We start from the raw sequence: 57,671 nt of genomic DNA, 5'->3' as shown, positions 1-57,671 counted from the left end.
CCCAAGTAGTATCTCATGCTCTGTTCCGCAGGCTGCCGGCGGCTGACCGGAGACAAAAAAGCCATCCTCGTGCCGAATCGTAAACAGCTTCGGAAGATTTGCCAGAGATAGTATGCGCGGGCCAAGATTTCGAGTGCCGACGGGAAGAGAATGCCTGGCATGGCCGACCGCGCCGCCCAGATTGCAGGCTCGATCTTTCCATGCCGCGGGATCGCGGCTAAATCCCTTGCCGGATGAAGCGGTGCCGTCGGGCAGCCGCCGCGCAAGGAGACGACGCCCGTGACCGACATCGACCGCCACCATGCAGAGCGCCTGATGCAGGAGGCGGGGATCGACGCGCTCGCGCTGTTCCAGCCGGAAGCGTTCCGCTATGCCGTCGGTGCTCCGGCCGGCGTCGCCATGATGTGGGGTCGGGCCGGACCGGCGATCGCCCTGGTGCCGGCGGATCACGGCAGCCGGATCGCGGCCGTTGCCAGCGACCACGCGGCGGGCCAGATCCGCAAGGCGGCGCCGGATGTGGATCTGGCGACGCACCGTATCTGGATCGACATGGTTGATCTGTCCGCCCTTGCCGGTCGAGCCGATGTCGATCCAGCGGCTGTGGATGGCGCCTATCGCGACCAGGGTCGCAGCGGCTCGCGGCCGGAAACCTTCGACCGTTCCGCCTGCTTTTCGCTGCTCGGCGACATTCTGGATGCACGTGGCCTGGCGCATGGAAGGATCGGCGTCGATCTCGAATTCATGCCCGCCGCCGATTTCGACCAGCTGAAGCGCGCTTTGCCTGAGGTGCGGTTCACCGACGGCTCGGAAGTCCTCAGGCGGCTGCGCGCCGTCAAGTCGCCGCGCGAGATCGAATGCCTGCGACGTGCGGCGATGGCTGCGGAGGGCGGGCTTTCGCAGATGGCCGCGATTGTCGCGCCCGGCGTCTCGCTTGGCGATCTGTCCGCGGCCTGGAAGGACGGCGCCCAGGCGACGGCCGCGGCTGGCGGCTTTTCTCTCAGCGGACATTGGGATTTCATCTCCGTCGGCCCTGATCTTTCTGACATGAACGCGGTGGTGAAGCCGGGCGCGTTGATCAAGGCCGATGTCGGCACGCTGGTCGACGGCTATTCCTCCGACGGGGCGCGGACCTTCTGCTTCGGACCGCCGGCACCGCTTGCGCAACGCATCTTCGCTGCGCTGGAAAACGCCTTCGCCGCCGGCCTCGACGTGCTCAAACCGGGCAACCGATTCGGTGCGGTGCATGCGGCGATGTTGGCCTCGATGCGCAGGGACGGCTTCACCGAATATTTCCGCGGCCATTTCGGCCATTCGGTCGGCGGCAGCGTCGGCATCGAGGAATGGCCGTTCTTTTCCGCCAACAGTCCGGAGCTCATCCTGCCGGGCATGGTCGTGGCGCTCGAGGCGCCCTTCTATGCGCAGGGCCTTGGCGCGCTGATGATCGAGGACCAGTTCCTTGTCACGCAAGACGGGGTGGAGCCGATGAACCGCCTGTCGCGCGGTCTTCGGGATTTGTCCGCGCAATAGGCTGACAGCCGGACCATGCGGGCATGGCTTGCCGCTCAGCGCCGTTCGGCAAGTGCAATGCCGACGCCCTCGACTTCGATGAAGATGACGCCGCCCTCTTCCAGCGCGTGCAGCAGCTGTGCTGCGGTGGGGCGATGCAGTTCGTGCCGGGCGCCTTCATAGTCGCGGATCGTGCTGCGCGACACTTGCGAATGCTCGGCAAGGTCCGATTGCGTCCAGTCGAGCATGCCGCGCGCCGCGCGACAGAGCGCAGGCGTGAGAATCGGAGACGGCGTGCCTTGACCCATGGTTCCATGCTGCCCATATTGGTTGATATAAACAATATATGGCATTTTCCATGTGATATTTCCAGCGAGGTTTGATGCTCCACGAAACACCCCTGATCTCCACCATCGTCGGCGGTCTCGTGCTGGCCTTCGCCTTCGGCTATGTCGCCCACCGGCTGAAACTGCCGCCGCTCGTCGGTTATCTGTTCGCCGGCATTCTCGTCGGTCCGCACACGCCGGGCTTCGTCGCCGACCAGCACCTGGCGCCGGAACTGGCGGAAATCGGCGTCATCCTGCTGATGTTCGGGGTCGGCCTGCATTTCTCGCTGAAAGACCTGCTGTCGGTGCGCGGTGTCGCCGTGCCCGGCGCGATCGTGCAGATCGGTTTTGCTACTGTGCTCGGCTGGGCCATGGGTTGGCTGATGGGGTGGCCGATGGGCGGCGGCCTGGTCTTTGGCCTTGCACTCTCGGTCGCCTCGACCGTCGTTTTGCTGAAGGCCCTGCAGGAGCGGCGGCTGGTCGAGACAGAGCGCGGCAAGATCGCCGTGGGCTGGCTGATCGTCGAGGACCTGGCCATGGTGCTGGCGCTGGTGCTGATCCCGGCCTTTGCCAATAACGGCGGTGGGAGCCATGCCGACCCCCTCGCGACCGCAGTCGCCGGTCTGCTCGGCATCGAACTCAATCTCGGCTGGGTGCTGGCGCTCACCCTTCTCAAGGTCGGCGCCTTTCTGGGCCTGATGCTGGTGGTCGGGCGGCGCGTTATCCCGTGGATGCTGCACGCAATCGCCCATAGCGGCTCGCGCGAACTCTTCCGTCTCGGGGTGCTGGCGGTGGCGCTCGGTGTCGCCTTCGGTTCGGCCCAGTTGTTCGGCGTATCGCTGGCGCTCGGCGCGTTCTTCGCCGGTATGGTGCTGGCGGAAAGCGAGCTGTCGCACAGGGCCGCGCAAGAGAGCCTGCCGCTGCGCGATGCCTTCGCGGTGCTGTTCTTCGTCTCGGTCGGCATGCTGTTTGATCCCAACATCCTGATCGACAGCCCGCTCAAGGTTCTTGCCGTCGTCTTCATCATCCTGATCGGCAAGTCGCTCGCCGCCTTCGTCATCGTGCGCGCCTTCGGCATGCCGACCGGCACTGCGCTGACAATTTCGGCCAGCCTGGCGCAGATCGGCGAATTCTCCTTCATCCTCGCCGAGCTCGGCGTCGGGCTTAATCTGCTGCCCGAGGAGGGACGCGACCTGATTCTCGCCGGCGCGATCATTTCGATCATCCTCAACCCGCTGATGTTCTATTTCGCCGAACGGATCATCCCTCGCATCGAGGCGCGTCTGGTGCCGCAGCGCGCAGAAAAGCCGGGTGCGGGTTTGGCTACGGGCGAATCCGCGGGAGCGGATGGTGTCCTGGGGGCGGGTGAGGACACGGCCGGGGTCGAGGAAGAACCGCGGCTTGCCACGGCGAGCACGCTCACAGGCCATGCGATCGTGGTCGGCTGCGGCCGGGTCGGAAAGATCGTCTCAGACAATCTGCGGGCCAATGGCGTCGCGTTCCTGGTGGTCGAGGATTCCGACCGGCCGGTGGAAGACCTGCTGCGTCAGAAGACCGAGGTCATCATGGGCAATGCCACCTCGCAGCGAGTGCTGGAGCTTGCCAACATCGCCGCCGCCAAAAGCATCGTCGTGGCTATTCCGAACGCCTTCGAGGCCGGCAACGTGATCCAGCAGGCGCGCGCGATCAACCCGGCGATTCTGATCCTGGCTCGCGCCCATACCGATGCCGAGGTCGAACATCTGCTGAAACTGGGTGCCGACCGCGTCATCATGGGCGAACGCGAAATCGCCAACGGCATGCTGGCGAGCCTCGACCAGGTGCACTGGCCGGCTGTTGCCAAGGACGAGGACGAGGCCTGACGCGGACATTTCGGGGAACCAAAGGACGTGCTGCCGGGTTTGCCCCCCTGCATCCGTCCCTCTTTCCCGGAGAATCGCAATGGCCAAGAAGACCACCAAGGCAGCCCCCTCAGACGCGGCGAGCATCCACGATCAGTCACTCGTTCGGGGCGCCGGCGGCGAACTGCACCAGACGGCGGAGACCCATGACGCGCCGGTGATGACCACCGCGCAAGGCGGCCCGGTCGCCGACGACCAGAATTCGCTGCGGATCGGTGCCCGCGGGCCGCTCGCCATGGACGATTTCCATTTCCGCGAGAAGATCTTCCATTTCGACCACGAGCGTATTCCGGAGCGGGTCGTGCATGCCCGCGGCTATGGCGCGCACGGCTATTTCGAGACCTATGATTCGCTGGCCGCCTATACCAAGGCCGATCTCTTCCAGCGCAAGGGCGAAAAGACGCCGGCTTTCGTGCGCTTCTCCACCGTTGCCGGCAACAAGGGGTCTGCTGACCTTGCCCGCGACGTGCGCGGCTTCGCGGTCAAGATCTATACCAGGGAAGGAAATTGGGACCTGGTCGGCAACAACATGCCGGTGTTCTTCATCCAGGATGCGATCAAGTTTCCCGACCTGATCCATGCGGCCAAGCAGGAGCCGGATCGCGACTTTCCCCAGGCGCAGACGGCGCACGACAATTTCTGGGACTTCATCTCGCTGACGCCCGAAAGCATGCATATGATCATGTGGGCCATGTCGGATCGCGCCATTCCGCGGTCCTTCCGCTTCATGGAAGGTTTCGGCGTCCACACCTTCCGCCTGGTCAACGCCAAGGACGAATCGACCTTCGTCAAGTTCCACTGGAAGCCGAAGCTCGGCCTGCAGTCGGTCGCCTGGAACGAGGCGGTGAAGATCAATGGCGCCGATCCCGACTTCCATCGCCGCGATCTGTGGCAGGCGATCCAGTCCGGCAATTTCCCGGAATGGGAACTGCAGGTGCAGCTGTTCGACCAGGCCTTCGCCGACAGCTTCGATTTCGACGTGCTCGACCCGACCAAGATCATTCCCGAGGAAATCCTGCCGCCCCAGCCTGTCGGCCGCCTGGTGCTCGACCGCATGCCGGACAATTTCTTCGCCGAGACCGAGCAGGTGGCGTTCATGACGCAGAACGTGCCGCCGGGCATCGACTTCTCCAACGATCCGCTGCTGCAGGGCCGCAACTTCTCCTATCTCGATACCCAGCTGAAGCGTCTTGGCGGACCGAACTTCACCCATCTCCCGATCAATGCGCCGAAATGTCCGTTTGCCCATTTCCAGCAGGACGGGCACATGGCGATGCGCAATCCGGTCGGCCGGGTCAACTACCAGCCGAACTCCTGGGGCGAGGGGCCGCGCGAATCGCCGGTCAAGGGGTTCCGGCATTTCCCGTCCGAGGAACAGGGCCAGAAGATGCGGCTGAGGCCCGAAAGCTTTGCCGACCACTACAGCCAGGCGCGGCAGTTCTACATCAGCCAGACCCCGCCCGAGCAGCGCCATATCGCCAATGCACTGACCTTCGAACTCAGCAAGGTGGAGACGCCGGTCATTCGCGAGCGCGTTGTCTCGCACCTGATGAACATCGACGAAACGCTTGCCAGCACCGTTGCGGCCAAACTCGGTCTGAAGACCATGCCGAAGCCCGCCGATGCGGCGGTAGAAACGCGCCAGGATCTCGGGCCGTCGCCGGCGCTCAGCATCTTGCTGAACGGCCCGAAGCGGTTCGAAGGACGCAAGCTCGGCATTCTGGTGACGGACGGGGTGGACGCCGCGCTGCTCAACGCGCTGATCGCGGCCGTGACCAAGGAAAAGGCGACGGTGGAGATCATTGCCCCGAAGGTCGGCGGCGTGACGGCCTCCGACGGCAGCTGGGTCGTGGCGCATCAGATGATCGACGGCGGTCCGTCGGTGCTCTACGACGCTGTCGCGATCCTGCCCTCGCCGGAGGCTGTGGACGAACTGGCAACGGAGGCGACGGCCCGCGACTTCGTCGCCGACGCCTTCCAGCATTGCAAGCTCATCGGCCATGCCGAGGCAGCGATGCCGCTGCTCAAGAAGGCCGGCATTACCGACAGTCTCGATGAAGGGGTGATCGCGCTGGCTACGGCAAAGGATGTCGCCGGCTTCGTCAAGGAACTCGGCAAGCTGCGCCTCTGGTCGCGTGAACCGAACGTGAAGCACGGTAAGGCCTCGATCCCGGTCAAGTGATCGAGCCGCCGAACGGGTACGGCGGGGAGGGGGCGGGGAGGCGGACTTGCGCCTGGCGCGAGAATTGTCTCCCCGCCCTTGGCCGCTTGGGCCTCGACCGCACAATCAGAACTCCGCCTCGCCGGCCTTCCTCGGCGCAACGACGGCTTCGATGAAATATCACACAGCCCTGAAACGGGGATCTAGTGGGGTCTCGGAGAGACGGATCTCGACAGAGACGGCAGTCGCAGTGTGCCGTTCCGGGAACAGTAGCCCTCCACGTCGAGTTTCCAGTTCCTAGAGAAGTGCCGGCGACAGGCCGCCATCCGCGCGGAAAGCCTTGAAAGCAGCCAGCGCCTGCAGCGATCGACCATCGTCAATGGCGGCGAGGTCGAGGATCACGGCATTCGCAACGGTCATGGGAACGACCAGCGACTGGGACTCCCCCGCATGGCCGCGTGAAACCAGGATCTGGTGGTCCGGTGCCGGATCGATGCGGGCGTTCAAGATGTCAGTCAGGAAGAGCGCTTTGGCGCCGAGGGTTCGGGCTATGCTTCTCACCTCGCGAATGATCGGCGTGATTTTGCGAAAGGCCAGCAGCCAGACGACGTCGCCCGGCCCAAGGGTCGCCACGGTTTCGGCAAGCTGGTTCAACTGTCCCGAGAGGTCAACCGCATCGTAGCCCGATCGCTTGAGCCTGATCGCGATCAGGCTGGAGAGTGTCGAGGAATGGCCGCGGCCGAGCACGAAAACCCGCCGGCTTGCGCGCAGGCTTTGGGAAAAGGCGCGAATATCCGCATCGGAGACGCTGGTCCGCACCTGTTCCAGCGCGGCAATCTCGCTGTCCAGAACGGAAGCGAGAAGGCCCCCTTCCTCGGCGCGGACAAGCCGCGCGGCGATCCGCGCAGCCGGGCTTTCGAAATCACCTTCCCCCTCGATGAGATTGGCCTGGAGAAAGGAACGAAACTCGGGATAGCCCTTGAAGCCGAGACGGCGGGCAAGCCGCACGGCGGAGGCCGGATGCACCCCGGCCCTTGAGGAAACCACCTTGCCGTTCTCCATCGCCGCGCGGACGGGGTCCTCCATCAGGACGCCCAGAAGGCGTGCATCGGCATCCGTCAATCGGGTTGCGTTTCGGCTGATGAGGTCGCCGAGCGCCTGCGGAATCTCGTTATGCTCGTCCATCGTGTCCAGTATCTTCAAGGAGCACCCGCCCCCGCTTCATGCTTCAAGCCTCAACCCTTGCACCATGCGCAGGTCCCACGCGCGGCGCAAGCTCTATCCGGCGGCCATCGGCATCGTCGAAGAACAGAGCCCGGTCGAGATCACAGATCGCCCAGAGACTCTGCGATGTGCGAGGCATTTGTTCTCGCGGGCATGTCAGCGTCAGCCGGCCGGCCGGGCTGTCGCAATGCAGGATGACTTCCGAGCCGGTCATTTCGGAGAGCAGAAGGCGAACCGGCAACGCCGAAGGGCCGGCTTCTTCTGCCCGAATCGCAATATGTTCGGGGCGCAAGCCGATGGTGATGTCCCGCCGGCCCTGCCAGTTCGGCACCTGATCGGCGGTCAGGAAATTCATCGCCGGAGCGCCGACGAAGGATGCAACAAACCGGTCGGCCGGCCGGTCGTAGATCGCCTCCGGCGTGTCGAATTGCAGAAGGTCTCCATCTTTCATCACCGCAATGCGATCGGCGAGCGAAAGCGCTTCGGTCTGGTCATGGGTGACGTATACGATGGTGGCGCCAAGGGCGCGGTGCAGTTCCTTGATTTCCGTGCGCATGGCCACCCGCAGGGCATTGTCGAGGTTGGACAACGGCTCGTCCATGAGAAAGGTCGAGGTGTTGCGGGCCATGGCACGGCCCATCGCCACACGTTGCCGCTGCCCGCCGGAAAGCGCGCCGGGCTTGCGGTCGAGATAGGGTTCGAGCTGGAGCGTGCGGGCCACGCTTTCGGCGCGGGCGTTGCGCTCAGCCTTGGGAACGCCGCGCAGTTCAAGCCCGAAGGCAATGTTCTGAAGCACGGTCATATGCGGGTAGAGCGCATAGTTCTGGAAGATCATGGCGATGTCACGATCCTGCGGGGCGAGCTCGTTCGCCCGCTTGCCGCCGATCTCGATTTCGCCGGCATCGACCTGCTCCAGGCCGGCGATCAACCGGAGAAGCGTAGATTTTCCGCACCCCGACGGGCCGACGATGACCACGAACTCGCCTGGCTGGATGGTCATGGAGACGCCATGCAGGATCTCCGGCCCGCGGGCGTAGGCCTTGCGGATACCGCGCAGGGAAATGCCACTCATCAATCTTGCTCCTTGCTCTTTTGCGCACGGATGGCGACTGCCAGGCTCGGGCGGTCGGTCGTGAAGACCTTGACGCCCAAAGCCAGCGCCTTCTCGATCTGCTGGGCGCTGTGGGCTGCCCAACAACCGAAGTCGAGGCCGGCGGCCTGAACCGCTGTCTTCAGCTGCGCGTCCGCCATGTCCACATGGACGCCGATTTCGGGAATGCGGTGGGCAATGGCGGTCTCGATCACCGCGGCGGCGCCGAGCTGGTGCAAGACCGGCTGGCTGACGAGCCAGAGCTTCGGGCGGTCTGTCTCGGCGTCGAGCAGGTCGAGCACCTCCACCAGGAAAGAGGAGAAGGTCGTACGGCCCAGCATCCCGTGCCGATCGAGGGTTTCGACCACATCCGGCACGAAATTCGGGTAAGGCCGGCCATCGGCGCCGGGCTTGATCTCGCATCGGAAATCGACGGAGCTGCGCGAAAAGATGCTGCAGAGTTCCTGCAGGGTCAGCGGGTGCCCGCCCGCACCGTAATTGATGGTCGCGCCCTTCACCTCAAACTCGGTGAGGCCGGCAATGGCGCCGCTACGGTCGGTGGTGGCGTCGAGGGTGGGATCGTGGTGGACGATGATGGCCCTGTCGACTGTGGGGTGGACGTCGAACTCGACTTCCTCCAGCGCCATCCGGGCGGTGGCGATGAAGCCCTGCGGGGTGCTGTCACCGAATTCAAGTGTTCCACCGCGATGCGATGCGATACGAGTCATGTGCTTTTCCATTTTGAATTACTTGACGGCGCCCATGGTAATGCCGCGCACGAGATGTCGCTCGACCAGCAGGAAGCCGAGGAGCACCGGCAGGATGGTGATCGTCGAGGCCGCCATGACGAGCGGCCAGTCGATCAGGCCCTCGCCGGGATTGACACGGTAGAGCCGAGCCAGACCGACCTGCAGCGTGTAGAGGTCTTCCTTGCCGATCGCGACCAGCGGCCAGATGTAGTTGTTCCATTCGGTGATGAAGACATAGAGCCCCATCGAGAGGATGGCCGGGCGGGAGATCGGCACGATGATACGCCAGAGAACCTGCAGCGGCGTCGCCCCGTCCATATAGGCCGCCTCGTCCAGTGCCTTTGGAATGCCGCGGATATACTGGCGCAGGAAGAAGGCGGCGAAGCCGTTGGAAATGGCCGGCAGGATGAGACCGGCATAGGTATCGAGCAGACCGGCCTTGGCCAGCGTCAGATAGTTCGGGATCAGGCTGATATGGCTCGGGATCATCAGCGTCGCAACCGTGGCCCCGAACAAGAGGTCGCCGCCACGAAAGGTGTATCTGGCGAAGGCGAAGGCGGCCATGGTCGCGAACGTCATGCTGAGGATCGTCACCACGCCCGAGACGAGAATGCTGTTGAACAGATAGCGGGCGAAATTATACTGCCCGACAGCGCGGACATAGTTGTCGAGCGTGAACTGCATCGTGCCGGCATAGTAGGCGTCGGCCGTCTGGAACGACATCCAGATGGAGTAGAGGACCGGTGAGAGGAAGGCCAGGCCGGCAAGAAGGGCAAGTCCGATGAGGAAGGGATTATCAGGCTTCATAGTGTACTCTCCGGCCGATCACGCGGGCCTTGACCAGTGACAGGACGATCAGGAAGACGAACAGCAGGACGGCCAGCGCCGAACCCCGGCCGATATCGAACAGCGAAAAGCCGATGCGGTAGAGCATGTGAACCAGAAGATCGGTCGCCCCGGCCGGCCCGCCATGCGTCATGACGCTGACGATGGTGAACACCTGGAAGGCCTCGATCACCGAGATCACGAGCAGGAAATAGGTGGTCGGCATGACGAGCGGCAGCGTCACCCGGCGAAACACATGGAAGCGCCGCCCGCCATCGACGGCTGCCGCGTCGTAGAGTTCCTGAGGCACGGCCTGCAGGCCGGCGATGTAGATGACGACGTCATAGCCGAGCTGCTTCCAGGTATTGACGAAAATCAGCACGCCGAGCGCCAGTTGCGGGTCCTGCAGCCAGGGCACCCGACCGACGCCGAATTTTGCCAATAGCGCGTTCATCATGCCGTAGTCGGTGGAGAACACCCAAGAGAAGACGACCGCGATCGACACGGCCGAGGTGACGGAGGGCAGGAATAGCGCGCCGCGCAACAGGCGGGACGGAAGAGCCTCGCTGGCGACATAGCTGGCAATCGCCAGCGCCAGGGCAAGCCGAAGCGGGACCGACAGGACTGCAAACACCGTGGTGACCCACAGCGAATTCCAGAAATCGCGCGACGCGAGAAGCTGCTGATAGTTCTCGAAGCCGACGAACGGCATGTCCGGCGACAGGAAATTCCATTCCCGGACGCTGAGATTGAGGCTGGTGGCGATCGGAATATAGGTGAACACCGCGATGAAGATCATCAGCGGCGCGACGAACAGATAGGGTGTGAGCTTGCGGAGCATGGCGATGACCGGACCGGCGGGTTTCGACGAAAACCCACCGGTCCCTGTTGGAGGGATTTCTTAGTTGCTGGCGCGCTGGTCTTCCTCGCGGGTCTGCGCGGCGAAGTCCTTCATCGTTTCCTCGACACCACGCTGGCCGAGCGCCATGGCGTCCCACATCTTGTATTCGGTGGTGCGCATCCAGCTAACGACCGTGGTGCGGGCGCGGCCATGGGCGTTCGGCAACGACTTGATGGCCACGTCGATGCCCGGCTGGGTGGCGAGCGCTTCCTTGGCGACCGGAAGCTCGACGCTCTTCTTGTTGATCGGCAGGTAGCCTGTCGCGGCGAACCAGGTCGCGTTGGCCTCCGGCGAGGCGGCATAGCTGACGAACTTGTAGGCGGCGTCCTGGACTTCCTTCGAGGCTGTCGACAGGATGCCGATGCCGGCGCCGCCGATCGGGACCGAGCAGATCTTGTTGCACGGCATCGGGCGGACGACGAGATTGTCGCCAATCGCCTTCTTGGCGCCGCCATAGTTGCCGGTCGAGTTCATCATGATGCCGACCTTGCCGGCCAGGAAGGCGTCGCGACCGACATCCTCGTCGGTGACGCCGTCGGGCGAGGCGACCTTGTGTTCATGCACCAGCGAAGCCATCCACTGATAGGCTTCGATCGTGTTCGGCTTGTCGAGCAGGATATCGCCGGTCGTCGGCTCGACCAACTCGCTGTCATTGGCCATGACGAGGCCCCAGCGGGCGAACTGGCCCGGCGCGGCAATGCCGGAAATCCCTTCCGAACCGAGCTTTTCGCTGATGGTTTTGGCGGCCGCGAGGATTTCGTCGAATGTGTTGAGCGGCGTATCCTCGGCGAGGCCGGCGCGGGTGAAAATGTCCTTGTTGAAGTAGAGCACCGGCGTCGAGGAATTGAACGGTACGATATAGGACTTGCCGTCGATCATGCCGACTTCGCGAGCGTAGCCGTAGAGATCGGCCTTCAGCGGATCGGCATCGAAATAGGGCGTCATGTCAGTCAGGATGCTGTTGTTGGCGAACAGGCCATAGCGGGTCACCTCGAGGATGACTGCGTCCGGGGCGCGATTGGCGGGAATGGCGGCCTGCAGCTTGGCAACAATGTCGTTATAGTTGCCGATGAACTCGCCCTGAATGTCGATGTCGGGATTTTCGGCTTCGAAATTGGCGATGATCTTTTCCAGAGTCTCGCCATTGCTCTTGTTGAAGCTGTGCCAGAACTGAACCGTGGTTGCCGCTTGCGCCGAAGCGACCGTGGCAAGAAGGGCGACGAGGCTTACGCCAGCCAATTTGTGCAATTTCTGTAACATGAATTATGTCCTTTGCAATTTTGATTGCATTTGCACTCTCCGTCTAGTTCGTTTGCAAGACACTTTGATGAAGGCAGAGGGGCCTGGCGCAGATTCTCGTGCTTGATCGAATGTTGACCTACGGACGAGAAATCGCCGCTCCGCAGGCTGCGGGGCGAGCCAATGATTGTGAAAGATGCCGCATCTTTAGCCGGGCAACGATGAAGATCGAAGATCTGGTGGGATGACGAGATTTTCCCGTGATCCTCTTTGGCGTTGCCACAGCTTTCCCGCGCAGAGGCTTGCCCATGCCGTGTGGCTCTATCGCCGGTTTGCACTCAGTCTAAGGCTTCAGTCGCAGATCCTGTTTTCACCGCAGTAAGTCTACAGTGCCGCCCGGCCTCGACGGTTCGTGCCGCAGGTCAAGGAATCAGAATTCCGCCTCGTCCGTCGTCTTTGGCCCGACGATCGAGAAGCGCATGCGGTATTCTCCGGGCGAAACGCCTACGATCTTGCGGAAGGTCTTGCGGAAGGCGTTGGCGTCCTCATAGCCGCTTGCCCAGGCGATCTGCTCGATCGCCAGGCTGGACTGCTCCAGCAGGTCGCGCGCCTTGGCGATGCGCAGGCGTTGCGCATAGTCGGTCGGATTGATGCCCGTCGCCTTCTGGAACCGGCGCAGGAAGGTTCGCTCGCCAAGTCCAGCCCGCTCTGCGAGCGCCGGCACGCCAAGCCCCTTGGCATCGGCTCCATGCAGCCAATGCTGGATTTCGAGGATCACCGTGTCGCCATGATCGAGACGGGGAGCGAATTTCGAATAGAAGCTTTGCTCGCGCGCACCGGGATCGATCAGCATGAAGCGCGCCGTCGCCAGCATGACGTTCGACCCGAGCAGCCGGTCGATCAGGCGCAGGCCCAGATCCGTCCAGGCCATCATCCCGCCCGCGGTGATGATGTCGCCTTCGTCCAGCAGCATCTTGTCGGTGTCGATGCGGACATCCGGGTGACGCTTGGCGATCGCTTCGCCATGCAGCCAGTGCGTCGTGGCGGAACGTCCCGACAGGAGCCCGGTTTGCGCCAGCAGCGACGCGCCGCCGCAGGCCGAGCAGATGATGGCGCCTGCCTGATGATGAGTGCGGATCCATTCGGGAAAGCCGCCCATGCTCTCGCCGAAGGGTAGTTCGTCGCCCATGGTGGGCGGTAGCACCACCGCGACCGGCTTGCGTTGCGTCTCGGATGGATGCGTATCGAACACCTTTGAAACCGCGCCGGCTTCGTCGAGTTCGTAGTGGCTGACCCTCAGCCGCCGCCGTTCCGATGTCGATTGCTGATGGTCATGCCTCTGCGCCACCGCAAACATGTCCGTCAGGCCATGCACGGCCGCTCGCCAGACTTCGGGATAGCTGGCGATGGCGATTTCCACCACGTCGTCGTTCGAACGCTTTGTCACTTGCGAACCCGTACTTGCCAATTTTGCCATTCGTGTGGCGTAGCGATCACCCATCGCAGCACTGGCCCTCGGCGGCAGCACCGTCGCAGGGAATGAAAAACCCGCCGTTGCGGCCACAACGGCGGGTTCGTGACACTTCGCGCGGGGCTGCTTAGCCCTTGAGGTCGCGCTTGGCCAGCGTGCGCAGGCGCAGCGCGTTGAGCTTGATGAAGCCGGCGGCGTCCTTCTGGTCGTAAGCGCCCTGGTCGTCCTCGAAGGTAACCAGCTGGTCGGAGTAGAGCGACTTTTCGCTCTCGCGGCCGATGACCATGACATTGCCCTTGTAGAGCTTCAGCGTGACTTCGCCCTCGACATGGCGCTGGCTGAGGTCGATCGCCGCCTGCAGCATCTCGCGTTCCGGCGAGAACCAGAAGCCGTAATAGATGAGCTCGGCATAGCGCGGCATCAGCTCGTCCTTGAGGTGGCCCGCACCCCGGTCGAGCGTGATCGATTCGATGGCGCGGTGGGCGGCCAGCAGGATGGTGCCGCCGGGGGTCTCGTAGACGCCGCGCGACTTCATGCCGACGAAGCGGTTCTCGACGAGGTCGATGCGGCCGATGCCGTTGTCGCGGCCATAGTCGTTGAGCTTGGCGAGGATCGTTGCCGGGCTCATGCGAACGCCGTTGATCGAGACTGCGTCACCCTTTTCGAAGCCGACCTTGATGATCGTCGCCTTGTCGGGAGCAGCCTCCGGCGAGATGGTGCGCATGTGCACGTATTCGGGCGCCTCGACGGACGGGTCTTCGAGAACCTTGCCCTCGGAGGAGGAGTGCAGGAGGTTGGCGTCGACCGAGAAGGGGGCCTCGCCCTTCTTGTCCTTGGCGACCGGGATCTGGTGCTGTTCGGCAAATTCCAGCAGGTCGGTACGGCTCTTGAACGACCAGTCGCGCCACGGAGCGATGATCTTGATGTCCGGGTTCAGCGCATAGGCCGAGAGCTCGAAGCGAACCTGGTCGTTGCCCTTGCCGGTCGCACCATGGGCGATCGCGTCGGCGCCGGTCTGCCTGGCGATTTCGATCAGGTGCTTGGAGATCAGCGGGCGGGCGATCGAGGTGCCGAGCAGGTAGACGCCTTCATAGACGGCATTGGCGCGGAACATCGGGAAAACGAAGTCGCGGACGAATTCCTCGCGGACGTCCTCGATGAAGATCTCCTTGATGCCGAGCATCTCGGCCTTCTTGCGGGCCGGCTCGAGTTCTTCACCCTGGCCGAGGTCGGCGGTGAAGGTCACGACTTCGGCGTTGAGTTCCGTCTGAAGCCATTTGAGGATGATCGAAGTGTCGAGCCCGCCCGAATAGGCGAGGACGACCTTCTTCACGTCTTTATGCGATGCCATGATGAAAGTCCGTTCGTGAGCGTTGAGCCGCATCGACCAGGGCCCTTGGTTTGCGGCACTTTTAGCGAGATTATCGCGCCGCGCAAGGGGAAGAGGCCATGGTCCGCAGCGGGCCTGCGAAAAGGCTTGCGCGGCCCTTCGCGTTTGACCCGCGCTGCAACAGACCCCATATCACCAGTCTTGGACTGTAAACGAAGAGGGACATCGACATGCAACATCCAGCAATCGCCAGCGGCAAGGTGGCTGTCGTCACCGGTGCCGCTTCCGGGATCGGGCTTGCCGCTGCCAAGGCCTTCGCCAGAAGCGGCATGTGCGTCGTGCTCGCCGATCTCGGCGGAGACCGGCTCGCCGAGGCTTGCCAGCAGGTCGCGGCGCTCTCCGCCCACCCCGACACCGATGTCGTCGCGATCGAAACCGATGTCGGCAAGATCGACGAGCTGGAGGCGCTCGAACGGGCGGTCATCCAGCGCTTCGGCCGGATCCACGTGCTGATGAACAATGCCGGCATCCAGCCGGGCAGCAGCCTGTTCGGCCCGCAGGCCAATTGGGAGAATGTGCTTTCCGTCAACCTGATGGGCGTGATCAACGGCACGCGCACCTTCGGGCCGCACATGATCGGTCACGGCGAACCGGCGCTGATCATCAACACCGGCTCCAAGCAGGGCATCACCACGCCGCCCGGCGATCCGGCCTACAATGTTTCGAAAGCCGGCGTGAAGGCCTTCACCGAAGCGCTGCAACACGAGCTGCGCAATACGCCGGACTGCAAGGTCACGGCGCACCTGCTGATCCCCGGCTTCGTCTTCACATCGCTGACGGCCAATGGGCGCACCGCCAAGCCGGACGGCGCCTGGACGGCGGAGCAGACGGTGGATTTCATGCTGGAAAGCATCGGTCGCGGCGATTTCTACATTCTCTGCCCCGACAATGACGTGGACCGGGCGACCGATCAGAAGCGGATTCTCTGGGCCGCCGGCGACATCGTCGAGAATCGCCCGCCGCTGTCGCGCTGGCATCCGGACCATGCCGATCGCTTCAAGGCCTATCTCGCCGGCGAATAAGCCCGATTGGCAAGCAACGCGGAGCCCGGTATGGAAGACGCAACCTGCGTCGCCCATACCGGGCTCTCTTCGTTGCGGAACCGCGCCATGGAATTCCTTCCGAGCCTGCCAACCTTCCTCGCCTTCAGCCTTGCGATCCTGCTGCTCGCCATCACGCCGGGGCCGGACATGACTCTGTGGATCAGCCGTTCGCTGCGCGACGGTCGGGCGACCGGCCTGATGGTGCTGGCCGGCACGAGCTTCGGCATCTCGATCCACACCATGCTGGTGGCCTTCGGCATTTCGGCGCTGATCGTCGCCTCGCCGACCGCCTTCCTGATCCTCAAGACCGGCGGCGCCGGCTATCTGCTGTGGCTGGCGATCCAGGCCGTGCGCCACGGTTCCAACTTCGTCATCCGGGCCGACGGCCAGCGTCAGGCTTCGCCCTCCAAGGCCTTCCTCAACGGGCTCTGGGTCAATCTCCTCAACCCCAAGGTCATCATCTTCTTCATGACCTTCCTGCCGCAGTTCGTCAGCGCCAGCGACCCGAACGTCACCGGCAAGCTGCTCTTCCTCGGCATCTGGTCGATTATCCTGTCCCTGCCGATCGGCCTTGCCATCATCTTCATGGCGGACGTTCTCTCCTCCTGGCTGCAGGCCAACCGCAAGGTCCTGCGTGCCATCGACTACACGTTTGCCGGCGTGTTCTCGATCTTCGCCGTCAAGATCCTGTTCACCCAGGCACGCTGAACCGACAAGCCTGAAAAGGAAAGGCGCCGAGCCCCTGGGGGCCGGCGCCTTTTTCACGTCTTGCCACGGTCGAATCAGCCGATCAGCAGTTCGTCGTCGTCCAGCGTCTGGCCGCGGATGCGGCGGAACATGTCGATCAGGTCCTCGACCTGCAGGTCCTTGCGATTGTCGCCGGCCACGTCGAGGACGATCTCGCCGGCATGCAGCATGATCGTGCGCGTGCCGAAGTCGAGCGCCTGGCGCATCGAATGGGTGACCATCAGCGTCGTCAGCTTGCGTTCCGAGACGATCGACTGGGTGAGCCCCATGATGAACTCGGCCATGCCCGGATCGAGCGCCGCCGTATGCTCGTCGAGCAGCAGGACCTCGGAGCCGGCCAGCGTCGCCATCACCAGCGATACCGCCTGGCGCTGTCCGCCGGACAACAGGTCCATGCGGTCCGCCATGCGGTTTTCCAGGCCGAGATTGAGCGAGGCGATGCGGTCGCGGAATTCGCCGCGCCGCGCGCCGCCGAGCGCCGACATGAGCCCCCGCCGCTTGCCGCGCTGGGACGCGAGCGCGAGGTTCTCCTCGATCGACAGCGCGCCGCAGCTGCCGGCGAGCGGATCCTGGAAGACACGGGCGACGAGGCCGGCGCGCGTCGCCGTCGTCTTGCGCGACACGTCGGTCTTGCCGATCGTGACCCGGCCGGCCGTCGGTAGCACGTCGCCGGCGAGAACGCCGAGCAGGGTCGACTTGCCGGCGCCGTTGGAGCCGATGACGGTGACGAAGGAGCCGGTCTCGATCGTCAGGTTGACGTTCTTCAGCGCCTGCTTCTGCAGCGGCGTGCCGCGGCCGAACACGACTTCGATGTTTTCAAGCGCGATCATGCCGATACTCCTCCCCGGCGCAGTCTGGGAAGGACGAGCGCGATGGCGACGAGCACGGCGGTGACGAAGTTCAGATCGGAGGCCTTGAGGCCAAGCACGTCGCTCGACAGCGCCAGCTGGATCGCCAGGCGATAGGCGATCGAGCCGAAGACGCAGCCGATCAGGGCGATCAGCAGGCCGCGCTTGCCGAACAGGGTTTCACCGATGATCACGGCGGCAAGGCCGACGACGATCGTGCCGACGCCGGAGGTGACGTCGGCAAAGCCGTTGGTCTGGGCAAAAAGCGCGCCGCCAAGCGCTACCAGCGCGTTGGAAAGGGCGATGCCGAGATAGATCTGGCTGTCGGTCTGGACCCCTTGCGCCCGCGCCATGCGCGCATTGGCGCCGGTCGCCCGCATGGCCAGCCCCGCATCGCTTTCGAGGAAGCGCCAGACGAGGAAGACGACGGCGACCACCAGCAGGAAGATGAAGAGCGGGCGCACGAGAAATTCAGGCATGCCCTGGCCATAGAATGGCGTCAGCATCGTTTCCTGGTTGAGCAGCGCGACATTCGGCTTGCCCATGACGCGCAGGTTGACCGAGAACAGCGCGATCATCGTCAGGATCGAGGCCAGCAGGTTGAGGATCTTGAACCGCACGTTGAGGATCGCCGTCACCAGACCCGCGGCGGAACCTGCAACCATGGCAAAGGCCGTGGCGACCCAGGCGTTGAGCCCGGCGATGATGAGAACGGCGGCGACGGCTGCCCCCAGCGGAAAGGATCCGTCGACGGTCAGGTCGGGGAAGTCGAGGACGCGGAAGGCGAGATAGACGCCGATCGCCACGAAGGCGAAGACCAGGCCCAGCTCAACGGCACCCCAGAAGGCGATTTGGCTCACGGTGGAGAAGTCCTTGTAGGCCACGCACCGCCGGTTCGCGCGGCGATGTGCGCAGGCAGTTGGCGGGGCCGCGCGAACACGGCCCCGGTTGTCGAAGATTATTCAATCGTCTTGGTGGCCCGGCTGGTGATGCTTTCCGGGAAGGTCACGCCCATCTTGGCCGCCGCCTTCTTGTTGATCACCAGATCGGTGCCGGCGGCGACGCGGACCGGAATGTCGCCCGGCTTTTCACCCTTGAGCACGCGAACGACGATCTCGCCGGTCTGCTTGCCGACGTCGAAGTAGTTGAAGCCGAGGGCGGCCAGCGCGCCGCGGTTCACCGAATCCGTATCGCCGGCATAGAGCGGGATCTTGGCTTCCTCGGCGACGCCGACGGCTGCCTCGAAGGCCGAGACGATGGTGTTGTCGGTCGGAACGTAGATGACATCGACGCGGCCGACGAGCGCACGTGCGGCGCCCTGCACTTCAGCCGACTTGGTGGCGACGGATTCGACGATGGTCAGGCCGGCTTTCTCGGCTTCCGCCTTCAGGGCGGCAAGCGTCGAGACCGAATTGGCCTCGGCCGTGTTGTAGATGAAGCCGATCGACTTGGCGTTCGGGGTGATTTCCTTGATCAGCGCCACATGGTCGGCAACCGGTGACATGTCGGAAAGGCCGGTGACGTTGCCGCCGGGCTTCTGCATGTCCTTGATCAGCTCTGCGCCGAGCGGGTCCGACACGGCGGTGAAGACGACCGGGATATCGCGGGTCGCGGAGACGACGGCCTGGGCGGAGGGGGTTGAGATCGGCACGATGACGTTCGGGGCGTCGCCGACGAACTGGCGGGCGATCTGCGCGGCCGTGCCCGGGTTGCCCTGGGCGGACTCGTAGACGAACTTCAGGTTCTCGCCTTCCTTGTATCCGGCTTCGGCCAGGGCTTCCTTGATGCCATCGCGGGCGGCGTCGAGTGCCGGGTGTTCGACGATGGCGGTGACGGCGACCGTGACTTCTTCGGCCTTGGCCGGCAGGATCAGGGCGGTAGCAGCGAAAAGTGCGAGTAGGGTGGCGCGCATGAATGCCTCCAAAAGGTTGGTGTGCCGCAGATCGTCTTAGGTAAGCGATCGCTTGAAATCAATTCACGTGCCGGTATGGAGTCGATGATTTCTCGTGATGCATTGTCGCACCGGTCTCGGTCTCAATCGTCCTCGCCGTGACCGACGATCATCATAGCCTCGAATGCCAGACGATCGGTCTTGCGCATGCGCTCGGACTCTGACTTCAGCTGGCCGCAGGCGGCGAGGATATCGCGGCCGCGCGGAGTGCGGATCGGCGAGGCATAGCCGGCCTGGTTGATGAAATCGGCGAACTTCTCGATCTGCTCCCAATCCGAGCACTGGTAGTTGGTGCCTGGCCAGGGGTTGAACGGGATGAGGTTGATCTTGGCCGGCACGCCCTTCAGCAGCTGGATCAGCCCCTTGGCATCCTCGAGGCTGTCGTTTACGTCCTTCAGCATCACATATTCGAAGGTGATGCGTCGCGCATTCGACACGCCCGGATAGTTGCGGCAGGCCTCGATCAGCTCCTTCAGCGGGTATTTCTTGTTGATTGGCACCAGCATGTCGCGCAGCTCGTCGCGCACCGCATGCAGCGAGATGGCCAGCATCACGCCGATTTCCTCGCCGGTGCGGTAGATTTCCGGAACGACGCCGGAGGTCGACAGCGTCACGCGCCTCTTCGACAGCGAAAGGCCGTCGCCGTCCGTCGCGATCAGCAGCGCCTTCTTCACTTCCTCGAAATTGTAGAGCGGCTCGCCCATGCCCATCATCACGACATTGGTGATCCTGCGGTCGCTCGACGGGATCATGGCGCCCTGCGGCACGTCACGGTCCGGAAAGTCGCCGAGCCGGTCGCGCGCGAGCAGCAGCTGCGAGAGGATTTCCTCGGCCGTCAGGTTGCGCACCAAGCGCTGCGTGCCGGTGTGGCAGAAGGAACAGGTCAGCGTGCAGCCGACCTGGCTGGAAATGCACAGCGTGCCACGGCCCTCTTCGGGAATATAGACGGTTTCGACCTCGACGGGACGGCCGGCACCGCGCGGAGGATAGCGCAGCAGCCATTTGCGGGTGCCGTCGTTCGACACCTGCTCCTCGACGATTTCCGGCCGGGCGATGGTGAAGTTGGCCTTCAACATCTCGCGCATGTCCTTCGACACGTTCGCCATGGCGTCGAAATCGGACACGCCGCGCACGTAGAGCCAGTTCCACAGCTGGCTGACTCGCATCTTGACCTGCCGCTCGGGAACACCCTTGTCACGCAGCATGGCCGCCATTTCCTCGCGGCTGGCGCCGATCAGGGTCGGCAGTTCCGCGCCCGCCTTGGCGATCGGCGAGGGCCGGGCATCTTCGCGCCCCATCACACTTTCCATCACAGCCATGTCGTCAGAATCCTTTCGATCAAAGGTGCGGCCTCCGCCACCGAAATGGCGATCGCACCCGATCCTGCATGAACCTAGAAATCGCGCCGGGCGGGATCCGAGTTTCCCTTTCGCCGGCATTTTCCGGGGCCTCTAGCAGTTTTTTCGTCCTGCGTCACCCCGAATGTCGTACTCGCCCGGCTTCGCGGCAAAACGCAAAGGGGCCGGCTCCGCGCCGACCCCTTCCTGCATGAGAAATCCGCAAGCCTTACTTGCAGTTTTCGATCTTCTTCAGAGCCGCCGAAATGCCGGACAGCGAATAGGTGTAGGAGGTGCCGGTGCCGCGCGCCGAGGTCGCCTTGACGGTCATCGCCTTGCCGGTCTTCATGGCGGCGACGAGTGCCGGCTCTTCCGCGGCGTTCTCGACCCAGGCCGAGGTTTCCTTCACGAACATTACGAAATTGCGGTCGTCGATCGTGACGTTGACCTTGGAGGTTTCCTTGAGGGCGTAGCCCATCATCGCCTGCGGTTCGTAGGAGATGTTCTGGCCCGGGCGCTGTGACACGACGAAGAAGATATCGCCGTGATTGACCGATGCAGGCTCCTTGGCGGTCGGCACGGACAGGACGTAGCACACGTTCCCCCCGTTCGACTTGTAGGAATAGGCGCCCCAAGCCTTGAACTGCTCGATACGCGTCGGCGACTGCGCCGCAGCCAGAGTGCTGCTTGCCAGGATGATTGCCACTGCGGTTACGCTACTTCTTACGAACATGTCTTCCTGCCGGTTGCTTGTCCATCCATTGCCCAGCCATCGTGAGCCGGACATTCCATCGTCAAAACTTGATTCAGTATGACTTAATTTACGTTACCAAACCGTCAACAACAAACGATTCCGGCCGCAAACCGCGATAATTGAGGGTCAAGCCGCCTTGTTCCGGGACATGGCATGTCCGACAAAAGGCAATCCCCCCGATAGGCGGAACTAGAATGAGGAATTCTGGCGAGAGTTGGGCCTCGCCCGTTTTTACCGGGCACTCTTGCTCGCTCCAACCGGAAAAGGTCACGCATAGGCGCGACCGAGAGGCGCGGATCGGTCGCTCGTTGGAGACTTAAGCCGCCCCGCGCTGCGGCTCGTCGGCGAGCATCTGGTCGGCGGCATCGTAGTGCCGCTCCTTGATGTGACCGTTGATCAGCGCGATCGCCGTGGTCAAGACGGCAATATCATCGGTGAAGCCGACCAGTGCGAACATGTCGGGGATTGCATCGAGCGGCAGGACGAAATAGCCGAGTGCTGCAAGCAGGATGCCGCGCACGCGCAAAGGCGTCTGGCGATCGGTCGCGCAATAGAAGGCGGCGATCACGTCGCGGGAGAAGGGGATCTGCCGGACGGCCTTCTTCATGGTCGGCCAGAATTTCGCCCGGACATTGCTCTCCTGGCGCGCCTGGGTATCCTCGTCGCCCGGCAACAGGATTTCACCGATCTTGATATCGTCCATTGCGTCTCGATCCTCGTGTGTGGACACGACAAGAATATGGGAAATCCGGGGCGGAAATCAATCGTGGTGCCCCGCGGCCCGATCCATGGCGGCGGCCAGCTTGAAATCGAGCTCGGTCAGACCCTTGGCCGTATGAGTGGTCAGGGTGACGTCGACGAGGCGATAGACGTTCGACCACTCGGGATGATGATCGAGCCGCTCGGCGGCAAAGGCCGAGCGCGTCATGAAGGCAAAGGCCTCGCCGAAATCGGTAAAGACGAAGCTGCGGGTAATCGAGTCGCCCTCCACCGAAATCGACCAGTCCGGCAGGCCGCGCAGGCCTTCGGCGATTGCCGCCGGATCGAGTTTCTCGTATTTCATCGTCCTACCTCGCTGCCGCCCCTGGAAAAACCAGATGACTCCGTTTCCCGTTCTGTTCGTCTGTCTCGGCAATATCTGCCGCTCGCCCCTGGCCGAAGGCATCTTTCGCCATCTGACGGCTATGGCCGGCAGCGCCGATCTCTATCCCGCCGATTCTGCGGGCACCGGCGGCTGGCATAATGGCCATCCGCCGGACAGCCGGTCGGTGCAGGTGGCCCGGGAGCATGGCATCGATATCTCCGACCTGCGCGCCCGCCGGGTGGAGCCAGCCGATTTTCACCGCTTCGAACTTATCCTGGCTATGGACCGCAACAATCTGCGCCATCTCCAGGATATGGCGCCACCGAAACCGTCAGCAACCATCGCGCTGTTCAGCGCCTTTGCGCTCGGGTCCGACATCGACGTGCCCGACCCCTATTATGGCGGGATCGGGGGATTCCGCGACGTCTACAGCATGCTCTTTTCAGGCTGCAGGTCCATCGTGGCAAAGCTCGAGGCGGAGCGCGCCTCATGCAGCGGGAACACTTCCTCGGTCAAGTAGGGACCGCCGCCGACCGATTCCTTCGACGACAGGAGAACGAAGCGGGTCGCCAGGAAGGGCGCCGTATGAAAATCGCCGCGACCGGCGAGATAGTGCACCACGTCGTCGACGCGGCAGGACTTGAGGCGCGCCAGCGTCACATGCGGCATGAACCTGCGCGGATCGGGCGGCAGGCCGATACGCTGGCAGATGCGCTCGATTTCCGCCTGGAGAGCGAACATTTCCGGCGCAGGCGAAACGCCGGCCCATATGGAGTGTGGCTTCTTCGAGCCGAAGGAGCCAATGCCGTTCAAGCTGAGGTTGAATTCCGGCCGGTCGATCCGGTCGAGCCGGTCGACCACCTCATCGGCGGTGCGGCCATCGACATCGCCGATGAAACGCAGGGTGATGTGGTAGTTCTCCACATCGATCCATCGTGCTCCGGGGATGCCGCCGCGCAAAAGGGAGAGGCTCAATGCCGCGCTACGCGGAATTTCGAGGGCAGTGAATAATCTCGGCATAGCGAGGTCCCCGAATCTTCTTGCAGATGCACACAGCGAATCATGCAATGCCTACAGGCGCAAGTCCCTATTTCGGCGTGTCCCGGATGGCCTTCACGAAGTCCCGGACCGTCGGCGTCATGCGCTCGACCATGACGGCGATGCCCTTGGGGTTGGGGTGCATGCCGTCGTCGAGCTGCAGATCCGATCGCGTGACAACCCCGTCGAGAATGAACGGATACAAAGCCACGCCGTGCTTCTGTGCCAGTTTCGGGTAGATCGAATTGAACCGCTCGCCATAGTCGGCGCCCATGTTGGGCGGCGCCAGCATGCCGACGAGCAGGACCGCGATGCCACGGTCCTTCAGCCTGCCGATAATTGCATCGAGGTTCTTTTCCGTCTCTGCCGGCGGAATGCCGCGCAAAGCGTCATTGGCACCGAGTTCGAGAATGACCCCCTTGGTCCCGTCCGGGACAGACCAGTCCACCCTTGCCAGACCTGCCGCAGTGGTGTCGCCGGAGACGCCGGCATTCGCGACCGTGACGTCCTCGCCTGCCGCCACCAGCGCCTTCTCCAGCCGGACCGGCAAGGCATCCTCCTGGGGAAGCTGGTAGCCGGCCATCAGGCTGTCGCCGAAGCCGACCAGCGGGATCGTCTCGGCCGCCGTTGCGACACCCGAGGACAGAAGTCCGCCAACGATCACGGCTAAATGAAGGTACATCGCTTTAAATCTCATCGGGCGTTCCCTAAATTGGCAGGTGCTGCAACAGCGCGTGAAGGTCTCTTCGCGTCACATATATAGGGCGAACACGCGTGAGAAGAACCATCATCGAACTCAAGAAGGCGGATCTGACGCTCGGCAGCGCCGCAGCCTCCGTCCACGTGCTGAAAGGCATAGACCTGACGATCGACGCGGGCGAGGCTGTCGGCATCGTCGGCCCCTCGGGTTCCGGCAAGTCGACGCTGCTGATGGTGCTGGCCGGACTGGAGCGCCTCGATAGCGGCGAGATCAGCGTCAACGGCGCCCCCCTGCACAAGCTTGGCGAGGATGCCCTGGCCGATTTCCGGGGCCGCAATATCGGCATCGTGTTCCAGTCCTTCCACCTGATCGCCAACATGACGGCGCTTGAGAACGTTGCCATCCCGCTCGAACTGGCCAATGTTCGGAGCCCGTTCGATATCGCCCGGCGCGAGCTTCAGGCCGTCGGCCTTGGCGAGCGGCTCGGCCATTATCCGGGCCAGCTCTCAGGCGGCGAACAGCAGCGCGTCGCAATCGCCCGGGCGCTGGCACCTTCGCCGGCCGTGCTGATCGCCGACGAGCCGACGGGCAATCTCGACACCGAGACCGGGCGGCAGATCGCCGACCTCTTGTTTGCCCAGCAGGCTGAGCGCGGCATGACGCTCGTGCTGGTGACCCACGATCTCGGGCTCGCCTCGCGCTGCTCGCGCCAGGTCCGCGTCGCCTCCGGCCGGATCGCTCCCGATGCCGCGGCCGTTGAACGCCTCGCGGAAACTCAGCCGGCATGAGAACCAAGGCGAAGAGAGCGTCCATTGCCTTGCGCATCGCGCTGCGCGAACTGCGCGGCGGCTTGAAGGGTTTTTACATTTTCCTCGCTTGTATCGCGCTCGGTACAGGGTCGATCGCGGCCGTCAATTCGGTGGCGACCGCGATCACCGGGTCGATCGCTTCCGAGGGGCGCACGCTGCTGGCCGGCGATGTGCGGTTCGAACTCAACAATCGCGAGGCCAACACGAAGGAACTGGCCTTCCTCGACGGACTGGGCGACGTCGCGGTATCGACCGTGCTGCGCTCCATGGCGCGCCTGCCCGACGGATCGGACCAGTCGCTCGTCGAGGTCAAGGCCGTCGATGATGTCTATCCGCTCTACGGCGCCTTCGTGGCCGAGCCGGCGCGCCCGCTCGCCGAGATGATCGCCGCCAAGGATGGCCGGTTCGGCGCCGTCGCTGCCCCCCTCCTGCTGGAACGGCTCGGACTTTCCGTCGGAGACGAAATGCTGATCGGCAAGGCACGCTTCGTCATCACCGGTTCGATCGTTTCCGAACCGGATGCCATTTCCGATGGATTCGGCTTTGCACCACGCCTCGTGACCAGCCGGGAAGCACTCAAGGCGAGTGGCCTGATCGAGACCGGCAGCCTTGTCGAACATGCCTACAAGATCCGCCTTGCCGCGCCCGTGCCGAGCGCGGATGCCATCCGCCAGAAGGCGCAGAGCGAGTTGCCGGATGCCGGGTGGTCGATCCGCACCAGCGACCGCGCCGCGCCCTCCCTCACGGAGAACATCGAGCGTTTCTCGCAGTTCCTCACCCTGGTCGGACTGACGGCGCTCGTCGTCGGAGGCGTCGGCGTCGCCAATGCCGTCCGTGCCTTCCTCGATTCCAAGCGGACTGTCATCGCCACGCTGAAATGTCTCGGGGCGCCGGCCTCGGTTGTCGTCATGGTCTACTTCTTCCAGATTGCCATGGTTGCGACGATCGGCATTGTCGCGGGGCTGGTGCTCGGCGCGATCGCCCCGCTCATCGCCGCCTACTACCTGTCCGGTTTCCTGCCGATCTCGGCGGAACCGACGCTCTATCCGGCCGCCCTGCTGCTCGCCGCCGTCTTCGGCATGCTGGTCACGCTCGCCTTCGCCATCATCCCACTCGGCCATTCGCGCCAGGTGCCGGCGACCGCGCTGTTTCGTGAACAGGGTTTCGAGCGGCGCGGTCTGCCGTCCTGGCCCTATGTCGCGGCGACCGCCGTGGCCCTGGCGGCCTTGGCGGCGCTGGCCATTCTGACCTCGGAGGAGCGTCGGATCGCGTCGATCTTCCTCGTCGCCATGGCGGCCGGTTTCGTGCTGCTGCGTCTCGTCGCCATGGGCATCGCCTATCTGGCGAAGCGCAGCCCGCGCGTGCCCTCCGCCGCGCTGAGGCTGGCGATCGGCAACATTCACCGTCCGGGCGCGCTTACCCCGGCCGTCACCCTGTCGCTTGGGCTGGGCCTGAGCCTGCTGGTAGCCCTTGCCCTGATCGACGGCAACCTGCGGCGCGAACTCACCGGAAACCTGCCGGAACGCGCACCGAACTTCTTCTTCGTCGACATCCAGAAGAGCGATCTCGACGGCTTCCGCGCCGTCGTCAAAGGCCAGGCGCCGAAGGGCAAGCTGGTTGAAGTCCCCATGCTGCGCGGCCGCATCCTCGCCTTCAACGGTATCGATGTGACCAAGATGGACGTGCCACCGGAAGGACGATGGGTGCTGCGGGGCGATCGTGGCATTACCTATGCCGAAACCGTGCCGGATAACGCCTCCGTCACTGAGGGCGCCTGGTGGCCGGCGAACTACAGCGGTGAGCCGCTCGTATCCTTCTCGGCGGAAGAGGCCGCCGAACTTGGCCTGAAGCTCGGCGACACAGTGACTGTCAACGTGCTCGGCCGCAACATCTCCGCCAAGATCGCCAATTTCCGCAAGGTGGAATGGGAAAGCCTTTCGATCAACTTCGTCATGGTGTTCTCGCCGAACACCTTCGCCGGCGCGCCGCATGCGTGGCTTGCGACCCTGAGCGATCCGCAGGCGAGCCAGACCGACGAAGCCGCCATCCTGAAGGCGGTCACCCAGGCCTATCCGACGATCACCAGCGTCCGGGTCAAGGATGCGCTCGACGTCATCGACCGGCTGGTCGGGCAACTGGCGACCGCCATTCGCGCCGCCGCAGCCGTCGCGCTGATCGCCTCGATCCTGGTCCTGTCCGGCGCACTGGCCGCTGGCAACAGGGCACGGACGCATGACGCCGTCATCCTCAAGACGCTCGGCGCGACGCGCGCCATGCTGATCCGCGCCTTCACCTACGAATACTTCCTGCTGGGTGCAGCCACCGCCTGCTTTGCGCTGATGGCCGGCGGCGGCATTGCCTGGTTCGTGCTCAGCCAGATCATGAAACTGCCTTCCAGTTTCCTGCCGGATGTGGCGCTGGCGACCATCCTGCTGTCGCTGGTCACCACGATCGGTATCGGGCTTGCCGGCACATGGCGCATCCTCGGGCAGAAGGCCGCGCCAGTGCTGAGGGAACTCTGAAAGCGGCGCACCAGGCCCGCATGTCTGTCGCGTCCCGGCCAGATCCGCGAGCGATAACGGCATTTTGAGGAGCGCAGGTCTTGTCGCGCGCGCGGGGAAACCTCATATTGGCCCTAGGCATGCTGGAGCTCCGCAGCGGCGCCTGGGTATGAAACCCGACACCGTAACCTTTTCGGGGCTTGAAAAGAGGAAACAATGTCTGAACTTCGCAACTACCAGAGTCGACCGGGCCAGACTGGCGCCCAGTCGGCGACGATGATCGACGAGGGCCTGCGCGCCTATATGCTGAAGGTTTACAACCTGATGGCGCTCGGACTGGCGATCACGGGTATTGCTGCATTCGTCACCGCACAGATGGCGATCGGCAGCGACGGCCAGCTGACGGCCTTCGGTCAGGCGATCTATCTCAGCCCGCTCAAGTGGCTGGTCATCCTTGCCCCCGTGGGGCTGGTGTTCTTCATGAGCTTCAAGATCCACACGATGAGCGTCTCGGCCGCGCAGACGACCTTCTGGGTCTATGCCGCCCTGATGGGCCTGTCCCTGTCGTCGATCTTCATGGTCTACACGGGCGCCAGCATCGTCCAGACCTTCTTCGTGACGGCTGCTTCGTTCGGCGCCCTGTCGCTCTACGGCTACACCACGAAGCGAGACCTGTCGGCGATGGGCTCGTTCCTGATCATGGGCCTGTTCGGCCTGATCATCGCTTCGCTCGTCAACATCTTCCTGGCGTCTTCGGCGCTTGAGTTCGCGATCTCCGCCATCGGCGTCCTGCTGTTCGCCGGCCTGACCGCTTACGACACGCAGACCATCAAGGACTCCTACTACGAAGCCGACGGCAGCGACGTTGCCGGCCGCAAGGCTATCATGGGCGCTCTGCAGCTCTACCTCGACTTCATCAACCTCTTCCTGTTCCTGCTGCGCTTCCTCGGCAATCGCGACTAACAGGAAAGACAATGATGGCCGGGACGTTCTTCGAGCGTCCCGGCCAAGAAAAAAACCCGCCGGCGACGGCGGGTTTTTTGTTGGCCACATTCTGTGTGTCGGCTCGCGCCGAGACCTTACGGGTTCATGATAAGCTGACCGGTGCGGGCCGCGGTGAGCGGCGCGGAGACCAAGCGGACGAACTTGGCGATGTCGACCGCCGGATGGCGCGAGGCATAGATCACGTCGCGGTTCTTGATCGGGAAGGTCTGGCCGACCAGCAGGCTGTCGGCCACCGACATGTCGAAGCGATAGACGATCGGATAGCGGCCTTCCTTGTTCGGCTTCATGCCCTTGGCCACCAGTTCGTGGAAACGCTCGGGCGACAGAAGGTCGGAGACGATCTCCGGCTCCTCGTAACGGAAGACGAAATAGCCCTTGGCGTTGATCCGCTCGTCCGAACCGCCACCAGCCAGCGCGATGCTCTCGAGCAGATTGACGTCGTTGGAGCCAAACGGGATGCGGCCGTTCTTCCAGACTTCGCCCAGCGCCGTGAAGGTGCGCGGATCGTGGGTGACGAAGATCTGGTCCTTTGGCTCGACGAAGATATTCTCCGACGGGTTCTCGACAATCGATTGCAGCAGAACCGTACCGGTCTTCTTGCCGCGGGCCAGCGTCACATAGGATTCATAGGGCTGGGAGGCGGGGCCACCGGCCTTGGCGATGACTTCCATGATCGTCTCGCCGGACAGGCCGAGCGGCACCATGGAGGGTCTTCCGACGGCGCCGGAAACAGTGACGTTGCGCGACGACGTGCCGCCGCTGCTGATGATGACGTCCGGTTCGACCGCCTTGTTGGCCAGAGCGCCCAATACCGCCTGGCGCGCCTCTTCGAGGGTGCGGCCACTGAACTGGACCTGTCCGACATAGGGAATGGCGGCCTTGCCGTCCGGCTGGACGACGACGTCAATATCGGTCTTCTTGGAATCCTGGGTGGAAAACAGGCCGTCGGCGCCGGCTTCGAAAATGGTCACCCGCAACTGGTCGCCCACGCCGATGACGACATTGCGCGCCGCGCCGCCGATGCCAAAGCGGCGCTTCAGCATGCCGACGGAAAAATCGGCAACCGTACGGGCGTTTTCCGCATTCACATCGACGATTTCAAAAACGGCCGCATTCGACCGGTGGACATCGGAGATGGACTTGCCTGCCTGCATATTGATGTCGGAAGCAAGCGGGCCTGCACCGGGAACCGCTTCGCAGCCCGCTAGGCCCGCACAAACGATGGCAACAACAACGCGTTTCAAATGGGCACTCCTGACCGCGACAGAATCTGGATCGGCTGATGTCCCTTAGCACGGGGTAAAGCCGGACTTCCAGACGTAGAACCACAATAGGTTACGGAAGCTAAAATTTGACCAATGTCCGTCATCACAATCCACCGTCAGTGTTGCCGATATGCCGCGGACATGCCTTCGGCGAGGACCAGCGCGGTGGCGGATCGATGAAGGCGCCGGGCTCGTTGACCTCCCCGGCGAGAATGCGTCGGACGATCTCCGCGATGGCGACCTTGCGGCCTTCCTCGTGGTAGAAATTTCCCTTGACCTGGATGGTCGCCGCAAGTGCCGCCTTGAACCGCAAAAGCAGGGATTCATCGACCGGCTCCGGGCTGCGCCAGAAGCTGTCGAGGCTGGCCTGATGGGTGAGGCCCGGCACATCGAACACAGCGCATCCGAGCGCAATCGTGGGGACGCGGGCCCTCAGGCTGTGCAAGCCGACGGTCGAATTGACGACGACCGCGCCGTTGGCCTGCCTCAGCAGGGCGGCGAGATTGCCCTGTTCGATGAAGATCACGCGCCCTTCGACGCCGTGCTTGCCGGCTATGCGCGCGACCCACTTGTCCCAGCGCTCCAGTCCGTTGTCCAGCGGATGCTGCTTGACGACGAGATAGGTATCGGACGGGGCATGCGCTGCAAAGGAGCCGATGACCTCCTCGAGCATGTCGGAGAGATGCGGGTAGGGCGAATTGGCGCGGATCTGGTAATCGCTCTGAAGCTGCAGGGCCACGACATAGAACGGCACATGCCCGTTCTCCAGGAGATCGGTCGGGGTCACAGCCTTGCGGCGCAGGGCCCGCGCCACCCACGGCAGATAATCGACCAGCGCGCTATAGTACTTGTCGGCCCGATAGAGCGGGAAAAACGGGCGTCCGAAATAGGAGGTCAGATTGTAGACCACCTCGTTGAAGGCTTCCTGCTCGAAGGTGTGGGGATAGAGCACGTGCATGTCCGGCTCCGGAACTTGCTCCCCGATCGCCCGGATGACACTCGGATCGTTCGGGAAGTGCGACAGGCGGCCCATTCCGTCGCGTTCCAGTGTGATCCAGTCCGGGCGCAGGTAGCCGAACTCCATGGCGTGGCAGCGCACGCCCAGCCGGTGCCCAACCTCGCGCGCAGCCCCGTGATAGGGCAGTTGGTCGGCATAGTAGAGAATGTCGGTAATGCCTTCGCGCTTGATCAGCGCCTCGAGAAACGGCGCCCAGCGCTTGAAAGAACCGCGATAGTTGATCGCGCCGCGCTTGCGCCAGTAGAGCTGGTCGCCCAGGGACAGGTTGACGCGATGGGTCGTCACGCCCGCCGCCTCGAAGGCGTCAGAAAGCGCCCGCCAGAATGTCGATGGCGGTCCCTGCAGGAATAAGATCGAGGGTCGTTTCCCGGATTGTTGCATCAGCAGACGCACCAGCCACTAAGGACAGAGAGGGGCATTCCGAACCATTTTTAACCGATACCAACATTTTACCTGGGCAACGGGGGCGACTATAAGTGGCAGCCAACCCAGGAACAAGACCGCAAGTGACCATCATGCACCCTTTCTCCCTGCTGATCCTCCAGGGGCCGGCCTCTCCCTTTCTGAAGAGCCTTGCCTCCATGGCCGAAGAGCGAGGGGTGGCGGTCCACAAACTCAATTTCTGCCTTGGCGATGCCGTATACTGGTGGCCCCGCAAGGCCAGCTGGTTCAAGGGGACGGACGTGCAGTGGCCGCAGTTCCTGGAGCGCTTCTGTCGTGAGAAGGGCATCACCGACGTGCTCATGCTCGGCGACGGACGGCCAAGGCACGCCGCCGCAATTGCGGTTGCCCGCCGCCTTGGCATTCGCGTGCATATCTTCGAGCACGGCTATCTGAGGCCGGACTGGCTGACCATCGAACCGGACGGAATGTCCGGCCGGTCGCGCTTTCCGCGTGATCCAGATGCCGTTCGCGCCATCGCGGGCGGTACCCCGCCGGCCGATCTCACCGGGCATTTCAAGTCGAACTTCCTCACCTATGCCCTGCTGGACCTTGCCTTCCATGTGCCCAACGTCTTGCTCGGCTGGGTCGTCCACCCGAACTACCGCACCCACGGTCCGGTGCATCCCGTCGTCGAGTATGCCGGCTGGATCGGCAAGGGGCTGACCGCGCGGCGGCGCAAACGCGAGGCTGAGGCCATGCAAGACCGCTACCTGCCGGCACCGGGAGAAATGGCGCCGCGCTTCTTCCTGTTCCCGCTCCAGCTGCCGGGGGACTACCAGATCCGCATCCACGCGCCTCTCGGCGACCTCTACAAGCTGGTCGAATCGGTCATCCGGTCCTTCGCCCGCCACGCGCCGGGCGACATGCGCCTGCTGCTCAAGACCCATCCGATCGACAACGGGCTAAGCGGCTGGAAGCAGCGGATCGCCAGAATTGCTGAGAAAGAGGGGGTCGCAGGTCGCGTCGACCTGATCGACGGCGGCGATCTCGACCGTCTGATCACCTGGGCGCAGGGCGTCGTCACGGTCAATTCGACCGTCGGCCTGACCGCGCTGATCGCGGCAAAGCCGGTGATCTCTCTCGGCGCCTCGATCTACGACATGCCCAGCGTGACCCACCAGGGCAGTCTCGCGTCCTTCTGGACGCAGCCACAGGGACCGGAAGCGGACATGCCGGACGCGCTGACCCGCGCCCTGATCGCCACCGTGCAGGTGCGCGGCGGCTTCATCGGCAGGCTGGCGATCGAAACCGGCGCACGGGAAATGATCGAGCGCATCATTTCGCCCTCTCACGATCTTTTGCAGGAGCCCGAGCCGGCGGGCTTCCGCTACGAGGAAGAACTCACCGCGGGGTGAAAACAGAGCGCGTCAACGCGGCAGGCCGCGTTGGAACCAGCGGTAGATCCACGGCTTGGCGAGGCCGCCGAAACGCGCCAGCAGATAGAGGCTGGGGGTGAAGAAGATCTCCGAGCGGCCGCGATCAAGGCCCCGCACGATGCCGCGGGCGACGGCCTCGGCGCTCCACAGGCCCGCCGTGCCCATCATCGCCACCGCTTCCGGCGGTCGGAGTTTCAGCTCTTCGGCAAGCTGAGGGGTATCGGTGTCGGGCGGGAAACAGATCGAAACGGCGATCCCGTGCGGGCGTGCTTCGAGACGCAGCGCCTCGACGAAACCAACGAGAGCCGATTTCGAGGCGCAGTAGGCGGTATAACCGTGAAGGCCGATGAGCCCCGCGCCTGACGAGACGACCATGATCTGGCCCCGCCTGCGCGCCTTCATTCCGGCATAGACGGCGGAGATCATATGCACGGTGCCATGCAGGTTGGTGTCGATATGCCGTCGGAATTCGGCCCCCGATTGTGTCTCGAACGATGCTGGCGATACCATGCCAGCCGAGGTCACAAGAATATCGCAAGGGCCGGAACTTGCCTCGATCGCCCCGATCGCGTCCAAAACCGCGGCATCGTCGGCGACATCGAGGCTGACGATGCCGATGTCATCGGCGGACCGGCCGGTCTCGTCCGTCAGCAGGTCCTTCGCCGCTTCCAGCCGCTCCAGACTGCGCCCGATCAGCGTCACGCGGGCGTTTCGCTTGAGATAGACGCGCGCGACGGCCTGGCCAATCCCGCTCGAACCTCCCGTGATGACGACATGGACCATGAGCACCTCGGACCGAGTTCACCGGGCCGTTTTGCGGGGAAGGGGCTGGCGTGGCAAAGCCCCCCGTTCAGGACTTGGCGAACAGGGCCATCAACTGGCCGGCGTCGAACGAGGCCAGACCGAAGTTTTCCTGCTTCAGGCGGCCGAGAATGGTCGCTGTGCGGTCGACCGCGCGGGTGATCTGCTCTTCGCTATGGGCGCTGGTGATGAAGAACCGCAGCCGTGCAAGACCTTCCGGCACCGCCGGATGGATGATCGGCAGGACGTTGATGCCATCGGCATGCAACTCGTTCGACAGCTGCACGGCGCGCAGCGAATCGGCCACCAGCACCGGCACGACGGAATAGCCCTGGCTCAGCCCGGTATCGAGGCCGCGCTCGCGTGCCAGTTCGAGGAACAGGTGGCTGTTGCGGCGCAGCTGATGCGTGCGCTCCGGCTCGGCCTTGAGGATTTCCAGGCTGGCGATCGCCGCGGCCGCCAGCGCCGGGGCAAGGCCGACGCTGTAGACGAAGCCGCCGGCCTGGGCCTTCAGCAGGGTGATCAGCGCCTCGCTGCCGGCGATATAGCCGCCGCAGCTGCAGCTGGTCTTGGACAGGGTGCCCATCCAGATGTCGACCTCGCCGGCGGCGATGCCGAAATGTTCGAACACGCCCCGGCCCGTTTCTCCGAGCACGCCGAGCGAATGCGCCTCGTCGACCATCAGCCAGAAGCCGTATTGCTCCTTGAGGCGGATCAGGGCCGGCAGATCGGCGATATCGCCGTCCATCGAGTAGACGCCCTCGACGATCACCAGGATCCGCTCGTAGTCGCCGGCCAGCGTTTTCAGAACGCGATCGAGATCGGCAGCGTCATTGTGCTTGAAGAAGCGGCGGGTCGCGCCGGAGAGCCTGATGCCGGCCAGCGCGCTGTTGTGAATGAACTCGTCGTGGATCACCAGATCCTTCGGTCCGACCAGCGAGCTGATCGCCGCGACATTGGTCAGGTAGCCGCTGACGAAACAGACCGCGGCCTGAGCGTCGTAGACGTCGGCGATCTTCTCTTCGAGAACGGTATGGATGGTGCGCTCGCCGGCAACCAGGCGGCTTGCCGACGCCGAGACGCCGAACGTCTGCAACGCCTCGCCGGCGCGGGCCAGAACCTTGGGATGATGGTTGAGGCCGAGATAGTCATAGGAGGCGAAGTTGTCGAAGCTGCGGCCGCCGATTTGCGCCGTTGCGCCGCTCGCGCCTTCATGGGCCCGATAGAAGGGGTTTTCCATGCCAAGGTGGCGGCCGGCGAGCTGCTGCATCACCACCTGCTTGTATTCGGCAAGCTCCTCGAAGCCCGGCTGCTTGCGCACCGGAGCCTGGGCGGCCGCCTGTTCCGTGCGGATGCGGCGCCCGTCCTCGACGTCCTTCTGCAGTCCCTTCATGCGGTTCAGAATGAACTGCCGCTTGCTCTCATCCATTTCAGAACTCCAAGGCACTCACTCCGGCTGATCGGAGTTACCTTCCTGATCGGCTCCACCGTGGCGCCGGCTCAACTCGTCGAGGATCCGCAGATCGTCCGACCCTTCGGCCGCCGCTTCGTCCGTATCGCTCCGCGATCTCACCTTCTCGTAGAGACGCCGCGTGATGTCCCCAACCGTGGCATTGTCTGCCAGGCTGCTAAGCGGCATGTCGAAGCCGGTATTCTGTTCGAAATTCAAACCGAGTTCAACGGCCATGAGGCTGTCGAGCCCGATTTCCTTCAGAACGCTATCCTTGGAGATGCTTTCGCGTGACACTCTGAGGATATTGGCGATCTCCTGCGCGACCACGTCGAACAGGATGTCCTGCGCCTCGACCTGCGCCTTGCCCTCGATCATCGCGGCAAGGTCGATGTCCCCGCCCTCGGATCCGGCGGCATTGTGCGCAGCCCGGCGCATGACGACCTGGAACAGGTCCTCGCCGACCACCCGCAGGTGATGGGCTGCACCCCAGTCGAATTCGGAAACCATCACCACTGCGGCCTCTACGCTGTCGGGCGCGGACGCAATGTAGTCTTCGACGCATTGCAGCGCTTCGCGTGAGCCGATCGCCGTCTTGCCGAGCCGGCGGTCAAGCCTCTGGCCGACCTCGGTGTTGCGGGCGAGATAGCCGGCATCGGCGATGGCGCCGAAACCGACGGCGAGACCCGGCAGCCCGGCACTGCGCCGTGCCCGCGCCAGTCCTTCGAGGAAGCCGTTCGCCGCCACGTAATTGGCCTGGCCGGGATTGCCGACGAGCGTCGTCACCGACGAGAACAGGATGAAGTTGTCCAGCTTGTCGGCGCGCGTCAGGCGATCGAGGATCGCCGCGCCCTTGGCCTTGACGTCAATGACCGGCTGATTGCGCTCGCGGTTGAGATTGCCGATCAGCGCATCATCCAGCACCATGGCAGCATGGACGACGCTCTTCAGCGGACCGACCTTGCGGATCGCCGCAAGCATCTTCTTGACGTCGGCTTCTTTCGTCACGTCGCAGGCAAACAGATGCGCCTCGACGCCGGCCGCACGCCAGCGTTCGATTGCCGTAGCGGTTTCCGTATCGGCGACGCCGCGACGCGAGCAGAGCGCCACATGGCGCGCGCCCTTCTCGACCAGCCAGCCGGCCGCCACGAGACCGAAGCCGCCGATACCGCCGACCACGAGATGAACGCCCTGCGGGTCGACCACCATCTTGCGCTGTGCCCGCGACGCGACCCGATCCACGCCGGCCTTGGGCGGCAGGACGACGATCTTGCCGATATGGCCGGCATTCTGCATGAGCCGGAAGGCATCGCCGATCTCGTCGTGATCGAAGGCGCGATACGGAAGCGGCGAGAACACGCCCTCCTCGAACAGCGCCCCGATCTCGCTCAGCATCCGTCGCGAAAGCTCTGGATGGAGTACCAGCAACTGGTCGGCGTCGATGCCGAAATAGCTGACATTGCGGCGGAACGGACGAAGGCCGATCTTGCTGTCGGCGTAGTAGTCGCGCTTGCCGAGTTCAAGGAAACGGCCGAACGGCTTCACGAGCGACAGGCTCTGTTCCATCGCCTCGCCGAACAGCGAGTTGAGCACGAGGTCGACACCCTCGCCGCCGGTCACCGACAGCACGTCGTTGACGAAACTCAGCGAACGGGAATCGAAGATATGGTCGGCGCCGAGCATTTCGACGAAGCGACGCTTTTCCTGCGTGCCGGCGGTGGCGATGACTTTCAGACCGGCATGCTTGGCGACCTGCAGCGCGGCAAGGCCGACACCGCCGGCCGCGCCATGGATCAGGATGGTTTCGCCCGGGCGTGCACGGGCAAGCTCGATGATCGCATAATAGGCGGTCAGGAAGACGACCGGGATCGAGGCGGCAGCGACCGGATCGACGCCGGCCGGCAGCTTGGCCACGCCGGCACGATCCACCGCCACGTGGGTGGCGAAGGCAGCGGCAGCGATCGCCATTACGGGATCGCCGACGGCGAGGTCGTCGACATTCTTGCCGAGAGCGACGACGCGGCCGGAGAACTCCATGCCGATCGAGGCGCCCGCGAAGCCATCCTCTAGCGCTTCTTCCGGCAGGAGGCCCATGGCCCACATGACGTCGCGGAAGTTGAGGCCCGTGGCCGCGACCTGCACGAGAACCTCGTCCGGGCCGATGGCCGGCACATCGCAGCTTTCCCAGCGGATGCTCGACACCTGCGACGGCGTCTGCTGGCGGATGACGGCGGCATCGAAATTGGCCGTGAAAGCGTTCGTTTCCGGCATGGCGCCCGGAACGGCGCGCATCTCGAGCACGCTCCTGCCATCGAGGTCGACGCACCATTCGCGGTTGACGACGCCCGGCACGCAGATGGTTGCCATGTCGGCGAGCAGGTGGGCGAGATCACGACGTGCCGCGCCGCTATCGATGCTCTGCACGTCGAGGAAGTCGAACTCGTTGCGCAGGACGCGCAGGAAGGTCCACAGACCGGAATTGACCGGGTCGGCGGCCGGTCGATCGGCCACCGGCGCGCCGCCGGGTGCTGACACCAGAAGCCGGATGGGCGCCGGTTCCTTTGCGAGCGATCCACGATAGTCGGCCAGTGCCAGGGCAAAGGCGCTGAGGATCAGCACATTGTCCTGCAGCACGGCGGATCCGTCCGCCGCCGGGTCGACGGCGGGGGAGAGATGAACCACGTCCAGCGGGCCTTCGGCATGGCCTTCGAAGCGTTCGAGGAAGGCCTTCTTGTCGGCGGCAAGATCGCCGCTTGCGGCAAAGATCTCGAAGGACGGGAAGCCCTGACCTTCGGCTGCGGCAGACAGGGCATGCGTGGCAATGCGTCCGTCGTGGACGAGCAGAACCGGGTTCTGGGTCGCGGCGGTCGCATCCGAGATTTCGGAAGCAGCGGAGGTTGCGGCCTTCGTTTCGATGGTGATGACCGGCCCGCCGGTCATCTCGCGCAGGACCACATCTGCCTCGGCAAAGCCGATGTTCGACAGGATCGCGCGCCAATCGCTGACGGTCGCCAGCGCACCGATCGGGAATTCCGCGGTCTGGCTGCGGGCAAACCAGCCTTCGGAGAGACCCGAGACGAAGTCGTGGAACAGTGCCGGAGCCTCGACGGCGGCCAGCAGCGCCTGAGCCCCGGCGAGGACGCCAGCGGTCTTTTCCGAGGCGAAGTCCGTTTCGATCAGGCTACGGAACTGGCTGCTGGCACTGAGCACGACATCAGCCGATGCGATGGCCGACAGTTCCTCGCGCGAAAAGATGCTGACGTGAGGCTGATCTTCGAAGGCGAGTTCCAGGCGATGGCGAAGGGCGCCATCCGGTTCGTAGATCACCAGCCGCGCGCCATGGTCGGCGGCAATTTCCGCGAGCCCGCGGCTCAGGCCCACCGAGGTGCTGCCAAGCTCGAGGATCCGCAGGCTTGCCTTGGATGGCCGCTTGCCAAGCCAGGCGCGCAGGCCGTCAAGCAGGATCGTTATTCGCGACCGGGCTGCAACGGAGTGGATTTCCTGATGCTCGAGCGTTGCCTCGCTGAGGAAATGGTCGCGCTTCGGGGAGACATCATCATTGGTGTCCGCCCCGATCCTGTGCTCGGCCAGACGATCGAGAACTTCGCGATAGACGTCGTTGATCAGCACCGCTTCGACGGCACGATCCGAGCATTCCTTGTAGAGTTCGCCGAGGATCTCGGCGACCGGCGGCAGGGGACATTCCGGATCGATGATCCACTGTCCGTCCTGCTGGTCGATGAACCCTGCATCAGCCAGCAAGTGCAGGCCATTGAACAGGAACGGCCGCAGGGCCGGGTCGTCGGGAAGATCGGCGGAGGTGAGGCTCTCCTTGCCGCCCGCAAGCGAGCTCGCCATGTCGTGCAGGGCCCGCATGATCGCGGCATTGAACAGCAGCGTCTCGTTGTCGAGGCCGGTTTCCGGCAGATGCGCGAAGCAGGAATCCGCGGAGACAGCGGCCGCGGCCGCCGGCAAGGCACGTCCCGCCACCGACGACGACAGCGCCTCGTAGTGGAAGGAAAGCGCGCCCAGCGTCTTGCGCTGCTTCAGATAGGTGCGACGGAAGCGGCAGTCCTCGAAGGACGCGACCCGCTCACCATCGGCATCGAACAGATGGAACTTCGCCTTGATCGAAGTCGGGCTCAGCCGGTCGATCTCGATCACCGCCCGGCGGATCGTAGCACCGGTGCGGTCGATGCGGATCTGGCCGAAGCGCACGGGAATGTAGGGCGCTCCACGATGGTCGCCGCTGAACCGGTCGAACAGGGCAACCAGGCCATGGAAGACGGCGTCCACGGATACCGGGTTGAGATTGTAACGCAGCATCGGGTGCGCCGGCGTCGCGGGTTCGGCAAGCGACACCTCGATCAACCGATCGCCGCGACAGACGGTCTGCTGCATCAGCTGGAAGTGCGGTCCGTAGTCGAGGCCGAAATTGGCGGCGATGCCATAGGCCTTCTTCGCATCGATCTCGGCGGTCACGTCGATTTGCGGCAAGGCCGGGACGGGGCGCACCTCGGAAGCCGTCAGCTTGCGCACGCGGGCGACCGCATGGATCGTCCAGTCGTCTTCACTCAGCCGCTCGCGCGAACGGATCTCGAGATCGCCGGTCTCGGGCGAGATCAGGGTCGAAAGCTCGATCAGGCGGTTTTCGCTGAGTTCGAGCGGGCGAACAATTTCGAGATTGGTGATCTCGACGCGCGACTGGCCGTACAACTGGCTGGCGGCCGAGACGGCGATCTCGATGAAGCCGCTGCCCGGCAGGATCGAGCGTCCGTCGACGACGTGCTCGGCCAAGTCCGGGAAGAGATGGGCGTCGATATGGTTCTTCCAGGTGGCGCCGTTGGGGTCGATGCGCCAGCCGACGAGCGTGTAGCCGATCTCGCTGTCACGGCCGTAGATGTCGGCGCGGTCGCTGGTGCGATCCGGCTGCAGGTCGATCTTCTCGAAGGGCAGTTCCGGCAGGGAAACGAAGGCATTGCGCTTGCCGAACACCTTGGCCCGGTCGACGGCCGCGCCACAGGCGATGGCGCGTGCCATGGCCTGCAGGATCGGGTCGCTGTCCAGATGGCCATCGTCGCGCGACAGCGTGCCGACAAAATTGATCGAAGCCGAACGCTGCTTGGCAATATCGGAAAGGTAGCCGCCGAGGATGGCGCGCGGCGTGACCTCGATGAAGACGTTGCAGCCGAGCGCCATCGCCTCTTCGGCGGCCTGCTGGAATTTCACCGGCTGGCGGACATTGCGCCACCAGTATTCCGGCGTCAGGGCCTCGCCGGTGATCGCGGTGCCGGTGACGGTCGAGATGAACACTGTGTCGCCGCGACGCGGTGCGATCGGCGGCATGTCAGCCAGGAAGGCATCCCGCGACCGGTCGATCAACGGGTGATGGAAGGGATAGTTGATGTCGAGCGGCTGGACCGCGACCTTGCGCTTGCGGGCGCGCTCGCGCAGCAGCTTGATATTGTCGTAGGAGCCGGAGATCGTCACCGAATTCGGCGCGTTGATCGCCGCGACTTCGAGGTCTTCCAGGTCGAGCGAACGGATCAGCTCCACGGCGGCCTGCTCGCCGAGCTTGACGGCGGCCATGGTTCCCTCGCCGGCCAGCACGTCCTGATGCAGCGAACGCTTGGCGATGACGGTTACCGCATCCTCGAGCGACAGCGCACCGGCCGCATAGGCGGCGGCCACTTCGCCGACCGAATGGCCGAAGCTCGCGGTCGGGCGAAGGCCCATCTCCACCATGGCGTCCGTCAAGGCTGCCTGGATGGCGAACAGAAGCGGCTGTGCAAGCTTCGTGTCGCTGAGCTTGCTCTCCAGTTCGGGATCGCTCAGCGATGCCTTGAGATCGATGGGAGACTGACGCGAGAAGAGTTCGGAAATCCGCTCGAAGGCGTGGCGGAACGAGGCATTGTGTCTGAGCGCTTCGAGGCCCATGCCGGCCCATTGTGCGCCGTTGCCGGAAAACACCAGTGCGACCTTCGGGTCGCGCGACAGTGCTTCGCCGGTCTCGGCGAGAGATTCGGTGCCAGCCAGATGCGCGTCGATCGCTTCGATGGCCTGGGCGCGTTCCGCCGTGACGACGAAACGATGGCGCAGCGCCGAACGGTTGGCGCTTGCAGCGGTGACGACGGCGGCGGCCTCCTCTTCGCTTCCGGCCGAAGCGAGGCGATCGCGATAGGCGACGAGAAGACCCTTGAGGCTGTCGGCGGTGTGCGCGCTGACCATCAGAAGTCGCGGCGAACCATCCGCAGCCGGCGTCGGCACGTCGGTCGTGACGGCAACCTGCGGATCGGCGATCACGACGTGCGCATTGGCGCCGCCGAAACCGAAGGAATTGATGCCGGCAAGCCGCGGCCGGTCGCTCTTCTCAAGCACTACGGGCTTGTCGGCGACGCGAACGTTGAGGCCCTGGAAATCGATGTCCTCGTTCGGCGTGTCGAAATGCAGCGACGCCGGCAGATAGTCGTGTTCCAATGCGAGCATCGCCTTGATCACGCCGAGCAAGCCGGAGGCCGGTTCGGTGTGGCCGATATTGGTCTTGATCGAGCCGATCCATACCGGCTCTTCCCGGCGCATGCCGATCACCTGGCCAAGCGACCAGACCTCGGCCGGGTCGCCCACCTTGGTGCCTGTGCCATGCCCTTCGACGAAGGCGACATCGCGGGGATCGATGCCGTCGGAATAGATCGACATCAGCAGTTCCGCCTGCGCCTCGCGCGACGGCAGGGAAATGCCGTTGGTTCGGCCGGCGGCGTTGATGCCCGATGCGACGATCGTCGCGCGACTGCGGTCACCTTCGCGGGCGACGCGTTCGGAGGAGCGGAGAACGAGCACGGCGCCGCCTTCGGCGCGCACATAGCCGATGCCGTCATTGTCGTAGGCCTTGCAGAGCCCGTCGGGCGACAGCATGCGGGCCTGGGCGAAGCCGACGAAGGGCAGAGGATGGACGAGCATGTTGACGCCGCCGACGATCGCGGTATCGACCAGTCCGGAATTGATGGCGCGCACGGCATGGTCGAGGGCGACCAGCGAGGACGAACAGGCGGTATCGACCGTCAGGCTCGGCCCCTTGAGACCGAAGACGTGGGAAATGCGGTTGGAGACGATCGAAAGCGTATTGCCGGTCATGAAGTAAGGACCGGGCGCGGCGGGATCCTCGACCGAGAGATTGGCGTGATCGAGACTCGACGCGCCGACATAGACGGCGACCCGCTCGTCCTGCAGGCTGGCGATCGGAAGATTGGCGTCTTCGAGAGCCCGCCAGGTCAGTTCCAGGAGAAGGCGCTGCTGTGGATCCATGAAGGTCGCTTCGCGCCGGGAAATGCCGAACAGCGCTGGGTCAAACGCATGGATGTCCTCGAGCACGCCTGCGGCATCGGTATAGTATTTGCCCGGCACGCCCATTTCCGGATGCCAGAACCGCGCACGATCCCAGCGCTCGCTCGGAATGTTGGTGACGGCGCAGATTCCCGCACGCATCATCTCGAACAGCGCTTCAGGCGATTTAGCCCCAGGTGCGGCGCATGCACGCCCGATTACTTCTACTGTCATATACTTCTATCGCAGAGTTTCATTGGTTTGCGGCACGACAACCTCGGCACTTCTCCACGGGGATCCGCACCTAGGATAGGCATTAGACAAGCGATTGTGCACCGTCAATTCCCATCCTGACTGGGAAATGCCATTGCGTTGCCTTCGTGGGCAGTTCGGTAGTTGATGCGCACAAATACCAGAAATGTGGCCTTGGCAGGATTTCGATCTGCTCCACATAGGGGAACAACGGGCATTTGGACAACCGTCAACCTCTTTTTGCCATAAAAATATAATTCATGCTAACAACGCGCGACGCAGACATGCTGCTACAAGGACATAAGGCGTTGGCGAGGGCAGACTGAGAGATATGTATTTTCTGACGCACACGCGCATTGTCTCGGCACTCCTGATCCGTGAAATGTCGACCCGCTTCGGCAACAAGCCGGGTGGCTACATCTGGGCTTTGCTCGATCCGGCCGCCCACGTCCTATTGCTGACGGTCATCTTCCAGGCCATCGCGCACGTGCCGCCGCTGGGAGACAATTTCTCGCTCTTCTTTGCCACTGGCTATCTCGGATTTCAGTTTTATCACGCGACTGCCGGCTACCTGAACGACGCGCTGAAGGCCAACAGGGCGCTTCTCGGATACCCCAATGTCGCGCCGATCGACACGCTGGTCGCGCGCTTCTTTCTGCAAATCGCCACGAACATATTCGTCGCGGCGTTGGTTCTCGCCGCGATCACCCTTGAACTTCGCTCGCCGCTCATCCTGAACTGGGGACCCATTCTCGAGGCCGTGATGCTCGCAAGTCTTCTCGCTTTTGGCGTAAGCCTTTCCAACACGGTTTTGTTTCTGCGCTACCCGCTCTATGAGAAGATATTCCATATCGTCAATAAGCCGCTCTTCCTGCTGTCTGGCGTCGTCTTCCTGCCAGATGCGCTTCCTCATCCGTTCAGGGAATTCATCCTGTACAATCCGATCGTCCATATCATTATGCTGTTCCGAGAGGGGTTCTATCCTCAATATCGGGCCACGGTTTTGAATATGGACTACCTGTATGGCTTCGCTTTGACCGCCCTGATGTGCGGCATGCTGCTGTTCACCTTCTCCACCAGAACGTTGCGCAACGAATGATCCGGCTAGAGCAAGCTTCCAAATTTGTGTATGCCCGCGGCACGAAGAAGCCGATCCTCGACAGCGTATCGCTCGTCCTGAAGCGTGGTCGCAGCATCGGCCTGCTTGGCCGCAACGGCGCGGGCAAGTCCACCCTGCTGCGTCTCTTTGCCGGGACCATCAAACTGGACAGCGGCCGCATCGTACGAGAGGGTCATATCTCCTGGCCGCTGGGATTCCAGGGGAGTTTCCAGCCGAATCTCACCGGAGAGCAGAATGTGCGTTTCGTGGCGCGCATTTATGGTGTCGATTCCGAAGAACTGATCGATTACGTCGCCGGTTTTGCCGAACTCGGCGCATTCTTTCGATCGCCGGTCTCGACCTACTCCTCCGGCATGAAGGCGCGCCTGGCATTCGGCTTGAGCATGGGCGTCAACTTCGACTACTATCTGGTCGATGAAATCACTGCGGTTGGCGACGCCAACTTCAAGAAAAAGTGCCACGAGGTATTCCAGACCCGCCTGTCGGATTCCGATGTGATCATGGTATCCCACAGCACTGCCACGATTCGAGAGTATTGCGACTGCGGCATCGTGCTGGAAAAAGGCAAACTGACCTATTTTGATGATGTCGAGGCTGCGATCAGCAGCCACGACAAGAACATGAAGGATAGCTGACGATATGGCAAATCCCGACAACGCGGCGGGTTCGAAGGCTACGCCGCCCAGGCTGGATGACGCACCCGCCAAAGTGAAGCAGCATCCGAACGTTCGGATTCTGGAAGGCTTGCTCGATGAGAGCAAGAAAACGGCGAGGGAAATCCGGAAGAAGAAGAAGCTCTCGCCTCTCCTGAAGATCCGGCATCTGATCATGATTGCCGGGTTCATCGCACTGGTGGCTATTCCCAGCACGCTGGCTTCGCTTTATCTCGCTTTCGTGGCGCAGGATCAGTACCACAGTTCTGCGTCGTTTGCCGTCAGAAGCATCAGTTCGTCCGTCGGCGCTTCCGACATTCTCGGCGTCTTCACTCAGACGACGGCGACCAGCACCGTCGCCGATTCCTACATCCTGATCGACTACCTGCTGAGCGAGCGGATGCTGGAGGATGTCAACGCCAAGTTCGATCTCGACAGCGTGTATGCGCCGCGCGGCGGTGACTACTACTTCGCTCTTGCGGCCGGGGAGCCGATTGAGGACAAGGTGAATTACTGGAGACAGATGGTCACGATCAATTTCGACCATACCTCCGGGATTCTTCAACTCCAGGTCAAGGCATTCGATCCGAAGCAGGCCCAGGAGATCGCGAATTTCATTCTGGCGAAATCGGAACAGCTGATCAACGAGCTGTCGGACACGGCGCATGACGAAACCCTTCGGCTCGCGCGCGAGGAAATCGTCATCGCCGAAAAACGCCTGACGGATGCCCGCATGGCGCTGCGCGAGTTCCGCGATATCTCCCAGGACGTCGACCCTGTCGAAGGCGCCAAGCTGGCGGTCCAACTGGTTGCTGGCATGGAGCAGGAACTGGCCAAGCTGAATGCCGATCTCGAGGTCGCGCGCTCCCAGATGGCGGAAGACACGCCCCGGATCCGCGTCATCAAGACACAGATCTCGGCATTGGAATCGCGTATCGAGGCCGAGAAGCAGCGGCTGGGCAGCGGCACGGCCGGAACCAAGACCGCGCGGACGACCCAGGACCTCAGCGGTTCCGATGTGTCCGGCCGATTGCAGCTTTATGAAAAGCTGGAGCTGGAGCGCGAGTTCGGCGAACGCGCCTATGCGGCGGCGCTCGCCTCGCTGGAAAAGGCTCGCATGGATGCGACCGGCAAGCAGCGTTACCTGGCGGTCTTCATCCAGCCCACGCTTTCGCAGATGGCCCAGTATCCAAACCGCCTTCTCAATGCGCTTCTGGTCTTCCTCGGCGGCCTGTTCGCCTGGGGCATGGCAACTCTGGTCTACTACAACATCCGCGACCGGGCTTAAATCGAGCCGCTTGCAGTAAGAGCTTGAACGAGAAAGGCCCGGGAAACGATCTGTTTCCCGGGCCTTTGCTGTTTTTGACGTGTCCGCCGGTTCAGGTTCTGAGCACCCGGTAGATCGCCGGGATAACGAGGACTGTCAGGAGCGTCGATGAGGCAAGCCCGAACAGCAGCGAGATCGCCAGACCCTGGAAGATCGGGTCGGTGAGGATCACCGCCGCGCCGATCATCGCTGCAACGGCGGTGAGCAGGATCGGCTTGAAGCGGATCGAGCCAGCCTCGATCAGCACGTCGGTCAGATCGCGATCCGGCGTCTTCGCGTGGCGGATGAAGTCCACCAGCAGGATCGAATTGCGCACGATGATGCCGGCCAGCGCGATGAAGCCGATCATCGAGGTCGCGGTGAACGGAGCATCGAACAGCCAGTGACCACCGAGAATGCCGATGAAGGTCAGCGGGATCGGCGTCAGGATGACGAGCGGCACCTTGAACGAGCCGAACTGGGCAACGACCAGGATATAGATGCCGAGCAGGGCGACCATGAAGGCGGCGCCCATGTCGCGGAAGGTGACCCAGGTCACTTCCCATTCGCCATCCCACAGAAGCACGGACTTGCTCTGATCCATCGGCTGGCCATGAAGGGCGATTTCCGGTTTCGTCAGGCCGGTCCAGTCCTGGTCGTCCAGGGCGTCCTGCACGGCGAGCATGCCGTAGAGGGGAGCTTCATAGTCGCCGGCAAGCTCGGCCGTCACCATTTCGGCATAGCGGCCGTTGTGGCGGAAGATCGGGAACGAGGCCTGTTCCTCATTGACGCGGATGACGTCGCCGAGTTCAACCACCGAGCGTGAGCCCGGCAGAAGGTTGGCGGGGATCGGCGTCGACAGGAACGTCTCGTCGAAGACCTTGGCGCCCTTGGGCCGGCTGATGACGATCGGGATCGGCGCGCGGCCATCGCCACGATGGGAGTAACCAAGCGTGGTCGAGCCGTTGAGGATCGACAAGGTGTCGAACACATCGCTCTCGGAGACGCCGAAGAAGTCTAGGTCGTCGCCCGAGATCGTGGCGCGAAGACGGCTGGCCGGCTGGCCGTAGCTATCGTCGACATCGACGATGAAGGGGACCGACTTGAAGGCGGCCTTGACCTTTTCCGCGGTGGCGCGACGGGTGTCGGCGTCCGGGCCGTAGATTTCGGCGAGCAGCGTCGCCATGACCGGCGGACCCGGCGGGGGTTCGACGACCTTCAGCGACGTGCCTTCCGGAACCTTTACCTCGGAGAGCAGTCTTTGGCGCAGATCAAGCGCGATCTCGTGGCTCGAGCGGTCACGCTCGGACTTCGGCGTCAGGTTGATCTGCACGTCGCCCATGTCGGGTTTCGAGCGCATGTAGGCGTGCCGAACCAGGCCGTTGAAGTTGAAGGGGGCCGCGGTTGCCGCATGGGTCTGGACGCTTAAGACTTCCGGCGTGTCGAGCGTCACCTTGGCAACCGCCTGTGCAACCGCATCGGTGGCCTCGACGGACGAACCTTCGGGCAGGTCGATCGTCACCTGCAGCTCCGACTTGTTGTCGAACGGCAGCAGCTTGACGGTGACGTCCTTGGTGTAGAACAGCGCCAGCGAGCCAAGCGTGGCGACGCCGACCAGCAGCAGGAAGATCCAGCTGTTCTTCTTGGTGGCCAGGATGGGGCCGGCGACGCGCGCGTAACCTGCGCCAAGAATGCCACCAGTCGCATGAGCGTCGTCATGATGAAGCGTGGCCTTGCCGGCGATCTTCAGCATCAGCCAGGGCGTGACGACCACGGCGACGAAGAAGGAGAAGATCATCGCGGCCGAGGCATTGGCCGGGATCGGGCTCATATAGGGGCCCATCATGCCAGAGACGAACATCATCGGCAGCAGGGCTGCGACGACGGTCAGTGTCGCGACGATGGTTGGGTTGCCGACTTCGGCAACCGCGTCGATCGCCGCTTCGCGGCGGTCCTTGCCGTCGTTGAAGCCCCAGTGGCGGGCGATGTTCTCAATGACGACGATTGCGTCGTCGACGAGAATGCCGATGGAGAAGATCAGCGCGAACAGCGAGACGCGGTTCAGCGTGTAGCCCATGAGGTTGGCGGCAAACAGCGTCAGCAGGATCGTCATCGGTATGACGATGGCGACGACCATGGCCTCGCGGCGGCCGATGGCCACCCAAACCAGGGCGATGATCGACAGCGTTGCCAGGCCGAGGTGGAAGAGCAGCTCGTTCGCCTTCTCGTTGGCGGTTTCGCCGTAGTTGCGCGTCACCTCGACGTCCATGCTGTCGGGGATCAGGTTGCCCTTCAATTCCTCGACGCGGGTCAGGATCTCTTCGGAGACGAGTACGGCATTGGCGCCGGCGCGCTTGGCAAGCGCCAGGGTGACGGCGGGCACGCGGGTGAGCTCACCGGTTTCGCCGCGAGTGACCGTCGAGGCGCGGGCTTCCACCGTGTCGGTAACGAAGGAGACATCGGCGACGTCGCGGACATAGACCGGGCGATTGTCGCGGGTGGTCAGCAGCAGGTTGCCGATTTCGGTCGGGGTCGACAGCGTTTCACCGGCGACGAGCTCTATCTGCTTGCCGTCGTTGCGCACCAGGCCCGTCGAGAAGGAGCGATTGGCAGCCGTGACCTTGGCAGAGAGCTGCTGCAGCGTCATGCCGTAGAGCGCGAGCTTCTCCGACTGGGGGGCGATACGGATCGCGTCGCCGGTCTCGCCGACGAGATAGCTCAGGCCCACGTCGTCGATCTTCGCCATCTCGACCCGCAATTCGCGGGCGATGCGGGTGAGCGCGGTGGCATCGACGCCTGCGCCCTTCTCGGCGGACGGGGTGAGTGTCAGGGACACGATTGCCACGTCATCGATCGTGCGACCGACCACAAGCGGTTCGGGAATGCCGACCGGGATCGAACTCAAGTTGGCGCGGATCTTGTCGTGGACGCGCAGAACCGCGGAATCGCCGGAGGTGCCGACGATGAAGCGGGCCGTGACGACGACCTGGTCGTCATAGCTCGTGCTATAGACGTGCTCGACGTCGTTGATGCCCTTGACGATGGTTTCCAGCGGTTCGGTGACGAGCTTGACCGCATCCTCGGCCTTCAGGCCGTCGGCACGCACGATGATGTCGACCATCGGCACGGAAATCTGCGGCTCTTCTTCGCGCGGCAGGGTCAAGAGCGCGAGGAGGCCGAGCGCGAAGGCGGTAATGAGGAAGAGCGGCGTGAGCGGCGAGGTGATGAAACCCTTGGTCAGACCACCTGCAATTCCGAGACTGGGAAGCTTCATGGCAGCAGGACCTCTTCGCCGGCGGCAAGGCCGGTCAGGATTTCGGTCATCTCCTTGCCGTCGTGCAGGATCGGCTTGGCGGTGACGACGGCCCGTTCCGCCGTGCCGTCGCCTGATTTGACCGTGACATAATCGACGCCGAAGCGGTTGGTGAGGGCGTTGACGGGCAGCAGCAGCGCATCGCGCTCGCCGACGGGCACGCGCACCAGCAGGCGCTTGTTGACGAAGGCGGTCGGCAGGTCTTCGACCTCGACATCGGCGATCACGCGGCCATTGTCGATTTCCGGATAGATCTTGGCGAGACGCCCGGTGCTCTGGTGACCTGCGCCGTTGCCACCGTCGATCTCGATCGATGCACCCTGCTGCAACAGGTCTGCGTGGCGCTCCGGGATCGCCAGGCGAAGGAAGAAGCCGCCGCCACCGATCGTTGCGACAGGCTCACCGGCCATGATGACCGCGTCCTTGGTGACCGGGACGGTCAGAACCCTGCCGTTCGCCGGCGCCAGAACCGCGCCTTCCTTGCCCTGTTCGACGACGACCGAGCGCTGGGCTTCGGCGGCGGCGATCTGGTTGCGGACCACATCGACCTGGGTACGGAGTGCATCCAGCCGCTGGGCTGTGGTTACGCCGCGCTTGATCAGCTCCTCGCCGCGCGTCAGTTCCGACTGGGCGTTTTCCATCGACGCCCGCAGGCCGAGCAACTGGGCCTCGATCGCGGCGATCTGGAAGTCGATCTTGTCATCCTTGACCACGGCGATGACGTCGCCGGCCTTGACGTCGTCGCCTTCCGTCACCTTGAGTTCGACGACCGTGCCGCCGATGCGCGCGCGCGCTGCAACGCTGTCGCGCGCCTCGACGCGGCCATAGACCGCCTTCCACTCGGGAATCTTCACCGGATCGAGACGGAGCGTCTCGGCAGCAAGCGAGCCCGTCGACAGGAGCGACAGGCCGAGAATGGCGGAACGCACGAGCGCCTTGGCTTTCATGGGGATTTCCTTCGAACAGGGGTGCTCAGAACGCGCAGCCGGGACGCAAGCCAAGCTTCTTGAAGATCATCGCGGCGGGGCAGAAGCCGGTAAAGGCTGACTGTAGCATGTTAGCGCCGATGAAGACGGTGAACCAGACGAAATAGGGATGGACGAAAGCCGTCAGGAGGACGGAAAGCAGAACCATTACGCCGGCAAAGGCCAGCACGGCACGATCGAGAGACATAGGAACCTCCATGGATATATATCTACATATATTCGTATATACGATGGTTGACGCGGTCGCAAGGATTATTTGCGCCGGCCTGGAGGGGGTCGGTCGTGGCAGATCAAGCGTTGCGTCAGGGCTGGGCTAGCGGCGTGACAGCATTCGCTCGCTGAAGATGATGATCAAGCCTGCGCTGCAGATCAGCGCCGCGCCGAAAAACACATTGAGTGTGGGGATATCGCGCCAGATCGCATAGCCGAGCGCAAACGCCCAGACGAGGGAGGTGTATTCGAACGGCGCAAGCACCGAGATCGGCGCCCTGCGCATGCCTTCGAAGAAGGCGACCTGAGCCACGCCGCCGATAATGCCGGTCGCCAGCGACAGGCCGAGTTCCGTCATGCTCGGCGTATGCCAGACCTGGAACAGCATCGTACCCGTGAGAACGAGAAAGAACATGTTGGTCACGCTCATCTGTACCAGGGTGCGGGCGCCCATGGCGGTGCGGCGCAGGAGCACCGTCGAGAAGGCCCAGAGGAAGGCGGCGAGCAGGGCGAGAAAGACCGGGGGCCGCAAGGTCATGCCCATCGGATTGGTGGCGATCAGCACGCCGATGAAGCCGACGACGACCGCCGTCCAGCGCGGCAGGGTCACGCGCTCCTTGAGGATCGGCACGGCGAGCAGCGTCGCGACCACCGGCGCCGCATAATACAGGGTCGTCAGCTCGGCAAGCTGCATCTCGCGGGCCGCATTGTAGTAGCAAAGCCATGCGCCGAGCAGAAGCAGGCTGCGGATCATCATCGGCTTGACCACCGGCGACCTCACCGCTTCGTTGACCAGCGAGGGGCCGCCGAACATCAGGCATCCGGCCAGGATGACGACGCTGCGGAAAAAAAGAATCTGCCAGACGGCGGTCGTCTCGACCAGCAGCTTGATGATGCCGTCATGCAGCGTGAAGAGGAAATAGGACAAGCTGGTCAGCAGGATGCCTAAGCCGACGGTTGTTTTCACGCATGCACCATGGAGGCAGGATCATTGACGGGGGCCGGCATTGCGGATCGAAGCAGCCAGAGGAGAAGAACGGACGCCATGTTTCCCTTTCGCCACCTGCTGTCAATTGCATCCTTTTGCACTTTCGCCGGGCAGCGCCTGCCATTTCGGCGGGAAACAAAATGTGAAATTCCCGCGTCGCTTTTGCCGTTGCCGTTTCAATCGATTTAAATAGAGTGCCGCAAAATTCCGAGGAGAGGACGATGGCGGAGACGACCAATGATGCGGGCGCGCAAGTGCGCGGCGCCTATTTCACCCGGACGCGGGCAGCCGTGTCGATACTGTTCTTTATCAACGGCCTGATGATGGGAGCCTGGGCGCCGAAGATCCCGGTCTTTGCCAAGGCTCTGTCGCTCAGTGAAGCGCATCTGGGGATCATGCTGTTTGTCTTCGGCATTGGTTCCCTTCTGCTCATGCCGATTGCCGGCATGCAGATCGCCCGCTTCGGTTCGAGCCGCGTGGTTCAGGTCGCGGCGCTGCTGTTCATTCCGACCATCATTGGCATCACCCTGGTCGATTCCGTCTGGGCAGGGGCCGTGGCGATCTTCCTGTTTGGCGGCCTGGGCGGCGCCATGGACGTCGCGATGAATGCCAATGCGGTGGAGGTCGAGCGTTCGATGCGGCGCTCGATCATGTCGTCCTGCCATGCCTTCTGGAGCCTCGGCGGGCTCGTTGGGGCGGCAACCGGCGGCCTGCTGATTGCAGCGCTCGGTGCTCTTGGCCACGCCTTTCTGGTGGCCGGCGTCGCGCTGGCCCTACTTGCCATCGCCCGACCAATGGTCCTCGTCGACCGGCCGCATCCCTCCGAACGGCGTGAACGGGCAAAACTGCCGCTTTCGCCCTTGCCTTGGCTGATCGGTCTTGTCGCGCTGTTCTCCATGATCCCGGAAGGGGCGATCCTCGACTGGGGCGCTCTCTATCTCGGAAACGAATTGTCCGCCTCGACGGCCCTGTCGGGCTTTGCCTTCGCCGCGTTTTCGCTGGCCATGGCGGCGATGCGCTTTGCCGGCGATCTGGTGCGCGATCGGCTCGGCGCTGTGACGACGCTCCGGCTCTGCACGGTGGCGTCCTTCATCGGCTTGGTCATCGCCGGCCAGGCGCCGAACGTGACAATCGCGCTGATCGGCTTCGGCATCGCCGGCATCGGGATTTCCAACATGGTGCCGATCGCCTTTTCGGCGGGCGGCAACATACCCGGCCTTGCACCCGGGATCGGCCTTTCGGTCGTCACCACGCTTGGCTATTCGGGGATCCTGTTTGCCCCGTCGGTGATCGGTTTCATCGCCGAATACACCTCGCTCTCGGTCGTCTATACCGCGGTGTCGTTGCTCAACCTCGTCGTACTGGCGCTATCCGGCCTGGCGCGCCACGCCGACCGGGTCGGCGAGGCGCGGGACTAAACAACTAGGGCGTCGGGGGAGGTTCGCCTCCCGCTTGCCGGCGCGGGCAGGGACGGGGCTGCAGGAACGGCCGCGTTCCCCGATAATGCGAATGGCGGACATGGACCAAGTTTCGGCCAAGATCCTGGCTATAGGGTGCGGCTGCTGATCGGACCGTTCACGCGTTAGCCGTGCTTTAGCGCATGGTTGACAAGCGCGCATGTTTGATCCACCTGATTTTGATGTTTTTCGCGCCGTTCAAGGGCATCCCATGACATTCGCAGACGAATTCGATCCCAAGCCGCGCCGCAAGACGGTTGCCGTCGATGTCGGCGGCGTGATTGTCGGCGGCGGTGCTCCTGTCGTCGTGCAATCGATGACGAATACCGACACCGCCGATATCGACGCGACCGTCGCCCAGGTGGCGAGCCTGTTCAAGGCCGGTTCCGAGATCGTGCGCATCACCGTCGATCGCGACGAGAGCGCTGCCGCCGTGCCGAAGATCCGCGAGCGCCTGCTTCGCCTCGGGCTGGACGTGCCGCTGATCGGCGACTTCCACTATATCGGCCACAAGCTGCTGGCCGACCATCCGGCCTGCGCCGAGGCGCTCGCCAAGTATCGCATCAATCCGGGCAATGTCGGCTTCAAGGACAAGAAGGACAAGCAGTTTGCCGACATCGTCGAGATGGCGATCCGCTATGACAAGCCGGTGCGCATCGGCGTCAACTGGGGCTCGCTCGACCAGGAACTGCTGACCCGGCTGATGGACAAGAACCAGACGGAGGGCTTTCCGCTCACGGCGCGCCAGGTGACGCGCGAGGCGATCGTGCAGTCGGCCCTGCTCTCGGCCGAGATGGCCGAGGAGATCGGCCTGCCGCGATCGAAGATCATCCTGTCGGCCAAGGTTTCCCAGGTCCAGGACCTGATCGCCGTCTATTCCATGCTGGCGGAACGCTCCGACCACGCGCTGCATCTGGGGCTGACCGAGGCCGGCATGGGCTCCAAGGGTATCGTCGCCTCGTCGGCCGCCATGGGCTATGTCCTGCAGCACGGCATCGGCGACACGATCCGCGTCTCGCTGACGCCAGAGCCGAACGGCGACCGGACCCGCGAAGTGCAGGTGGCGCAGGAGATCCTGCAGGTCATGGGCTTCCGCCAGTTCGTGCCGGTGGTTGCGGCCTGCCCCGGCTGCGGCCGGACCACCTCGACCGTGTTCCAGGAGCTCGCCCAGAAGATCGAGCAGGACCTGCGCAAGAACATGCCGGTCTGGCGCGAGAAGTATCCGGGCGTCGAGGCGCTCAACGTCGCGGTCATGGGCTGCATCGTCAACGGTCCGGGTGAAAGCAAGCATGCCGATATCGGCATTTCGCTGCCGGGCACCGGCGAGACGCCGGCCGCCCCGGTCTTCATCGACGGCCAGAAGGCGATGACGCTGCGCGGTTCGAACATCGCCGCCGATTTCGAGGCGCTGGTGATCGACTATATCGACAAGCGTTATGGCCGGAAAAGCGCTGCCGAGTAGCCGGCGGCGGGTTGCAACTTCATATTGCCGCAATTGGCTTGTTGACGGAAACTAGAGTTTTTCCTGGAGTGATTCCGACGATGATCAAGAAAATGTCGATCCTCGCGTTCGCCGCGATCTATCTGACCGCCTGCACGACGACCGATCCCTATACCGGCCAGCAGAAGACGTCGAACCTGGCCGGCGGCGCCGTGCTGGGGGCTGCGCTCGGCGCGGTCGGTGGCGCGGTGATCGGCGGCGGTGGCCGCGACAGCCGCAATGGCGCGCTGATCGGCGCCGGCATCGGTGCCTTGGCCGGCGGCGCGATCGGCAACTACATGGACAACCAGGAAGCCGAACTCCGAGCCCAGCTGCAGGGCACCGGCATTTCGGTCACCCGCATGGGCGATAGGATCATCCTCAACATGCCGTCCAACATCACCTTTGCGACCGACCAGGACCAGGTGGTGCCGCAGTTCTATCCGACGCTGAATTCGGTGGCGATCGTGCTGCGCAAGTTCGACAAGACCCTGATCGACGTCAACGGCCATACCGATTCGACCGGCAGTGTCGCCCACAACGAGGCGCTGTCCGAGCGCCGCGCCATGTCGGTGGCGAGCTACCTCAACTCGCAGGGGGTCGACCCGCGGCGCGTCTCGGCTCTCGGCTTCGGCCCCAGCCAGCCGATCGCATCGAATGCCACGGCGGAAGGCCGCGCACAGAACCGCCGCGTCGAGATCCAGATCGCGCCGATCAAGGCCGGCTGATCCGACCGACAGCGGCAATACCTCAAGGCGTCGCCATCCAGCGGCGCCTTTTTCATATCCGGGTGGTGAGCAGCTTGATGCCGGCGGCGGCGAACAGCAGACCCATCGTCGCGTCTATGCCCCGGCGGGCGGCGCGATAGGCGCGGTAAGCCGGTCCGGTGGAAAACAGCAGGGCGTAGCTGGTGAAGACGGTGAGGCCTGTGAGCAGGCAGCCGCCGACGATCAGTGCCACGGTTGCCGTCGAGGCGCCTTGCGGAAGCCCGAGCGAAATGATCGCCACCCAGGCAAAGATCGCCTTGGGGTTGGTCAGGTGGATGGCATAGCCGAGCAGGAAGGTCCGCTTGAGGCTCCTGGCCGGAACGGCATCTGCCGTCGCCAGCTGCAAGGCGGCGTCCGGGCGGCTTGCCGAGCGCAGCGCCTTGTAGGCGAGATAGAGCAGATAGAGACCGCCGGCGATCTTCACCACCTGCAGCACGCCGGCATAGTGGGTGAGAAGGGCGGCAAGGCCGATCGAGGCGGCCATTGCCCAGGTGAAGGAACCGGCGAAAACACCGGCCGCCATGGCGAGCCCTGAACGGCGCCCCTCCGCGATCGACGTTGAGACGATCGCCATGACCGCAGGGCCGGGGCTTAGCACCGCGGCGAGGTAGACGAGATAGGCCGCGACGATCTGTGGCAGGTGCTGGGCGATGTCGGTCATGGGTCCTGTTCTCCCGGATCTCAAAGGAAGAGCATAGCGCGCCCGCCGATCGGATACACGTCAGATGATTTGATGCCCGCCCATCCCGAAATTGATGATTCAGGGCAATGAATTGCCGGGATCGCTCAGTTCTTGCGGTTGGCGACGAAGCGGGCGGTGTCGATCAGCGTGGTCGCACGGTCGCCGTAGACGGCGACGAGAGCGGTTGCCTCGCTAACGAGCCGGTCGAGCTCATCCTCCGCCCAGGGCTGGCCCTTCAGCGCCACCAGCGTTCCCTTTCCGCGCGCGGCATCCTTGCCGGCGGCCTTGCCGAGGGTCGCGGCATCGGAGGTGAGGTCCAGCAGGTCGTCGGCCAGCTGGAAGGCGCGTCCGACGATTTCGCCGAAGCGGCGCATGCGTTCGCGGTCATCCGCCGAGGCTCCGGCAATGATGGCGCCCGCTTCGCAGGCAAACCGGATCAACGCACCGGTCTTCATCGCCTGCAACGTGACGATGCCTGGCTCGTCCGGTGTCTCTTTTTCGGCCGCGAGGTCCAGCGCCTGGCCGCCGGCCATGCCGCCGATGCCGGCAGCGCGCGAAAGGGCCAATACCAGTTCGATCCTGGCGCGGTCGGGCAGATCGGTTTCCGGGGCGGCGATGATGTCGAAGGCATAGGTCAGGAGCGCGTCGCCAGCGAGGATGGCGGTCGCCTCGTCGAAGGCGATATGGACGGTCGGCTTGCCGCGCCGCAGGTCGTCGTCGTCCATGGCCGGCAGATCGTCGTGGACCAGTGAATAGCTGTGCAGGCATTCGAGTGCCGCCCCGATGCGCAGCGCCGCCGCCGCGTCGCCGCCGAACAGGGCTGCGCTCTCGACCACCAGAAACGGGCGCAGCCGCTTGCCGCCGTTCAGCGCGCCATAGTGCATGGCTTGAAGCAGGCGGGCCGGACGGGCGGTTTCCTGTGGCCGCACATCGCCCGAGAGGAGCTCGTCCAGGAGCCTCTCGGTCCGCCTGGCTGTGGCGTCTAGCTTTGCATCGAATGGGGTCATCAGGGCCTCCGTCGCGGCTATTTGGCATGGGTCCGCGGGGCTGGCAACGGGAATCTGGCCGGGAAAAGCCGCTCGCCGTCGCAAGCGGTCTGGCTATCGGGTGGCAGGCTCGCTAAGAGAAACGATCACTCGAAGACACCAGGCAGATCCTTCTTGGCGGAAAACAGCGATATCGGGGATGAAGACGAGGGTGAGGTGCGAGCGCCGCGCAGGTCCACCGACCTCGCGCGCCGGGTTCTGCGCATCCTGCTTGTCCTGCTGCTCTTGCCCTATGCGCTGATCCTGCTCTACCGGATCGATTTCATTCACCCCGTCTCGACCTTGATGCTCGCCGATCTCGCCACCTTCCAGGGCTATGACCGGAAATGGGTCGACTTCGAGAAGATCTCGCCGCATCTGGTGCGCGCCGTCATGATGTCCGAGGACGGCCAGTTCTGCTCGCACAGGGGCGTCGACTGGGAACAGATGAAGGGCGTGGTCGACGATGCGCTGTCGGGCGAGGCGACCCGCGGCGCCAGCACGATCCCCATGCAGACGGTGAAGAACCTCTATCTGTGGAACAGCCGGTCGATGCTGCGCAAGGGGCTGGAACTGCCGCTGGCGATGTTCGCCGACTTCATCTGGCCGAAGACGCGGACGATGGAGATCTACCTCAACATCGCCGAATGGGGTCCCGGCATCTACGGCATCGAAGCCGCCGCCCGCCATCATTTCAAGACCTCGGCCTCGAAGCTGACGCCGAGCCAGGCGGCGCTGCTGGCCGTCTCCCTGCCCAATCCGATCGAGCGGGTGGCCGGCAAGCCGGGCAAGGGCATGAAGCGTCTGGCGGCCGTGGTCGACCGCCGCGCCAAGCGATCCGGCGCTTACATCACATGTCTTTATGACTGAGTTTCGAAACTTTGGTTGGTGCGGGCGCCCATCCCGTCCTACTCTTGAAGGACAAGATGCCATTCGGGAGCGCGGCGATGGACCCTTTCATTCTGTATATCGGCAACAAGAACTATTCTTCCTGGTCGTTCCGCCCGTGGGTGGCACTGACCGGATGCGGCATTCCCTTCGAGGAGCGGCTCATCCCGTTTGATTTCGATGCCGGCAATCCGAAGTTCAAGGACATCTCGCCGACCGGCCGCGTGCCCGTCCTGCACCATGGCAGCCTGAGGGTATGGGAATCGCTTT

Annotated in this window: 48 protein-coding genes (2 of these 48 only partly in view); 18 read left to right on the top strand and 30 right to left on the bottom strand. The window is 63.6% G+C overall.

Features of this window, described 5'->3' with window-relative positions; all coding sequences use genetic code 11:
* Nucleotides 1-17 carry the start of a YoaK family protein gene (locus L867_RS0112670; protein WP_028737241.1) on the bottom strand. The gene continues 736 nt to the left of window position 1, outside the view, so the window shows 17 of its 753 coding nt (coding positions 1-17); it begins with the start codon at nucleotides 15-17; its stop codon lies off the left edge, out of view.
* Nucleotides 18-279: 262 nt separating this feature from the next.
* On the opposite strand from L867_RS0112670, the gene L867_RS0112665 reads away from it, so the two are divergent.
* Complete coding sequence (locus L867_RS0112665; RefSeq protein ID WP_028737240.1) at nucleotides 280-1,527, top strand: M24 family metallopeptidase; 1,248 nt, start codon at nucleotides 280-282, stop codon at nucleotides 1,525-1,527.
* A 35-nt stretch (nucleotides 1,528-1,562) separates the two neighbouring features.
* On the opposite strand, the gene L867_RS0112660 is transcribed toward L867_RS0112665, so the two are convergent.
* Nucleotides 1,563-1,859, bottom strand: a complete 297-nt coding sequence (locus L867_RS0112660; RefSeq protein ID WP_028737239.1) for a helix-turn-helix transcriptional regulator — start codon at nucleotides 1,857-1,859, stop codon at nucleotides 1,563-1,565.
* 29 nt (nucleotides 1,860-1,888) lie between these two features.
* Between L867_RS0112660 and L867_RS25150 the strand changes: the two genes are divergently transcribed.
* Both L867_RS25150 and katE read left to right on the top strand, forming a co-directional pair.
* On the top strand, nucleotides 1,889-3,694 hold the full coding sequence (locus tag L867_RS25150) for a cation:proton antiporter domain-containing protein (protein ID WP_051438954.1): 1,806 nt from the start codon (nucleotides 1,889-1,891) through the stop codon (nucleotides 3,692-3,694).
* Between the two features lie 79 nt (nucleotides 3,695-3,773).
* On the top strand, nucleotides 3,774-5,915 hold the full coding sequence (katE, locus tag L867_RS0112650) for a catalase (protein WP_028737238.1): 2,142 nt from the start codon (nucleotides 3,774-3,776) through the stop codon (nucleotides 5,913-5,915).
* A 276-nt stretch (nucleotides 5,916-6,191) separates the two neighbouring features.
* Here the strand turns inward: katE and L867_RS0112645 are convergent, their stop codons facing one another.
* The 8 genes from L867_RS0112645 to L867_RS0112610 form a co-directional block, all read right to left on the bottom strand.
* Nucleotides 6,192-7,097 carry a MurR/RpiR family transcriptional regulator gene (locus tag L867_RS0112645; protein ID WP_332308397.1) on the bottom strand — a complete coding sequence of 302 codons (906 nt, stop codon included), beginning with the start codon at nucleotides 7,095-7,097 and terminating at the stop codon, nucleotides 6,192-6,194.
* Between the two features lie 25 nt (nucleotides 7,098-7,122).
* A complete protein-coding gene (locus L867_RS0112640) occupies nucleotides 7,123-8,190 on the bottom strand; it encodes an ABC transporter ATP-binding protein (RefSeq protein ID WP_028737236.1) in 1,068 nt (355 codons plus the stop codon).
* Nucleotides 8,190-8,936, bottom strand: a complete 747-nt coding sequence (locus L867_RS0112635) for a glycerophosphodiester phosphodiesterase family protein (RefSeq protein WP_037173275.1) — start codon at nucleotides 8,934-8,936, stop codon at nucleotides 8,190-8,192. The genes L867_RS0112640 and L867_RS0112635 overlap by 1 nt, the downstream gene beginning before the upstream one ends.
* Nucleotides 8,937-8,954: 18 nt before the next feature.
* Entirely contained in the window at nucleotides 8,955-9,764 is an 810-nt protein-coding gene (locus tag L867_RS0112630) for a carbohydrate ABC transporter permease (RefSeq protein WP_028737234.1), read from the bottom strand.
* On the bottom strand, nucleotides 9,754-10,623 hold the full coding sequence (locus L867_RS0112625) for a carbohydrate ABC transporter permease (RefSeq protein WP_028737233.1): 870 nt from the start codon (nucleotides 10,621-10,623) through the stop codon (nucleotides 9,754-9,756). Before L867_RS0112625 ends, L867_RS0112630 begins: the two co-directional genes overlap by 11 nt.
* A 60-nt stretch (nucleotides 10,624-10,683) precedes the next feature.
* A complete protein-coding gene (locus tag L867_RS0112620) occupies nucleotides 10,684-11,943 on the bottom strand; it encodes an ABC transporter substrate-binding protein (protein ID WP_028737232.1) in 1,260 nt (419 codons plus the stop codon).
* Between the two features lie 409 nt (nucleotides 11,944-12,352).
* Entirely contained in the window at nucleotides 12,353-13,369 is a 1,017-nt protein-coding gene (locus L867_RS0112615) for a GlxA family transcriptional regulator (RefSeq protein ID WP_232363923.1), read from the bottom strand.
* 151 nt (nucleotides 13,370-13,520) lie between these two features.
* Complete coding sequence (locus L867_RS0112610; RefSeq protein WP_028737230.1) at nucleotides 13,521-14,744, bottom strand: argininosuccinate synthase; 1,224 nt, start codon at nucleotides 14,742-14,744, stop codon at nucleotides 13,521-13,523.
* A 209-nt stretch (nucleotides 14,745-14,953) separates the two neighbouring features.
* Between L867_RS0112610 and L867_RS0112605 the strand changes: the two genes are divergently transcribed.
* Nucleotides 14,954-15,805 (top strand): SDR family NAD(P)-dependent oxidoreductase, encoded by an 852-nt coding sequence (locus L867_RS0112605; protein ID WP_028737229.1) that lies wholly within the window; start codon nucleotides 14,954-14,956, stop codon nucleotides 15,803-15,805.
* A gap of 87 nt (nucleotides 15,806-15,892) precedes the next feature.
* Complete coding sequence (locus L867_RS0112600; protein ID WP_028737228.1) at nucleotides 15,893-16,534, top strand: LysE family translocator; 642 nt, start codon at nucleotides 15,893-15,895, stop codon at nucleotides 16,532-16,534.
* Nucleotides 16,535-16,608: 74 nt separating this feature from the next.
* On the opposite strand, the gene L867_RS0112595 is transcribed toward L867_RS0112600, so the two are convergent.
* The 7 genes from L867_RS0112595 to L867_RS0112565 all read right to left on the bottom strand — a co-directional run bounded on the left by L867_RS0112595 (nucleotide 16,609) and on the right by L867_RS0112565 (nucleotide 22,526).
* Nucleotides 16,609-17,403 carry an ABC transporter ATP-binding protein gene (locus L867_RS0112595; RefSeq protein WP_028737227.1) on the bottom strand — a complete coding sequence of 265 codons (795 nt, stop codon included), beginning with the start codon at nucleotides 17,401-17,403 and terminating at the stop codon, nucleotides 16,609-16,611.
* On the bottom strand, nucleotides 17,400-18,281 hold the full coding sequence (locus tag L867_RS0112590; protein WP_028737226.1) for an ABC transporter permease: 882 nt from the start codon (nucleotides 18,279-18,281) through the stop codon (nucleotides 17,400-17,402). The genes L867_RS0112595 and L867_RS0112590 overlap by 4 nt, the downstream gene beginning before the upstream one ends.
* A gap of 98 nt (nucleotides 18,282-18,379) precedes the next feature.
* On the bottom strand, nucleotides 18,380-19,333 hold the full coding sequence (locus L867_RS0112585) for an ABC transporter substrate-binding protein (RefSeq protein ID WP_028737225.1): 954 nt from the start codon (nucleotides 19,331-19,333) through the stop codon (nucleotides 18,380-18,382).
* A gap of 122 nt (nucleotides 19,334-19,455) precedes the next feature.
* Nucleotides 19,456-20,670 carry a 23S rRNA (adenine(2503)-C(2))-methyltransferase RlmN gene (rlmN, locus tag L867_RS0112580; protein WP_408605980.1) on the bottom strand — a complete coding sequence of 405 codons (1,215 nt, stop codon included), beginning with the start codon at nucleotides 20,668-20,670 and terminating at the stop codon, nucleotides 19,456-19,458.
* A gap of 268 nt (nucleotides 20,671-20,938) precedes the next feature.
* The gene (locus tag L867_RS0112575) at nucleotides 20,939-21,442 is read right to left on the bottom strand and encodes an invasion associated locus B family protein (protein WP_028737223.1); all 504 of its coding nucleotides are present in this window, start codon (nucleotides 21,440-21,442) and stop codon (nucleotides 20,939-20,941) included.
* Nucleotides 21,443-21,779: 337 nt separating this feature from the next.
* Nucleotides 21,780-22,166, bottom strand: coding sequence for a YkvA family protein (locus L867_RS0112570; RefSeq protein ID WP_028737222.1), 387 nt, complete (start codon nucleotides 22,164-22,166; stop codon nucleotides 21,780-21,782).
* Between the two features lie 57 nt (nucleotides 22,167-22,223).
* Nucleotides 22,224-22,526 (bottom strand): 4a-hydroxytetrahydrobiopterin dehydratase, encoded by a 303-nt coding sequence (locus L867_RS0112565; RefSeq protein ID WP_028737221.1) that lies wholly within the window; start codon nucleotides 22,524-22,526, stop codon nucleotides 22,224-22,226.
* Nucleotides 22,527-22,560: 34 nt separating this feature from the next.
* Between L867_RS0112565 and L867_RS26855 the strand changes: the two genes are divergently transcribed.
* Nucleotides 22,561-23,067, top strand: a complete 507-nt coding sequence (locus tag L867_RS26855) for a low molecular weight protein-tyrosine-phosphatase (protein WP_084638540.1) — start codon at nucleotides 22,561-22,563, stop codon at nucleotides 23,065-23,067.
* Here L867_RS26855 and thpR read toward each other — a convergent pair.
* Together thpR and L867_RS0112550 are read right to left on the bottom strand one after the other, a co-directional pair.
* Entirely contained in the window at nucleotides 22,974-23,567 is a 594-nt protein-coding gene (thpR, locus tag L867_RS0112555) for an RNA 2',3'-cyclic phosphodiesterase (protein ID WP_028737219.1), read from the bottom strand. The two genes, L867_RS26855 and thpR, sit on opposite strands and share 94 nt — an antisense overlap.
* A 67-nt stretch (nucleotides 23,568-23,634) precedes the next feature.
* A complete protein-coding gene (locus tag L867_RS0112550; RefSeq protein ID WP_028737218.1) occupies nucleotides 23,635-24,282 on the bottom strand; it encodes an arylesterase in 648 nt (215 codons plus the stop codon).
* A gap of 77 nt (nucleotides 24,283-24,359) precedes the next feature.
* On the opposite strand from L867_RS0112550, the gene L867_RS0112545 reads away from it, so the two are divergent.
* The 3 genes from L867_RS0112545 (at nucleotide 24,360) to L867_RS0112535 (ending at nucleotide 28,558) form a co-directional block, all read left to right on the top strand.
* A complete protein-coding gene (locus L867_RS0112545; protein WP_028737217.1) occupies nucleotides 24,360-25,073 on the top strand; it encodes an ABC transporter ATP-binding protein in 714 nt (237 codons plus the stop codon).
* Nucleotides 25,070-27,616, top strand: coding sequence for an ABC transporter permease (locus L867_RS0112540; protein ID WP_028737216.1), 2,547 nt, complete (start codon nucleotides 25,070-25,072; stop codon nucleotides 27,614-27,616). Before L867_RS0112545 ends, L867_RS0112540 begins: the two co-directional genes overlap by 4 nt.
* Before the next feature lie 195 nt (nucleotides 27,617-27,811).
* The gene (locus tag L867_RS0112535; RefSeq protein WP_028737215.1) at nucleotides 27,812-28,558 is read left to right on the top strand and encodes a Bax inhibitor-1/YccA family protein; all 747 of its coding nucleotides are present in this window, start codon (nucleotides 27,812-27,814) and stop codon (nucleotides 28,556-28,558) included.
* 116 nt (nucleotides 28,559-28,674) lie between these two features.
* On the opposite strand, the gene L867_RS0112530 is transcribed toward L867_RS0112535, so the two are convergent.
* Nucleotides 28,675-29,844: a polysaccharide biosynthesis/export family protein gene (locus L867_RS0112530; protein ID WP_028737214.1), complete on the bottom strand. Its 1,170-nt coding sequence runs from the start codon at nucleotides 29,842-29,844 to the stop codon at nucleotides 28,675-28,677.
* Between the two features lie 124 nt (nucleotides 29,845-29,968).
* Nucleotides 29,969-31,168 (bottom strand): capsule biosynthesis protein, encoded by a 1,200-nt coding sequence (locus L867_RS25145; protein WP_051438953.1) that lies wholly within the window; start codon nucleotides 31,166-31,168, stop codon nucleotides 29,969-29,971.
* A 230-nt stretch (nucleotides 31,169-31,398) separates the two neighbouring features.
* Here L867_RS25145 and L867_RS0112520 point away from each other — a divergent pair, with 230 nt between their 5' ends.
* Nucleotides 31,399-32,682, top strand: a complete 1,284-nt coding sequence (locus L867_RS0112520) for a capsule biosynthesis protein (RefSeq protein ID WP_028737213.1) — start codon at nucleotides 31,399-31,401, stop codon at nucleotides 32,680-32,682.
* A gap of 12 nt (nucleotides 32,683-32,694) precedes the next feature.
* Here L867_RS0112520 and L867_RS0112515 read toward each other — a convergent pair whose 3' ends face one another.
* The 3 genes from L867_RS0112515 to L867_RS0112505 all read right to left on the bottom strand — a co-directional run bounded on the left by L867_RS0112515 (nucleotide 32,695) and on the right by L867_RS0112505 (nucleotide 42,508).
* Nucleotides 32,695-33,486 carry an SDR family oxidoreductase gene (locus tag L867_RS0112515; RefSeq protein WP_028737212.1) on the bottom strand — a complete coding sequence of 264 codons (792 nt, stop codon included), beginning with the start codon at nucleotides 33,484-33,486 and terminating at the stop codon, nucleotides 32,695-32,697.
* Between the two features lie 67 nt (nucleotides 33,487-33,553).
* A complete protein-coding gene (locus L867_RS0112510; RefSeq protein ID WP_051438952.1) occupies nucleotides 33,554-34,933 on the bottom strand; it encodes an aminotransferase class I/II-fold pyridoxal phosphate-dependent enzyme in 1,380 nt (459 codons plus the stop codon).
* Between the two features lie 18 nt (nucleotides 34,934-34,951).
* Nucleotides 34,952-42,508 carry a type I polyketide synthase gene (locus L867_RS0112505; protein WP_028737210.1) on the bottom strand — a complete coding sequence of 2,519 codons (7,557 nt, stop codon included), beginning with the start codon at nucleotides 42,506-42,508 and terminating at the stop codon, nucleotides 34,952-34,954.
* Between the two features lie 349 nt (nucleotides 42,509-42,857).
* On the opposite strand from L867_RS0112505, the gene L867_RS0112500 reads away from it, so the two are divergent.
* The 3 genes from L867_RS0112500 to L867_RS0112490 are packed head-to-tail and all read left to right on the top strand — an operon-like array spanning nucleotide 42,858 to nucleotide 45,587.
* Entirely contained in the window at nucleotides 42,858-43,625 is a 768-nt protein-coding gene (locus L867_RS0112500; protein ID WP_037173270.1) for an ABC transporter permease, read from the top strand.
* Nucleotides 43,622-44,281, top strand: coding sequence for an ABC transporter ATP-binding protein (locus tag L867_RS0112495; RefSeq protein ID WP_028737208.1), 660 nt, complete (start codon nucleotides 43,622-43,624; stop codon nucleotides 44,279-44,281). Before L867_RS0112500 ends, L867_RS0112495 begins: the two co-directional genes overlap by 4 nt.
* A 4-nt stretch (nucleotides 44,282-44,285) precedes the next feature.
* The gene (locus L867_RS0112490) at nucleotides 44,286-45,587 is read left to right on the top strand and encodes an RkpR, polysaccharide export protein (protein WP_028737207.1); all 1,302 of its coding nucleotides are present in this window, start codon (nucleotides 44,286-44,288) and stop codon (nucleotides 45,585-45,587) included.
* Between the two features lie 91 nt (nucleotides 45,588-45,678).
* On the opposite strand, the gene L867_RS0112485 is transcribed toward L867_RS0112490, so the two are convergent.
* The 4 genes from L867_RS0112485 to L867_RS0112470 all read right to left on the bottom strand — a co-directional run bounded on the left by L867_RS0112485 (nucleotide 45,679) and on the right by L867_RS0112470 (nucleotide 51,081).
* Entirely contained in the window at nucleotides 45,679-48,879 is a 3,201-nt protein-coding gene (locus L867_RS0112485; RefSeq protein ID WP_028737206.1) for an efflux RND transporter permease subunit, read from the bottom strand.
* The gene (locus L867_RS0112480) at nucleotides 48,876-49,865 is read right to left on the bottom strand and encodes an efflux RND transporter periplasmic adaptor subunit (RefSeq protein WP_028737205.1); all 990 of its coding nucleotides are present in this window, start codon (nucleotides 49,863-49,865) and stop codon (nucleotides 48,876-48,878) included. Before L867_RS0112480 ends, L867_RS0112485 begins: the two co-directional genes overlap by 4 nt.
* A 25-nt stretch (nucleotides 49,866-49,890) precedes the next feature.
* On the bottom strand, nucleotides 49,891-50,091 hold the full coding sequence (locus L867_RS0112475; protein WP_028737204.1) for a YgaP family membrane protein: 201 nt from the start codon (nucleotides 50,089-50,091) through the stop codon (nucleotides 49,891-49,893).
* A 126-nt stretch (nucleotides 50,092-50,217) separates the two neighbouring features.
* A complete protein-coding gene (locus tag L867_RS0112470; protein WP_028737203.1) occupies nucleotides 50,218-51,081 on the bottom strand; it encodes a DMT family transporter in 864 nt (287 codons plus the stop codon).
* Between the two features lie 242 nt (nucleotides 51,082-51,323).
* On the opposite strand from L867_RS0112470, the gene L867_RS0112465 reads away from it, so the two are divergent.
* The 3 genes from L867_RS0112465 to L867_RS0112455 all read left to right on the top strand — a co-directional run bounded on the left by L867_RS0112465 (nucleotide 51,324) and on the right by L867_RS0112455 (nucleotide 54,767).
* A complete protein-coding gene (locus L867_RS0112465) occupies nucleotides 51,324-52,520 on the top strand; it encodes an MFS transporter (protein ID WP_051438951.1) in 1,197 nt (398 codons plus the stop codon).
* A 250-nt stretch (nucleotides 52,521-52,770) separates the two neighbouring features.
* Complete coding sequence (gene ispG / locus L867_RS0112460; protein WP_028737201.1) at nucleotides 52,771-54,021, top strand: flavodoxin-dependent (E)-4-hydroxy-3-methylbut-2-enyl-diphosphate synthase; 1,251 nt, start codon at nucleotides 52,771-52,773, stop codon at nucleotides 54,019-54,021.
* 80 nt (nucleotides 54,022-54,101) lie between these two features.
* Entirely contained in the window at nucleotides 54,102-54,767 is a 666-nt protein-coding gene (locus tag L867_RS0112455; RefSeq protein WP_028737200.1) for an OmpA family protein, read from the top strand.
* A gap of 52 nt (nucleotides 54,768-54,819) precedes the next feature.
* Here L867_RS0112455 and L867_RS0112450 read toward each other — a convergent pair whose 3' ends face one another.
* Together L867_RS0112450 and L867_RS0112445 are read right to left on the bottom strand one after the other, a co-directional pair.
* Nucleotides 54,820-55,467 carry a LysE family translocator gene (locus L867_RS0112450; RefSeq protein ID WP_028737199.1) on the bottom strand — a complete coding sequence of 216 codons (648 nt, stop codon included), beginning with the start codon at nucleotides 55,465-55,467 and terminating at the stop codon, nucleotides 54,820-54,822.
* A gap of 125 nt (nucleotides 55,468-55,592) precedes the next feature.
* Nucleotides 55,593-56,495: a polyprenyl synthetase family protein gene (locus tag L867_RS0112445; protein WP_037173266.1), complete on the bottom strand. Its 903-nt coding sequence runs from the start codon at nucleotides 56,493-56,495 to the stop codon at nucleotides 55,593-55,595.
* Nucleotides 56,496-56,690: 195 nt separating this feature from the next.
* On the opposite strand from L867_RS0112445, the gene mtgA reads away from it, so the two are divergent.
* Nucleotides 56,691-57,383, top strand: coding sequence for a monofunctional biosynthetic peptidoglycan transglycosylase (gene mtgA, locus L867_RS0112440; RefSeq protein WP_028737197.1), 693 nt, complete (start codon nucleotides 56,691-56,693; stop codon nucleotides 57,381-57,383).
* Nucleotides 57,384-57,460: 77 nt separating this feature from the next.
* Nucleotides 57,461-57,671, top strand: the beginning of a protein-coding gene (locus tag L867_RS0112435; RefSeq protein ID WP_028737196.1) for a glutathione S-transferase family protein. It continues 437 nt past the right edge of the window; only the first 211 of its 648 coding nucleotides appear in the window; its start codon is at nucleotides 57,461-57,463; its stop codon lies beyond the right edge, outside the window.

Origin of the sequence: Paenirhizobium selenitireducens ATCC BAA-1503, assembly GCF_000518785.1 — a bacterium.
Taxonomy (GTDB): Bacteria; Pseudomonadota; Alphaproteobacteria; order Rhizobiales; family Rhizobiaceae; genus Allorhizobium; species Allorhizobium selenitireducens.
Note: the sequence above shows the minus strand (reverse complement) of the source record. Positions and strands in the feature narration are given on the sequence as shown.

Coding starts and splice junctions, on each gene's coding strand:
- L867_RS0112660 (WP_028737239.1), bottom strand. CDS start 1,859: ATGCCATATATTGTTTATATCAACCAATATGGGCAGCATGGAACCATG.
- L867_RS25150 (WP_051438954.1), top strand. CDS start 1,889: ATGCTCCACGAAACACCCCTGATCTCCACCATCGTCGGCGGTCTCGTG.
- katE (WP_028737238.1), top strand. CDS start 3,774: ATGGCCAAGAAGACCACCAAGGCAGCCCCCTCAGACGCGGCGAGCATC.
- L867_RS0112640 (WP_028737236.1), bottom strand. CDS start 8,190: ATGAGTGGCATTTCCCTGCGCGGTATCCGCAAGGCCTACGCCCGCGGG.
- L867_RS0112635 (WP_037173275.1), bottom strand. CDS start 8,936: ATGACTCGTATCGCATCGCATCGCGGTGGAACACTTGAATTCGGTGAC.
- L867_RS0112630 (WP_028737234.1), bottom strand. CDS start 9,764: ATGAAGCCTGATAATCCCTTCCTCATCGGACTTGCCCTTCTTGCCGGC.
- L867_RS0112625 (WP_028737233.1), bottom strand. CDS start 10,623: ATGCTCCGCAAGCTCACACCCTATCTGTTCGTCGCGCCGCTGATGATC.
- L867_RS0112620 (WP_028737232.1), bottom strand. CDS start 11,943: ATGTTACAGAAATTGCACAAATTGGCTGGCGTAAGCCTCGTCGCCCTT.
- L867_RS0112610 (WP_028737230.1), bottom strand. CDS start 14,744: ATGGCATCGCATAAAGACGTGAAGAAGGTCGTCCTCGCCTATTCGGGC.
- L867_RS0112605 (WP_028737229.1), top strand. CDS start 14,954: ATGCAACATCCAGCAATCGCCAGCGGCAAGGTGGCTGTCGTCACCGGT.
- L867_RS0112600 (WP_028737228.1), top strand. CDS start 15,893: ATGGAATTCCTTCCGAGCCTGCCAACCTTCCTCGCCTTCAGCCTTGCG.
- L867_RS0112595 (WP_028737227.1), bottom strand. CDS start 17,403: ATGATCGCGCTTGAAAACATCGAAGTCGTGTTCGGCCGCGGCACGCCG.
- L867_RS0112585 (WP_028737225.1), bottom strand. CDS start 19,333: ATGCGCGCCACCCTACTCGCACTTTTCGCTGCTACCGCCCTGATCCTG.
- rlmN (WP_408605980.1), bottom strand. CDS start 20,670: ATGGGGCGCGAAGATGCCCGGCCCTCGCCGATCGCCAAGGCGGGCGCG.
- L867_RS0112575 (WP_028737223.1), bottom strand. CDS start 21,442: ATGTTCGTAAGAAGTAGCGTAACCGCAGTGGCAATCATCCTGGCAAGC.
- L867_RS0112570 (WP_028737222.1), bottom strand. CDS start 22,166: ATGGACGATATCAAGATCGGTGAAATCCTGTTGCCGGGCGACGAGGAT.
- L867_RS0112565 (WP_028737221.1), bottom strand. CDS start 22,526: ATGAAATACGAGAAACTCGATCCGGCGGCAATCGCCGAAGGCCTGCGC.
- L867_RS26855 (WP_084638540.1), top strand. CDS start 22,561: ATGACTCCGTTTCCCGTTCTGTTCGTCTGTCTCGGCAATATCTGCCGC.
- thpR (WP_028737219.1), bottom strand. CDS start 23,567: ATGCCGAGATTATTCACTGCCCTCGAAATTCCGCGTAGCGCGGCATTG.
- L867_RS0112550 (WP_028737218.1), bottom strand. CDS start 24,282: ATGAGATTTAAAGCGATGTACCTTCATTTAGCCGTGATCGTTGGCGGA.
- L867_RS0112540 (WP_028737216.1), top strand. CDS start 25,070: ATGAGAACCAAGGCGAAGAGAGCGTCCATTGCCTTGCGCATCGCGCTG.
- L867_RS0112535 (WP_028737215.1), top strand. CDS start 27,812: ATGTCTGAACTTCGCAACTACCAGAGTCGACCGGGCCAGACTGGCGCC.
- L867_RS0112520 (WP_028737213.1), top strand. CDS start 31,399: ATGCACCCTTTCTCCCTGCTGATCCTCCAGGGGCCGGCCTCTCCCTTT.
- L867_RS0112515 (WP_028737212.1), bottom strand. CDS start 33,486: ATGGTCCATGTCGTCATCACGGGAGGTTCGAGCGGGATTGGCCAGGCC.
- L867_RS0112510 (WP_051438952.1), bottom strand. CDS start 34,933: ATGGATGAGAGCAAGCGGCAGTTCATTCTGAACCGCATGAAGGGACTG.
- L867_RS0112505 (WP_028737210.1), bottom strand. CDS start 42,508: ATGACAGTAGAAGTAATCGGGCGTGCATGCGCCGCACCTGGGGCTAAA.
- L867_RS0112500 (WP_037173270.1), top strand. CDS start 42,858: ATGTATTTTCTGACGCACACGCGCATTGTCTCGGCACTCCTGATCCGT.
- L867_RS0112495 (WP_028737208.1), top strand. CDS start 43,622: ATGATCCGGCTAGAGCAAGCTTCCAAATTTGTGTATGCCCGCGGCACG.
- L867_RS0112490 (WP_028737207.1), top strand. CDS start 44,286: ATGGCAAATCCCGACAACGCGGCGGGTTCGAAGGCTACGCCGCCCAGG.
- L867_RS0112485 (WP_028737206.1), bottom strand. CDS start 48,879: ATGAAGCTTCCCAGTCTCGGAATTGCAGGTGGTCTGACCAAGGGTTTC.
- L867_RS0112480 (WP_028737205.1), bottom strand. CDS start 49,865: ATGAAAGCCAAGGCGCTCGTGCGTTCCGCCATTCTCGGCCTGTCGCTC.
- L867_RS0112475 (WP_028737204.1), bottom strand. CDS start 50,091: ATGTCTCTCGATCGTGCCGTGCTGGCCTTTGCCGGCGTAATGGTTCTG.
- L867_RS0112465 (WP_051438951.1), top strand. CDS start 51,324: ATGGCGGAGACGACCAATGATGCGGGCGCGCAAGTGCGCGGCGCCTAT.
- ispG (WP_028737201.1), top strand. CDS start 52,771: ATGACATTCGCAGACGAATTCGATCCCAAGCCGCGCCGCAAGACGGTT.
- L867_RS0112455 (WP_028737200.1), top strand. CDS start 54,102: ATGATCAAGAAAATGTCGATCCTCGCGTTCGCCGCGATCTATCTGACC.
- L867_RS0112450 (WP_028737199.1), bottom strand. CDS start 55,467: ATGACCGACATCGCCCAGCACCTGCCACAGATCGTCGCGGCCTATCTC.
- L867_RS0112445 (WP_037173266.1), bottom strand. CDS start 56,495: ATGACCCCATTCGATGCAAAGCTAGACGCCACAGCCAGGCGGACCGAG.